This window comes from Pseudomaricurvus alcaniphilus (assembly GCF_011440395.1).
Classification (GTDB): Bacteria; Pseudomonadota; Gammaproteobacteria; order Pseudomonadales; family Cellvibrionaceae; genus Pseudomaricurvus; species Pseudomaricurvus alcaniphilus.
The window spans coordinates 1,094,745-1,152,415 of sequence record NZ_JAAOIX010000001.1 but is presented as its reverse complement, the minus strand read 5'-3'; the positions used below and the strand labels follow the sequence as shown (position 1 = coordinate 1,152,415).

The following is a 57,671-nucleotide window of genomic DNA, read 5'->3' as shown; positions in this document are numbered from 1 at the left end:
GGCGACCCTGCTGGAGCGCTACGAGCGCACCCTGCAAGACGGTTTTCGCAACCCCATTCGTGCCGCCAATGCCGGGGAAGAGAGCTGGTTATACTTCTACGCCCTCGCCGAATTGATGTACAACTACCGGTTTTTATTTCGCAGTATCGCCGATATCAAGGAGAGCTTCCCCGACGTCGAGCGCTGCATCAACCGGATCCTGCTGTCCAAGTTCAACGTGGTCAGTGACATCCTCACTGCGATCACCACCCTCGACGACAGCGCTCCCAGCGATGACCTGCCCATGGACGCGGTGATGGTCATGTTGCTGAACTGGTTCAACTATCGCGGTCTGGCCAATCCCGGTGAGCCCATCCAGTCGTTGATCCACTCACTGATGGTGCGCATTGAGCGCCTGCTGTTGCCCTATTGTTCCATTGAAATGTGCGGCTATATGCGCCTCAGTAACGAAAACTACGCCGCTGGTTAATACCATTCCGGTTAGTGCAATTCATTACAGCCTGTTGCGCAGCCCCAAACTCTCCGGGTAGGGCTGCCAGTAGCGCTGGGCCTGCACATAAGCGCTGCCCTTCTGGTCGATATAGTGACGCAGCAGGGTGATGGGGGTGATCAGCGGGATGCCCCCTTCGCGGTATTTGTGGATGGTCTCCACAATGTGTTGGCGCGAGGTGCCGTCGACACTGTTTTTCAGAAAGCCCAGCAGATGCAGCATGGTATTGGTGTGGCCCTTGCGCTTGGCGGGCTTGGCGAGGGCTGCCATCAGCTGGGGGAAATACTCGTCGAGGGTTGTCTGCAGCGGCTGCTCGTGGGCGGTGGCGAGGAAGCGCCCCAGGCTCTGGTAGCTGGCCTGGGAATGGGCCATAAGGACAAACTTGTAACTGCTGTGAAAGGCCACCAGCTTGCCGTAACTGGGCTGTGCCAGCACCTCATTGCGAAAGTTGGCGTGGGCGTAGACCCGCAGGATAAAGTTCTCGCACAGCGCGGCGTCGTGCAGGCGGCCCTCTTCTTCCAGCGGTAACAGCGGATAGCGCTCCTGCAGTGCCTTGGTGAACAGGCCGGGGCTCTTCTCGGTGAACGGATAACCGTTGTCCCGGTACACCTTGACCCGCTCCAGGCCGCAGCTGGGCGAATTCTTCATCAAAATATAACCGTCGAGCCGCTCGGCGAAGCGCAGCTCGTTCTGGAAGCCGCGCTGCAGTTGCTCGGTCAGATCCTGCTGGCCCTTGCTGCTGTCGCTGAAAATCAGGCGCGGGTTAACCGGGTCTGCGCTGAGCCGCATGGCCGGCCGCGGGGTGCCAAACCCCGCCGCCTGTTCCGGGCAGAAGGTCTTGAAATCAAAGTATTGGGCGAGGGTGTCGAGGCAAAGTTTGGAGCGGCTGTGGGAGCCGTTGAAACGCACCGGTTGACCGCTCAGGCAAGTGCTCAAGCCCACGGGGATTTTATCGGATGCAGCGGGCAGGCCGCCATCAATTGCGTTAGTAGCTGGTTGTTGAGCCACTGGTAGCCTCCAGTTTACGGTTGCCAAAAAAGGGACGCGACCACTATACCACCGCCGCTATAAACTTATACACAAAAATATTTTGTATAAGAAATAGAGGTAGAAAAATAGCAGCGGCAGGCCCCTGACGGTATTGAACTAACCCTCTGCCATCACAGACTAAGCAACACGAGTTGCACGGGTTTGGCTGCAGGGTGAGATGATTAAACGACTGGTTGCAAGGTTTGCTTTGTCGATGGTTTGCGGTTTGTTGCTGGCGCCACATGGGGCGGCGGAGTATCAGCCCTCCGGCACTGAGTCACCTGTGGTCGCGGCGTCCGGCGACGCCGCACTGCTGACTTTCGAGAGCGGTCCCGAACGGGTAGCGCTGCTGGAGCTGTTCAGCTCCCAGGGCTGCAGCAGTTGTCCGCCGGCGGAGCAGTGGGTGTCGACCCTGCTGGAGGATCCGCGCCTGTGGCAACAAGTGGTGCCGGTGGTTTTTCACGTCGATTATTGGGATCACCTGGGCTGGAAGGATCCCTACGCCTCCATCAAGTTTTCCCAGCGCCAGCGGCGCTACCAGTTGCACGGTTACTGCCAGGCGGTCTATACGCCGGGGTTCGTGCTGGCCGGGCAGGAGTGGCAGCAGTGGTTTCAGGAGCGACGCTTGCCAGAGCTGGTGCCGGCAGCCGCAGGTAACCTGGTGGCCACGGTAAACGAGGGCGAGATCGACGCCCGTTTTATCCGCGCGGAAGACAACGACGGCCTGCGCCTCAATGCGGCCCTGCTCGGTTTCGATATCAATACCCGGGTGCAGGCGGGGGAAAACCGCGGCCGGCAGCTGGCGCAAAATTTTGTGGTAATGGCGCACCAGAGCTGGCGCTCCGATGACGGCGTGTGGCAGGTGACCATGCCGGCGCTGCTGCGGCCAGGGCAGGGCCAGGTGGAAGATGAAGTGCAGGATGAGAGGGCGAGGCTGGCCAGGGGCGCAGCTGCCTCCGGTGTGGTTGGCAGCTACCAGGGACGACGGGCGCTGGCCCTGTGGGTCAGCTACGGCGGCGATCCGAAGCCGCTGCAGGCGACCGGCGGCTGGCTGGATCAGTAGGGGAATGCGCCCGGCAGTGAGGCACTACACTAGCAATCTTATGACAGTTCGGCGTTGTGATAGACGTTCTGTACGTCGTCTACGTCGTTGAGCATCTCCAGAAAGCGGTCAAAGTTCTCCCGCTCTTCGGCGCTGATGGGGGTGGTGGTCTGGGGCAGAAACTGGATCTCCTCCACCTCGAATTCGATTTCGCCGAAGGCGTTGAGCAGGGCCTGCTTGGCCTTGAAGAACTCGCTTTGGGGGGCAAACACGGTAATCATACCGTTTTCGTTTTCGATGTCAGTGACATCCACATCCTCTTCCATCAGGGCTTCCAACACCGCCTCCTCGTCCTCGCCGGGAAAGACCAGAATAGCGCTGTGGTCGAACATATGGCTGACCGAGCCCTGGGTGCCGATTTTACTCTTGGTTTTGGTGAAGCACTGACGCACGTCGCCAAAGGTCCGATTGGGGTTGTCGGTCAGGCACTCGACGATCACCATGCAGTTGCCCGGTCCGAAGCCCTCGTAGCGGGCGATGTCAAAATCCTCACCGCCGCCGCCCTTGGCCTTGTCGATGGCCTTGTCGATCACGTGGGCGGGTACCTGGTCCTTCTTGGCGCGGTCAATCAGGCTGCGCAGACTGAGGTTGCCGGCCGGGTCGATGCCGCCTTTCTTGGCGCAGACGTAAATTTCACGACCGTATTTGCTGTACACCCGGGCTTTGGCGTCGGATGTCTTGGCCATGGATTCTTTGCGGTTTTGGTAGGCTCTGCCCATAGTTTGGTATCCGTGTACTGGTATCGAAAAGATAAACGCGGCGGATTTTAACCCTTAGGTGCAGCGCTGCAAACCTTTTGCTGTCACTCGGTCAGCATCTGCAGCAGTTCTGGCAGGGCGGCGCGACCGCTGCTGCGGCGGGTAAAATACTCGGCCGGTTGCCCGGGGCCGGCCTCGGGGGACAGGCGAATGCCCCATAATGGCTGGATTTGCTGCGGCAGCATCGAGTAGCGAATGTCGACAATTTGCGCGGGATCTTGCTGGTCGATGGCAATGTAGCCGGCGGAAAACCAGTGGAAGCGTTGCACGTCCCGAGCCTGGGTGCTGCTGGCTTCCAGCCACGGCAGGTCCCGGGCCAGGTCCAGTTTGGCGATCCGTTCACCGGTCCAGACCCGGGTGCCGGTCAGGCCGGGCTTGACCGCATCGACGTAGAAGTGCTGGTCGGTTTCATAGATTACTTTCCATACCGCCAGATTGGCAAAGCTGGGCTTGACCTCCAGGCGCAGGGGTTGGTGGCCGCGCTCACTGGCCAGTGAGTGGCCCATTTGCATGGCCCGTTCGTGCTGATACATACCCAGGCCTAGATAGAATACCCCCCAGACGAGTGCCAGGTGCACCGGGCGGACTTGCTTGCGCAGTGCCGCCAGCAGCACCAGCGCCAGTAGCGGCAGGGTAAACAGGGGGTCGATGACGGAGATAATATCCCAGGCCACGCGCAGGTTGCTGAACGGCCACAGCAATTGGGTGCCGTAGCTGGTGCAGGCGTCGAGCAGGCCGTGGGAGCCGTAGCCAAGTAGTGACCAGCGGTAAATGGGCCAGAAGCCCAGCTGCCAGGCCCGCGCCTGCAGCGGGTACAGCAACAGGGCACAGACCAGGGCGCCGATCGGGATAAACACCAGCGAGTGGGTAAAGTGGCGATGATATTCCAGCGCCAGCAGCGGGTCACTGCTGGAGCGAATGAGAACATCCAGGTCTGGCGCCATGCCCGCCAAGGCGCCCACCACGCAGGCTCTGGCGAGTTGCCTTGGGCGGGCACCGGTCTGGGCCACCAGCCCGCCGAGCACTCCCTGGGTTAGGGGGTCCACGGTCGCACCGGGTTACTTGAAGCCAAACTGCTGGCCGCTGACGCCGTTGCTGTCCGGGCCGATCAGGTACAGGTAGAGCGGCATCAGTTCCTCGGCGCTCTTGACAGTGGCGGGGTTCTCCGCCGGGTAGGCAGTGGCGCGCATGGTGGTGCGTGTAGCCCCGGGGTTGACGCTGTTGGCGCGCACGGCACAGGTGCCGTCCAGTTCCTGGGCCAGGGTCTGCATCAGGTTTTCCAGCGCCGCCTTGGAGGCGGCATAGGCACCCCAGTAGGCCCGCCCCTGGAGGCCGACACTGGAGCCGGTAAACAGGATGGAGGCCTGCTCGGCCCGCTCCAGCAGCGGCAGCATGGACTTGGTCAGCATAAAAGGTGCGTTCACGTTGACCTGCATAACTTGCAGCCAGACATCGGTGGAGTAGTTGTTCAGCGGGGTCCGTTGGCCCAGTTCGGCGGCGTTGTGCAGCAGTCCATCGAGTCGGCCGAATTCATCGAACAGGGCCTGGGCCATATCCTCGTAGTCCTTTTCACAGGCGCCTTCGAAGTTGATGGGGTAGATGGCCGGCTGGGGGCCACCATTGGCCTCGATTTCGTCGTACACGGCCTCCAGTTTCTGCGTGGTTCTGCCCAGCAGCACGACGGTTGCGCCGTGGCTGGCGAAACTCAGTGCCGCGCTGCGGCCGATACCGGAGCCGGCGCCGGTAACGACAATGACCTTGTCCTTGAGAAGGTCGGGAGAGGGTTTGTAACCGCCAGGTAAGCTGTTCATGGTTGATCGCCTTATTAATTTTGGTCTCGTTATGGGTGGTTCGGTCCCGCGCTAGCAGATTACCCTTGTAAATAACGCTCTACAATGGCCCTGATTTGGGCGGCGTGGTCTACCGTATGACTGGCTTGCCAGGCACTGACTTCGTGCGGGTCCTTAATATAGCCGTAGGCCGCCGCTATGGTGATGCAATTGGCTTGCTTGCCACAGTCGATATCGCGGCTGTGGTCGCCCACGTAGATGATTTCCTCGGCCTTGCAGCGCAGCAGGTTGGCCGCCAGGTGCATGGACTCCGGGTGCGGCTTGGGGTGCTGGACGTGGTCCGGGCAAATCACGCAGTCGGGCTGCAGTTGCAGGGCCTCGAGCAGGCGAGTGGTGTAGATCTCCGGCTTGTTGGTGGCGATGCCCCAAGCGAGGCCGCGGCTGTGCAAAAAATCCAGCAGCTCGGGAATGCCCGGAAAGGGCCCGCTCTGCACTGCCAGGTGTTCGAGGTAGAGGTCCAGCAAGCGCTGTCGCAGCGGTTCGAAACCGGGCTCGCCCTCGGTCAAGCCGAACCCCAGGCTGACCAGTGCCCGGGCCCCGTCGGAGACGGTGTTGCGAATTACCGGTTCCGCCAGCGGCGGCAGGTTGGCCTCGTCACGCATACGGTTGAGTACGTGGACAAAGTCGGGGGCGGTATCCAGCAGGGTGCCATCGAGATCGAAAACGACGGCCTTGATTGTTATGGGGGGGCGCTGCTCAGGCATCTTTGCTGCTGTGAACCATGTAGTTCACATCCACGTCGTTGGGGTTGAGGCGGTAGCGCCGGGTGATCGGGTTGTAGGTCAGCCCGGTCATGTGTTCCAGCTGCAAGTCGGCCTGGCGCAGCCAGTTGCCGAGCTCGGAGGGGCGTATAAACTTGGCGTAGTCGTGGGTGCCGCGGGGCAGGAACTTGAGGATGTACTCGGCGCCCAATACCGCCAGGGCGTAGGCCTTGGGGTTGCGGTTGATGGTGGAAAAATAGACGTGGCCGCCGGGTTTGCAGAGCCGGGCGCAGGCGCTGATCACCGAGCCCGGATCGGGCACGTGCTCGAGCATTTCCATGCAGGCGACAATGTCGTATTGGCCCGCTTCTTCTTCCGCCAGGTGCTCGGCGGTGATCTGGCGATAGTCCACCTGCACCCCGCTTTCCAGCTTGTGCAGCCTGGCCACTTGCAGTGGCCCTTCGCCCATATCGATGCCGGTCACGTCCGCGCCGCGCTGGGCCATGGCCTCGCTGAGAATACCGCCGCCGCAGCCCACGTCGAGCAATCGCTTGCCCGCCACCGGGGAGTATTGGTCGATGTAATTGCAGCGCAGCGGGTTGATTTCATGGAGTGGTTTGAATTCACCGTTTTTATCCCACCAGCGGCTGGCGAGGGCTTCAAATTTGGCGATTTCAGCCTGGTCTACATTGGTCATCTGTGGTTCCGGTTAGATTGGCTAGTGGCTGCGGTTGTGGCTCGGGCGCTACCTGCAGGCCGGGTTGCTATTGTACTGCGAATTCTACGCGGCGGCGCGGCGCGGGGATCAGGCGCGCGGCGCTTGCGGTTTGCCGATGCGTTGCTGCCAGTAGCTGGCATTGGCGCGGATCCCGGTTTCGTTCAGGGTCTGCAGCTGCCCCTGCTTGAGCAGGTTGCGGCCGTTGACCCAGACGTGGCTGACCTGGTTGGATATGTTGCTGTAGGCCAGCAGGGAAGCCGGGTTGTAGAGCGGCATATTGCGGGTTTCATTGACCTCGATGGCGGTGATATCGGCTTGTTTGCCTACTTCGAGGCTGCCGATCTGCTGCTCCAGGCCCAGCGCGCGGGCACCGTTGAGGGTTGCCATACGCAGGGCGGTGTGGGCGTCGACGGCGTCGGCCCGGGCGCTGACCCCCTTGGCCAGCAGCGCCGCCAGGTTCATCTCCGCGAGCAGATCCTGGTCGTTATTACTGGCGGCGCTGTCGGTGCCGAGCGCCACATTGACCCCCGCATCCAGCAGATCCTGCACCGGGCAGAAGCCGCTGGCCAGCTTCAGGTTGGAGCTGGGGCAGTGAATCACATGGGCGCCGCTGTTGGCCAGCAGCTCGATGTCCGCGGCGTCCAGCTGGGTCATGTGCACACACTGGGTCAGGGGCGAGAGCAGGCCCAGCCGCTGCAGGCGCTGGATGGGGCGCTCGCCGGTCTGGGCCAGGGCGTTGTCGATCTCGGCGGCGGTTTCGTGCAGGTGGATCTGGATCGCTGCCTGCATCTCCTCGGCAATGGTGGCGATACGCTGCAGGGGTTCGTCCGATACGGTATAGGGGGCGTGGGGACCAAAGCCGACACTGATGGTGCTGTGGGAGCGAAATTTGTCGTGCAGCGCCAGGCCCTTGTGCAGGTAGTCGTCGGGCCCGGTGCCCCAGGGGGTGGGGAAGTCCAGCACCGGAAATGCCAGCTGGCAGCGCAGGCCCGCGTGCATGGCGACCCTGGCCACTTCTTCGGGGTAGAAATACATATCGGAAAAGGTGGTGGTGCCGCTGCGAATCATCTCGGCGGCGGCCAGCTCGGTGCCGTCGGCCACGAACCGGGGGGAGATCCACTGCTTCTCCGCCGGCCAGATATGGTGCTCGAGCCAGTCCTGCAGGGGCAGATCGTCGGCCATGCCTTTAAACAGGCTCATGGCGGCGTGGTTATGGCTGTTGACCAGACCCGGAATAACGATATGCCGGTCCAGCTGCAGGGTGTCTTTGGCGCTGAAGCGGCGGCTGGCTTCAGCCTGGGGCAGCAGCGCCAGGATTTTGCCGGCGGCAATGACCAGGCTGCAGTCCTGCAGCACCGTGGCGCTGGGCACCACCGGAATGATCCAGCGACAGTGAAGAATGGTATCGACCTGTTGGGGGGCGGCAGTGTGCGTCATATAAAAGGAGTTCCCGGGCGAATATCGACCTGCAATTGTCGCTTCTCTGTACGGTTTGGATAAAATTCGAGCGCCGACAGGCCGGCGCTGGCTGCGAGGCCGGGAGTATAACCCGAAGGCCGCGCCCTGAGCACTTGTGCAGGGTGGCTGCGACCAATCAGTACTGTCACTATGCCCGGGATTTTATGCTATTATGGCCGGCTTTATTGCGATGCCTAAGCCACATAAAAAGGAACCCCAACTCCATGGGTGAACTAGCCAAAGAAGTCCTTCCTGTAAATATCGAAGATGAATTGAAACAATCCTATCTGGATTACGCCATGAGCGTGATTGTCGGGCGCGCCCTGCCCGACGTCAGGGACGGGTTAAAGCCGGTTCACCGTCGAGTATTGTTCGCCATGAGTGAGCTGAACAACGACTGGAACAAGGCCTATAAAAAGTCAGCGCGGGTTGTCGGTGATGTAATCGGTAAATATCACCCGCACGGCGACTCGGCGGTGTACGACACCATCGTGCGCATGGCACAGCCGTTCTCCCTGCGCTATACCCTGGTGGATGGGCAGGGCAACTTTGGTTCGATCGACGGCGACGGTGCCGCGGCCATGCGTTACACCGAAATTCGCATGAAGAAGATCGCCCACGACCTGTTGGCCGATCTCGACAAGGAAACCGTCGACTTTGTGCCCAACTACGATGGCACCGAGTTTATGCCCGGTGTGTTGCCAACCCGGGTGCCGAACCTGCTGATCAACGGTTCCTCGGGTATTGCGGTGGGTATGGCCACCAATATTCCCCCGCACAACTTGCGCGAAGTGGTGCTGGCCTGTCTCGCCTACGTCGACAACAACGACATCACCATCGACGAGTTGATGGAGATTGTCCCCGGCCCGGATTTCCCCACTGGCGGTATCATCAACGGTCGCGCCGGCATTGTGCAGGCCTATCGCACCGGCCGCGGACGCATTTATGTGCGCGCCAAGACGGACATCGAGCGCGACGACAAGACCAACCGGGAAACCATTATTATCAATGAGATTCCCTACCAGCTGAACAAGGCCAAGCTGGTGGAAAAGATCGCCGAGCTGGTCAAGGAAAAGAAACTCGAAGGTATTTCCGAGCTGCGCGACGAGTCGGACAAAGACGGCTTGCGGGTGGTGATCGAGCTCAAGCGCGGTGAAGTGGGCGAGGTAGTGCTCAACAATTTGTTCGCCCAGACCCAGCTGCAAAGCGTGTTCGGCATCAATATTGTCGCCCTGGTGGACGGCCAGCCGAAGATTCTCAATCTGAAGCAGCTGCTGGAGTGCTTTATTCGCCACCGCCGTGAAGTGGTTACCCGGCGCACAGTGTACCTGCTGCGCAAGGCCCGGGAGCGCGGTCATATCCTCGAAGGCCTGGCCATTGCCATCGCCAATATCGACCCGGTGATTGAACTGATCAAGAGTTCGGCCACCCCGGCGGATGCCCGCGACGCGTTGATCGCCCGCGGTTGGCCGGTGGGTGCGGTGAACGAATTCCTGCAGCGCGCTGGCGCCGACGCCTGTCGCCCGGACGAGCTGGAAGAACAATACGGCCTGCGCGACGGCAATTACTACCTGTCGCCGGCCCAGGCCCAGGCCATCCTGGAATTGCGCCTGCACCGCCTCACCGGCATGGAGCACGACAAGTTGCTGGCCGAGTACCGGGAGAAGCTGGAGCAGATCGCCGAGTACCTGAATATCCTCGCCAACCCCGGGCGCCTGATGGAAGTGATTCGGGAAGAGTTGGAGCAAGTGGCGGAAAATTACGGCGATGAGCGCCGCACCGAGATCCAGAGTTCGCAGCTGGACCTGACCATTGAAGACCTGATCACCGAAGAAGACCGGGTGGTGACCATCTCCCACGGCGGTTACGCCAAGACCCAGCCTCTGGACGCCTATCAGTCCCAGCGCCGCGGCGGCATGGGCAAGGCCGCCACCTCGGTGAAGGACGAGGATTTCGTCGAGCACCTGTTGATCGCCAGTACCCACGACACCATTTTGTGCTTCACCAACGCCGGCAAGGTTTACTGGCTCAAGGTTTACCAGATACCGGTGGCCGGACGTCAGTCCCGCGGGCGGCCGATGGTTAATCTTCTGCCGCTGGAAGCGGGGGAGCGGATCACCTCGATCCTGCCGGTCAAGGAGTACGACGACGACCACTATATCTTTATGGCAACTGCCAATGGCACGGTGAAAAAGACCGCCTTGACCCAGTTCTCACGGCCGCGCAGTGTCGGCCTGATCGCCCTCGACCTGGATGAGGGCGACAGCCTGGTGAGCACCGCCATTACCGACGGCAACTGCGATGTGGTGCTGTTTGCCTCCACAGGCAAGGCGGCGCGCTTTAAGGAGAGCGAAGTCCGGGCCATGGGTCGGACCTCGCGCGGTGTGCGTGGCATTCGCCTGCCGGAAGAGCACAAGGTCATCTCCATGGTGATCCCGCAGCCCGGCGGCAGTATCCTCACCGTCAGTGGCAACGGCTATGGCAAGCGTACCAGTGTCGACGAGTTCCCTACCAAGGGCCGCGGCAGCCAGGGTGTGATCGGCATGCAGGTGACCGACCGCAATGGCGCCATGGTGGGCGCGGTGCAGGTCTTCGACGGCGACGAGATTATGCTTATCTCCGACCAGGGTACCCTGGTCAGGACCCGGGTGGATGAAGTGTCCGTACTGAGCCGCAATACCCAGGGCGTGCGCCTGATCAAGGTCAAGGGCGATGAGCAACTGGTGGGTGTGGAGCGCATTGTGGAAAGCAGCAGCGACGCTGCCGAAGAGGGAGTTGAGGAGTAGTCTCCATGTCTCAGGAAACAGAACAGCAACAACTGGCCAAATTACGCGACCGCATCGACGACATCGATCGCAAGCTCGGTGAGTTGATCAGTGCCCGGGCCCAGTGTGCCCAGGAAGTGGCCGAGGTGAAAAAGGCCCACAGCGGCGGCGGTGAGATCATCTATTACCGGCCGGAGCGAGAGGCCAATGTCCTGCGCAAGGCCATGGAGCGCAACCAGGGACCGCTCAGCGATGAGGAGGTTGCGCGTCTGTTTCGGGAAATCATGTCCGCCTGCCTGGCGCTGGAGAAGCCCATCAAGGTGGCTTACCTGGGGCCTGAGGGCACCTTTACCGAGCAGGCCACCCTCAAGCACTTTGGTCACTCCGCAGTGGCGCGGCCCATGTCGGCCATCGATGAGGTGTTCCGCGAGGTGGAGGCGGGCGCCAGTGCCTACGGCGTGGTGCCGGTGGAAAATTCTACCGAGGGCGTGGTCAACCACACCCTCGACAGCTTTATGGATTCCAACCTGAAAATCTGCGGCGAGGTGGTGCTGCGCATTCACCAGCACCTGTTGGTGTCGGACGTGACCAAGACCGACAACATCAGCCGCATCTACTCCCACGCCCAATCCCTGGCCCAGTGCCGCAAGTGGCTTGATTCCCACTACCCCAACGCCGAGCGGATCGCGGTCAGCAGCAATGCCGAGGCGGCGCGGCGGATCAAGGGGGAATGGAATGCAGCGGCCATCGCCGGGGAGATGGCGGCGGAGAAATACGGCCTGTTGAAACTGGCGGAAAATATTGAAGATCGGCCGGACAACTCCACCCGCTTCCTGATCATCGGCAGCCAGACCGTGGCCCCCAGCGGTGACGACAAGTCCTCGGTGGTGATTGCCATGCGCAATGAGCCCGGTGCCCTGCACGATCTGCTGGAACCGTTTCACCGCTTCAAAATCGACCTTACCCGGGTGGAAACCCGGCCGTCGCGCAGCGGCAACTGGACCTACGTGTTTTTTATCGATTTCAGTGGCCACGTCGACGACGACGCGGTGAAGCAGGCCTTGCGCGAAGTGGGCAAGCGAGCGGCCGACCTGAAAATCCTCGGGTCCTACCCCAAGGGTGTTCTGTAACCGCAAATAACGGGAGTAGTAGACGTTGGAGCCTCGGGTAAAGCGCGAGTCTGGTGTTATTAGCGAGCCTTGTGTAAATCGGCTGGTGGTAGTTGGCATCGGCCTTATTGGCGGCAGCCTCGCTGCCGCCCTGAAACAAGCGGGTGCTTGCCGGGAAGTGATCGGTGTCGCCCGGCGCCCGCAAACCTGTGCCGATGCGGTCGCCCTCGGGGTGGTTGATCGGGCGGTGCTGTCCATTGCCGAGGTGGCCCCGGAGCTCGCCGCCGGCGACGTTATTTTTGTGGCTGTACCGACCCTGACCGTAACCGCCATCCTGCAGCAGATCCAGGCATGCGTCGCCCCGGAGGTCACCATTACCGATGGCGCCAGCGTCAAGGGCTCGGTGATCGACGCAGTGCGCACCGCCTACGGTTGTTTGCCAGCGCAATTTGTCGCCGGCCACCCCATTGCCGGTTCCGAGCGCAGTGGGGTTGAGGCCAGCAATCCGGACCTCTACAAGGCGCATCGGGTCATTCTCACGCCCACCCCGGAAACCGGCGCCAGCCATCTGCAGCGGGTGCGCGCCATGTGGCAGGCGGTGGGGGCCGAAGTGCTGACCATGTCGGTGGCCGAACACGACGAGGTGCTGGCGGCCACCAGTCACCTGCCTCATGTGATCGCCTATTCGCTGGTGGATACCCTCGCCAACGACTCAGAGAACGAGAACATCTTTCGCTACGCCGCCGGCGGCTTCCGCGATTTTACCCGGATCGCCTCCAGCGACCCGGTCATGTGGCACGATATTATGCGCGCCAACAAGCACAGCGTGCTCGCCGCGCTGGATTTGTTCAGTGATAATCTGTCCCGCCTGCGCAGCGCCATCGCCGGGGAAGACAGCGAACACATGCTGAGGGTGTTTACCCGGGCAAAATCCGCCCGCGATCACTTCAGCAAAATGTTAACCAAACAGGCCTACAGTCAACCTATGCAAGATCAACAAATTACCTATACCGTCCAGCCGGGCGGCAGTGTCGTCGGTGTGCTGCGCGTACCGGGCGACAAATCCATCTCCCATCGCTCCATTATGTTGGGCTCCATTGCCGAAGGCGTGACCGAAGTCGAAGGCTTTCTCGAAGGCGAAGATGCGCTGGCAACCCTGCAGGCATTTCGCGATATGGGGGTGGTCATCGAGGGCCCGGATCACGGTCGGGTACGCATTCACGGCGTCGGTCTGCACGGTTTGCAAAAGCCGCCCGGGCCGCTGTATGTGGGCAACTCCGGCACCTCCATGCGCCTGCTGGCGGGCCTGTTGGCCGGGCAGAAATTTGACGCCGAGCTGACTGGGGATGAGTCCCTGTCGAAGCGACCAATGAACCGGGTGGCCAACCCGCTGCGCGAGATGGGGGCCAACATTGAAACCGCTGAGGGTGGCTTGCCACCGGTCAAGGTGCGCGGCGGTGCCGAGTTGCACGGTATCGATTACGTGATGCCCATGGCCAGCGCCCAGGTGAAATCCTGTGTCTTGCTGGCGGGTCTGTATGCAGAGGGCACCACCCGGGTGACGGAACCGGCCACCACCCGCGACCACACCGAGCGCATGTTGAACGGCTTTGGCTATAAGGTCGACCGCGTCGGTGCGGCTGCGAGTCTCACCTCGGGCGGCAAGTTGACTGCCACCAAAATCGAAGTGCCGGCAGACATTTCTTCTGCTACTTTCTTTATGGTGGCCGCGGCAATTGCGCCGGGCTCCGATGTGACCCTGAATCACGTGGGAATCAATCCCACCCGCGAGGGCGTGATCAATATCCTGCGCCTTATGGGGGCCGACATCAGCTTGCAAAATCCGCGTGAAGTGGGCGGCGAGCCAGTGGCGGATATCCGCGTGCGCTACGCCCCCCTGCAGGGTATCCGCATTCCGGAGGACCAGGTGCCACTGGCCATCGACGAGTTTCCGGCGCTGTTTGTGGCCGCCGCCTGTGCCAGTGGCAAGACTATCCTGACCGGAGCGGAAGAGCTGCGGGTGAAGGAGAGCGACCGCATCCAGGCCATGGCCGACGGCCTGGTGACGCTCGGCGTACAGGCAAAGCCGACCCCGGACGGCATTGAAATTGTGGGTGGGCCGATCGGCGGTGGTGAGGTGGAAAGCCACGGTGATCACCGCATTGCCATGTCGTTTACCATTGCCGGCCTGCGTGCCACCGACACCGTGGTGGTGAAAAATTGTGCCAATGTGGGCACCTCTTTTCCCACATTTGTGAAGCTGGCCCAGGCGGCGGGCATCAAATTGACGGTAAACTGACCGATTTTTTAGCAGCAGACCGTAGAGGATACAGTTGCAGTGAAGATTTTAGTGACCGGCGGTGCCGGCTTTATAGGCAGCGCGGTGGTGCGTTACCTGATTGGTGAAACCGAACACCAGGTGCTCAATGTGGACGCCCTGACCTACGCCGGCAACCTGGAGTCCATCCCCTGTGCCGATGACCCGCGCTACCGCTTCGCGCATCTCGATATTCGCGATCTGGCGGGCCTGCAGCAAGCCTTCGCTGAATTCCAGCCCGACGCAGTGATGCACCTGGCGGCGGAGAGTCACGTGGATCGCTCCATCGACGGGCCAGCGGAATTTATCCAGACCAATATTGTGGGTACCTACAATATGTTGGAAGCGGCCCGCGGCTATTGGCAGGGGCTGGATGCAGCCGCGCGGGAAGCGTTTCGCTTTCACCATATTTCCACCGACGAAGTCTACGGTGACCTGGGCCCGGAGGGGCTGTTCACCGAGACCACAGCCTACGAGCCCAGCTCACCTTACTCGGCCAGCAAGGCCTCCAGCGATCACCTGGTGCGCGCCTGGCAGCGAACCTACGGCCTGCCAACACTGGTCACCAACTGCTCCAACAATTACGGGCCCTACCACTTTCCGGAAAAGCTGATTCCGCTGGTGATTCTCAACGCCCTGGCGGGCAAGCCGCTGCCGGTCTACGGCGACGGCAGCCAGATCCGCGATTGGCTGTACGTGGAGGATCACGCCCGTGCCCTGGTCCGGGTCATCACTGCCGGTGAGGTGGGTGAGACCTACAATATTGGTGGCCACAACGAGCGCCGCAATATCGATGTGGTCAGGACCATCTGCGCGACGCTGGAAGAACTGGCGCCCGGGAAACCGGCGGGAATCAGTCGCTATGAAGACCTGATTACCTTTGTCTCCGATCGCCCCGGCCACGATGTGCGCTACGCCATCGATGCCTCCAAGATTGATCGGGAACTGGGCTGGAAGCCGGCGGAAACCTTTGAAAGTGGTATTCGTAAAACCGTGCAGTGGTATCTGGACAATCGCCAGTGGTGGCAGCGTATCCAGGACGGCTCCTACCAGGGCGAGCGCCTCGGACTCAACCTCAACTGATCAAGCGGGTATAAATATGAAGGGAATAGTACTGGCCGGTGGCACCGGTAGTCGATTGCACCCTATTACCATGGGGGTGTGCAAACAACTGCTGCCTGTCTATGACAAGCCGATGATTTATTATCCGCTCACCACCCTGATGTTGGCGGGCATCCGTGAAATCCTGATTATTTCCACCCCGGAAGATACGCCGCGCTTTTCCCAGATGCTGGGCGATGGCAGCCAGTGGGGCATAACCATTGAGTACGAGGTACAGCCGTCGCCGGACGGGTTGGCCCAGGCGTTCCTGATCGGCGAGCAGTTTATTGGCGACAGCAGCTGTGCGCTGGTGCTGGGAGACAACCTGTTCTTCGGCCAGGGCATGACCAAATCGCTGCTCAATGCGGCCCAGGCAGAGCGCGGCGCCACGGTGTTTGCCTATCCGGTGAAAGACCCGGAGCGGTTCGGGGTGGTGGCCTTTGACAGCAATGGCAAGGCTTACGACATAGAGGAAAAGCCGAGCAAGCCCAAGTCCCGCTACGCCATTACCGGGTTGTACTTCTACGACAACCGGGTGGTGGAATACGCCAAGCAGGTGAAGCCCTCGAGTCGCGGTGAGCTGGAAATCACCGACCTCAACCGGATCTACCTCGAGGCCGGCGAATTGAACGTGGAGATGATGAGCCGTGGCGCCGCTTGGCTGGACACCGGTACCCACGACTCGCTGCTGGAGGCCGGTACCTTTGTGCAGACCATCGAGCATCGCCAGAGCCTGAAAATTGCCTGCCCGGAAGAAGTGGCCTGGCGCAAGGGCTGGATCGATGACGGTCAACTGCAAGCCCTGGCCCAGCCGCTGATCAAGAGCGGTTACGGCGAGTACCTGTTGGATATTATGGAATACTGAGTTTATGAATGTTATTGCAACCAAATTGCCAGGCGTGGTCATTATTGAGCCGAAAGTGTTTGGCGACCAGCGCGGTTTTTTCCTGGAGTCCTTCCAGGCGGAACGCTATCGAGAGGAGGCCGGCATCGAGCTGGACTTCGTCCAGGACAATCACTCCCGCTCCTCCCGGGGCGTGTTGCGTGGCCTGCATTACCAGGTAAAAAAGCCGCAGGGTAAACTGGTGCGGGTGGTGCGCGGCGAAGTGCTCGACGTTGCCGTCGATATCAACCCCGATTCCCCCACCTATGGCCAGCACGAGGCGGTCATTCTCAGCGAGGACAATTATCGCCAGTTCTGGGTGCCGCCGGGCTACGCCCACGGTTTCGTGGTGTTGTCCGAGGTGGCCGACTTCGAGTACAAGTGCACTGACTACTACGACCCCAGCGACGAGGGCGGGGTGATCTGGAACGATCCGGACATCGGTATCGACTGGAAAATCGACCAGCCGCAGCTGTCCGCTAAAGACAGTGTTCTGCCGACCCTGGCGCAGTTGCATAAATAGACGGGTACCCGATCATGACTTTTAAGGTGTTATTGTTTGGGGCCAATGGCCAGGTAGGGCATGCCTGTGGTAAAGCCCTGGGCGAAATCGATGCAGAGCTGGTAGCGCTGGATCGCAGAGCGGCTGATTTTGCCGATCCCCAGGCGGTCTACGAGGTGATTAAACAGCAGGCCCCGGATTTTGTGGTCAATGCCTGTGCCTATACCGCGGTGGATAAAGCGGAGAGCGACGCTGAACTGGCGCACGCGGTCAATGCCGCCAGTGTGACGCGCATGGGTGAGGCCTGCGCCGAACTGGGTATCCCGACTTTGCACCTGTCCACTGACTATGTCTTCAACGGCACCGCCGACCAGCCCTACACCGAGGACAGCGCGGTTGATCCCATCGGTGTCTACGGTGCCAGCAAGCTGGCTGGCGAGCAGGGCCTGCAAGCGGCCAATCCCCGCCATATCATTATGCGCACCAGCTGGGTGTTCGGCGAACAGGGCAATAATTTCGTCAAAACCATGTTGCGCCTGGGTGCCGAGCGACCCGAACTGGGTGTGGTTGGCGATCAGATTGGCTGCCCCAGTTACAGCGGCGACCTGGCCCATATTATTCGCCTGTGGGTGCAGGCCTACCAGCGCAATCCGCAACAGCCCTGGGGAATCTACCATTGCAGCAACAAGGGCCAGTGCAGCTGGTACGAGTTTGCGGCGGCTGTCTTTGCCGCCGGGGTCGACTGTGGTCTATTGCCCAAGGCGCCGCAGTTGAAGCAGCTGACCACTGACCAGTATCCCACGGTGGCGGCACGCCCGGCCTATTCGGTGCTCAATTGTGACAAGCTGGAGGCGGCGCTGGGAGTTGCCCTGCCCCACTGGCAGGCGGGTTTGAACAATGTCTGCAATGCGCTGAAGGCAGCACGGTAAATCTTTTCCGGTTTTTTATCCAGGGAGCTCTTTATCGAGGATCCAGGATGCTCTTTATCCAGGGTGCTCTTTATCCAGGGTGCTCTTTATCCAGGGTACTCTGCCCAGTCTGCTCTATTATTGGCCCAGTACTCGTTTAGCCGAGTACTGGGCCAATCCCCCAAGCAGCTATTCCAGCGCAATTCGGCCGCTGTTGCGATCGAGGGTCTTGCTGCCGATCCCCTTGACCTGGGTCAGTTGGTTGACCTCACTGAAGTTGCCGTGCTTTTCCCGCCACTGCACGATGGCGTGGGCTTTTTTCAGGCCGATACCGTTGAGGCGGCTGGAAATCTCCTCGGCACTGGCGGTGTTGATGTTGACGCTCTCGCTGGCCGTGGCCTTGCTATTGGCCCAGCTGAGGCTGGGGCCGGCGGCAAAAATAACCAGTAGCATGACGATCTTGACCAGGTGTTGGTAGTTGGCGATGTTTTTCATGATAACGCTCCTTGTTGGTTGGAGTGGATAACATAACCCGCAAGCGGCGCAAAACAATCGGTAAAAAGTGTGGAAATAGGGTAATTCTACCCGGCTGATCCAATTGCCTGCTCGGCCAGCGGGCAGTCTTAAAACGCGTCAAGTCATGACTAACGATGTGACAACAGGTACAATCCCTTCCCCCTGAAATACTCCACAGGAAAGGCTGGGCCCTGATGATTGAAAACCCCCGAATTCTGGTGGCGATGGATTTTGATCGTCGCCAAGACTGCCTCAATATGGCTGACCGGCTGGATCCGACCCAGTGTCGTTTGAAAGTGGGCAAGGAGCTGTTCACTGCGGCCGGCCCGCAGGTGGTGGAAGCGCTGATGCAGAAGGGGTTTGAGGTATTCCTGGACCTGAAGTTTCACGATATTCCCAATACCACCGCCAAGGCGGTGAAAGCGGCTGCCGAGCTGGGGGTTTGGATGGTGAATGTGCATGCCAGTGGCGGTGAGCGGATGCTGGCAGCGGCGAGAAACGAGCTGGACAAGCGCAGCGGTGCCAAGCCATTGCTGATCGCCGTGACCGTGTTGACCAGCATTGAAAGTGCCGATTTGCACGCTCTTGGGGTAGCCAACAGTGCCGCTGAACAGGTGCAGTTGCTGGCGCGGCTGGCGCAGAGCAATGGTATGGATGGGGTGGTGTGCTCGGCCCGGGAGGCATCCAGTCTCAGGGCGGAGTTGGGGGCTGGCTTTTGTTTGGTGACGCCCGGCATCCGACCTGCGGATGCGGCCGCCGATGACCAGCGCCGGGTGGTGACCCCTGCCGATGCAATTCGGGCGGGCAGTCACTATCTGGTGGTCGGGCGACCGATCACCCAGGCGCCTGACCCGGCGGCTGTGTGCCGCAATATGGCTGCGGCGATCAAGGCCGCAAGTTAAAAGCAGGGCCCCGGCATGATTCGCGCAAGAGCGAATCGGGGCTGCCTGAATTGAAATCCGGTTTCAAGACGTCTGCAGGACTGGGCAGAAACCCGTTCCAGAAGGAAAACTATGATTATTACTATTGATGGCCCCAGCGGCGTGGGCAAGGGAACGGTTGGACAGAAGTTGGCCGACAAGTTGGGTTTTCACCTGCTGGATAGCGGTGCGTTGTATCGCTTGACAGCGCTGGCGGCAGAGCGCCAGAAAGTTGATTTTGCGGACGAAAAAGCCCTGGCCAAGGTGGCCAGGGAGCTGGATGTGGTATTTGAACCCGGTGATAAAATCAAATATTTGCTTGCCGGTGAGGATGTCAGTGATGCCATCCGCCAGGAGGACGTCGGCATGAACGCCTCCCGGGTTGGTGCCAGCGAACAGGTGCGCGAGGCCCTGTTGCAGCTGCAGAGAAATTTTGCCAGGGCGCCGGGGTTGGTGGCCGACGGCAGGGATATGGGCACGACTGTATTTCCCGGGGCGTCGCTGAAGATATTTCTCAGTGCCACCGCCGAGGAGCGGGCGCGGCGGCGTATCAAGCAGCTGCAGGCTGCAGGTCAGGCCGTCGACGCCGAGCAAATCCTGAAAGACATCAAGATTCGCGACAAGCAGGATCGCGAGCGATTGATCTCGCCGCTTAAGCCCGCCGATGATGCCATCGAGATCGATACCACCAGTATGAGTGTGCAGCAGGTGCTGGACGTTGTCTTGGCGTTGGTCTGATTTTACAGTAGGCTGCCGGTAGTGCAGGGCCTGGTGTGACGCCGGGTGCTGTCGGGCGGCAACAAGCGACACGCAATGAGCGACAAGCGATAGGCATTAAGATAGCCGACCACAAGGCGGGCAGCTTAAGCAAAGGGAGCGAAGAATGGCTGTGATTAAAAAAGTATTGTTACTGGTGCTACTTTTGGTCGGATTGATCCTGGGGGTCTGGTTCAGCACCGAAAACGCCCAGGTGGTTGACGTGCTGCTGCTGGGCTTCCCTATGCCGCCGGTGTCGCTGGGGGTGCTGGTATGCGGTGTGCTGCTGGCGGGCGCGATAGTGGGTTACTTGCTGAGCCTGTTAGGGGGGTTGAAACTCAAGGGCGATGTACTGGCGCTGAAGCGGCAACTGAATCGTCGCGACAAAGAACTGGAACGGTTGCGGAAAGCGCCCGTTAAAGGCTGAGGCAAGGGTCGATAATGTTCGATTGGGGGCTGTTACTGCTGTTGTTGGCGGCCATTGCAATCGGCTATTTTCTCGGGCTCCGCAGCCGCCGGCAAAACTCCGCAAAATCCGGCCCCACGTTCGAGCCCCACTACATACAGGGCCTCAATTATCTGTTAAGTGAGCGGCAGGACGCCGCCATCGACACCTTTATCGATGCGCTGGAGGTCAACAGCGACACCCTGGAAACTCACCTGGCACTGGGCAATATGCTGCGCAAGCGGGGCGAGGTGGATCGGGCCATCAAGATTCACCAAAACCTGCTGGCGCGCCCGGGCCTGGGGGAGGAGCAATCCCTGCAGGTGCAACTGGAGCTGGCGCGGGACTTTATCCGGGCCGGACTGCTCGATCGCGCTGAACTGCTATTGCTGGAACTCATGAACACCTCGTCAGCGGCGCTCCGCTCCCAGTGCCTGCAGGACCTGATTGAAATCTATCGCGATGAGAAAGAGTGGCAAAAGGGCATCTCTGCCATCAATCAGTTGTCCGGCCGGCGCTTCTCCCGACTGCAGGACAAATGGCGCCGGGTTCAGGCCCACTACTACTGTGAATTGGCCGAGGAGGCGTTGCAGCGCTCCGACTACCTGGTGGCGCGCCGCCTGCTGCGCTCGGCGATGGGGGCCGATAAGCAGTCGGCCCGGGCCAGCCTGTTGCTGGGGCGCCTGGAGTTGCGGCTGGGGCAGCCAGTGGAGGCGCTAAAGGCGCTCAAACAGGTGTTTTACCAGGATGCGGCGCTGGTCGGCGAGGCCCTGCCGATCATCGCCGAGTGCTACGCTGAAATGGGGGCGACCGCTGAGCTGGCGGCCTACCTGGATGAACGGCTGGCGGAAAGCGGGTCGGTGGCCATTGCCCTGGCCCGGGCGCAGTTGCTGCGAACGGAGCAGGGCGCGCAAGCGGCGGCTGAATTTCTCGGCCAGCAACGGGCTCCGGGGCTGAGTTTGCAGGCGGCGGGCACCTTGTTGCACTATCAATTGGAGGGGCAGTCCTGCCCCGATACCGGCCTGCAAACGGCCGCTGCGGTGGTCGACCGGCTGCTCAAGGCGCTGCCCCAATACCGCTGCCAGCAGTGCGGCTTTGGCGGGCAGCAGCTGCACTGGCTGTGCCCGAGTTGCAAAACCTGGGGAGCGGTCAAGCCGGTTGATGGTTAGCCCCCGGACAATCCCGGCAGATCTTGCCGTCAGTTGCGAACTCTGTTATCCTCCGCCGCCTCTAAAACCCGTGTTTGGGTTCTAGACGGCGATAACATCCGCATTAGCCAGCAAGAGCGGGGTTGTCGTCAAATTTAACCGGCCCCATACAACTGGCAGTATGGTTGACAAGTGCAGTTGGTGTGATTCGATAGTTTCGAGCTGAAAATATCAATGCGTAGTCTCTTGCAGCAAAGGAGCCTGAAGCTCCTGCAGGGAGAGTTCGCCAACCGGCTGGCTTGTGCTGTTTACCTTTATAAAGGTTGTCCTAATGAGCGAATCCTTCGCAGAACTCTTTGAAGAAAGTTTGAAATCCGTCGATATGGTACCCGGTTCTATTGTTACCGGCGTGGTGATCGATGTTGATAAAGACTGGGTGACTGTTCACGCTGGTCTGAAGTCTGAGGGTGTTATTCCCGCGGTTCAGTTCCTGAACGACAGCGGTGAGATGACCCTGAACATTGGCGACGAAGTACAGGTTGCCCTGGAATCGGTCGAAGACGGATTCGGTGAGACGCGACTGTCTCGCGAAAAAGCCAAGCGCGCTGAAGCCTGGAAGGTTTTGGAAGCTGCTCACGAGGCTGACGAAATTGTTAAAGGCGTTATCAATGGCAAGGTCAAGGGTGGCTTTACCGTGGATGTCGCCGGTATTCGTGCGTTCCTGCCAGGTTCACTGGTTGATGTGCGTCCGGTGCGCGAAACTACGCACCTGGAAGGCAAGGATCTCGAATTCAAAGTGATCAAGCTGGACCAGAAGCGCAACAACGTGGTTGTATCTCGTCGCGCTGTTATGGAGAAAGCCAATTCTGCCGAGCGGGAAGAGCTGCTGGCCAACCTGCAAGAAGGTATGTCGGTTAAGGGTATCGTCAAGAACCTCACTGACTACGGTGCCTTTGTTGACCTGGGCGGTGTCGATGGTCTGTTGCACATTACCGATATGGCCTGGAAGCGCATCAAGCACCCGAGCGAAATCGTCAATGTTGGCGATGAGATCGACGTTAAAGTCCTGAAGTTTGACCGTGAGCGCAACCGTGTATCCCTTGGCCTGAAGCAGCTGGGCGAGGATCCATGGGTCGAAATTACCTCTCGTTACCCCGAGGGTGCGCGCACCACTGCCCGCGTTACCAACCTGACCGATTACGGCTGCTTTGCTGAAATCGAAGAGGGTGTGGAAGGTCTGGTACACGTTTCTGAAATGGATTGGACCAACAAGAATATCCACCCGTCCAAGGTGGTCAATGTTGGTGATGAAGTTGAAGTTATGGTGCTGGATATTGACGAGGAGCGTCGTCGTATCTCCCTGGGTATCAAGCAGTGCCAGGAAAATCCCTGGGATGCATTCGGTCGTCAGTTCGCCAAAGGCGACAAGATTTCCGGCAAGATCAAGTCCATCACTGACTTCGGTATCTTTATCGGCCTGGATGGCGGTATCGATGGCCTGGTGCACCTGTCCGATATCTCCTGGCAGGAAGCGGGTGAAGAAGCGGTACGCAAGTACAAGAAAGGCGATGAGCTGGAAACTGTTATCCTGGCCATCGACCCGGAGCGCGAGCGTATCTCCCTGGGTATCAAGCAGCTGGATAGCGATCCGTTCTCTGACTACGTTGCCGTTAACGACAAGGGTGCCATTGTTACCGGTACCGTGAAGGAAGTGGATGCGAAAGCAGCCATCGTTACCCTGGCGGCTGACGTTGAAGCAGTGCTGAAAGCTTCCGAGCTCAGCCGTGACAAGGTTGAAGATGCACGCAATGTGCTGAGTGTTGGTGATACTGTCGAAACAGTCATTTTGAATGTCGACCGTAAAAACCGCGCCATCAACCTGTCGGTCAAGTCGAAAGACGCTGCCGAGGAGCGCGCTGCTATCAAGGAGCACTCCAACAAGGCCGCCGAGCAGGCTGCCCCGGCCACCATTGGCGACCTGATCAAGGCGCAGATGCAGAGCCAGGACAAGTAAGACCGCTGCTGCCTGCGGGCAGCTGGCAAACAAAAAAGGCGACCTTCGGGTCGCCTTTTTTGTGTCCTCGGCTTTTGCTTGCGATTGGCAGTAATCTAGTGCGCGTATCGGCAGCTCATGTCTTGTGGCAGATTATCTCTTTTAACTGCGCCTGCTACAGGGTCTTTGGTCACGCCAATCGCACTAATATTTTGTCAGAAAATTTTACAGTTGGCGCTGTGCGTCGTTGTAGTTGCCTGCTCAGACGTGCCGGGCGCCAGTAAAAAGCTTTTTTGTATCAGTTGGTTAAGCGCCTTTGGTGTGGGGCTGCATAGTTTTGGCTCAAAATATGCTTTTATTAGTTTCTGGTAGTAATCTATTAAAATTAAAACTGTAACTAACTTTATTCTCTAGTGGTTTCCTGTAACTGCAATACCATAAATTTTTAACTCTTAACCCCTATTTGACCCCTAGTCAATAGGGGTATCGCATAGTGAATATTGGGCGAATGTATAAAAGCACCGTTGTTGGCAGTTCCGTCAAAGACAGCTCGGTCAATATCGGAATTTGTAATGCTCGCTCAATGATAACCATAAGGTCCGTTGACACTGCTCGGTGTGCAGCCGCTCGGTTAACAATGGGCTCGATATGTTCAGCTGAGGGATTTTAGCGCTATGAAAACAATTACGTATAAACAAACGGGGGCGCGCGGCTTGGTCGTGATACCCATGGTTCTGGGGCTTGTGCTCGGGCTCGCGTCGATTAACAGCAGTGCTGCTCCGGGGGATATTGATCAGTTCTCCACGAACCAGACCAAACTCGTTGATTCAACTCCGGATGCCTTTGGCGTTTCAAGTAGCGTTGGTGACGGCACTGATCCTACGATTTTGGGTGGTGCGCGTGATTTGGAAATTAAATTACTAACTAATGCATCGGGTAACCCGGCCTTGGAGGCGACTATTGAAGTTGCCGCTACCGTACTGGATGTTTCAATCGATACCCAGACGACAGCCGCTGCGAAAGTACAGTGGGATGGCTCTGATGGCAGTATCGCCCTTGATCCAACAGGCTTGGGTGGTCTTGATATAACGGTGGGCGGCAACGTTACCGAATTTGAATTGGTGACTTTGTTTGTTGATTTGTCTATTGTCTATACGGTTACAGCGTGGTCTGATGCGAACCGCTGGACAAGTGTCAAGTACTCGCGAACTCCCGTACTCTCGGGCGCCGAAACGAGCGTCTTTCCATTTTCCGATTTTACCAACTGCGCTGAAGCCAATGTAACATGCGCAGGCGGTGGGGTTGATCTGACCAGCCTTGGCGCTTTGCAATTGGAGGCTACTGGTAATTCCACGTTTGATTTGACTATTGATAGTATTACTACCAAGGTTCCTCCGTTCGCCTCCCTCGGTGATCGAGTATGGAACGACCTGAACGCCGACGGTGTCCAGGATTGCTCCAACCCAACCGGAACCAAAATTGGTGATGGCGATGACGGTTGCACCGAACCGGGTATTCGCGATGTTGTGGTCAACTTGCTGACCCCCGGCACTGATGGTGACTGTGGTACCGGTGATGAAGATTTTGTCGGCTCTACCTCAACCGACGCCGGTGGCTTCTATCTGTTTTCCAACCTTAATCCCGGCACCTATTGTGTCGAATTCGATAAGCCCAGCGCCGACGCCGCGCTTGGTTGCACCGACTTTATTGGTGGCGCACAATCCAGCCCGCAAAATGTTGGCAGTGACGTACTGGACAGTGATGCCGATCCCGCCACTGGCCAGACCGGTAATATTGACCTGAGCGCCGGTGAGGTAGACCGGAGCAACGACGCAGGCTTTTACTGCCCGGCGAAGATCGGTGACATGCTGGTGGATGATGTTGACCGTGATGGTATCCAGGATCCGGGAGAAGAGGGTGTTCCTGGCCAGGAGGTTAAACTGGTTGAGTGTGTGGGCGGTGTGCCCGGCAACGTTGAGATCGACAGCCAGTTTACGGGTGGCGATGGCATGTACATGTTCAATCCTCTGTCTCCTGGCGAGTATGCAGTTATTTTTACCAAGCCCGATGGTACGGAGTTCAGCCCCCAAAATCAGGGGGGTGATGAAGCCAAGGACTGTGATACCAACACCAATGGTGTCAGCCAGTGTGTGACGCTGGCTCCAAACGAGTACAACCAGGACGTGGACGCCTGTGTTGTTATCCCCCCTGCGGGGCTTGGGGATTTCGTCTTTGAAGATTCCAACCTCAACGGCATACAGGAGAATGGCGAGCCCGGTGTTCCGGGCATGACAGTGAACCTGTTGCTGCCGGGAACAGATGGCGTCTGTAATAGCAATGACGATGTCGCAACTGGTGCGTCCACTACGACCGGAGCCGCTGGAGATTACAAGTTCGAGAATCTGGTCCCGGGCACCTACTGCGTCGAGTTTGAAATCAGTTCGCTTCCCGCTAACTTCTGTACCACTGATGGTTTTGATCTGGGCGCTCCAGCATTTACTTTACACAATGAGGGTGACGATGGTTCAGATAGCGATGCCGATCCACTTACTGGCGTAACTGGCAATATTGACCTCGGCTCGAATGAGTTCGATCCCACCAATGATGCTGGCATCTATTGTCCTGCCAAAATTGGTGATCGGGTGTGGATGGATGACGACGGCGACGGGCTGCAGGACGGCTCTGAAGCCGGTGTGCCGAATGTTGAAGTGCAGCTCTTCGACTGTGGCCCCGACGGTGTCATGGATGGTGGAGATGATTCTGACACTGGACAACGGCGCTATACCGATAATACCAACGGCAATTATATGTTTGGTGCTGAACCGAATGTGTTCGATCTGATGCCGGGTAGCTACTACGTGAAGTTCGTCAAGCCCGATGGCAAGAGCTTTACCAAGCTTGATCAAGGTGCCGACGATAGTATTGACAGTGACTGTCGCGCTGCGGATGGTGCTACGTCCTGTATTACTGTCGGCTCCCGTGGTATCGACTTGAGTCGCGATTGTGGCCTGATACCGCCGCCGCCTCCGCAGTGTGACCTGGTGATCGACAAGACCTGTCGTGTCGAGACCCCGCCGCCTCCAGCCTTTGAGAAGTGCGATGGCGAGTTGAAGCAATTTACGGTTGTCTGGACGGGAGGAGACATTACTATCACCAAGGCGCCGTCCAATAATGCTCCGGGAGGGGTGGTCACTACCAATCAGGCCGTGACCTTCTTCGCGCCGTTTGCTGATAATGATGTAATCGTGGAGTTTGTGGGTACAGAGAGTGGTAAGTCGAAATTCCACGTTTCGTGCTCAGACCCGGACTTTAACAGCCCGGACGACTGCGGAAAACTTGCCGGTGACGGCAAGAAAAACGGCGATGGTTTCACTAACAAGTGGAAGCTGCAGGGCTTTATCGATAAAAGCGGCAGAGTGCTTGAGTGTGGCGCGGGCCCAAGTGCCGATTTTCCTGACCAGAATAGCTGCGTCGTTACGCTACAGCCACAACTTGCAAGTTGTGAGGTACTTGGTAAGCCGACCAGTCTGACCTTCCGCTACACCGGCATGGGTTGCGGTGCTAGTGATAACGACCAGGAGGACAAGGATAAGTGTGAGGGTGATGTCAATGGATTTGAAGCCGTATCCATTGTGGCCGGTGATAAGGATCTGGATGACCTCTACGATGTGGCGCCTGCCGTTGTAGCTCCCGGTGAGCTGTTCACCATATCGGCGAGCAAGTTCGATTCAAACTCCAGGATCGAGGTTAGTAATGGTGGTGGTACGGAAGCTAATACCATCCACACTTCTTGCTCCAAGCCGCTCGAAGTTGGCGATGTGTTCGGTAGTCTTGAACTGGTCAGCTTCAATGGTGTTGGCGGCGATGCCGGAACCGAGGTGCTCTTTGGTTACGAGGTGACCAATAACGGCGACCCATTGTCAGCGGTATCCATTGAAGACAGTGTCCTCGGGTCAGTTGCTGGTCCGTTTAGTCTCGACAGTGGCGAAACTCAGCGTTTCACCAAGCTCGGTACGGTTTTAGCGACTACCACTAACCAGGCTACTGTCATAGGCACTCTGCCATCCTCAGGAGGAGAATGTAGCGCTACCGATGAGGTAACTGTCGTTGTTGAGGAAGCTCCGCCCGAAACCGGGGAGTGCGATGGCAAGGTTACCGACCTGGTGATGAAAAACCTTGGTGCAGATGGATTGATCGTTGTTGAACAGAAAAAAGGTGGCGATATAGTATTCAACGACTTTGTCCTGGCGGGCGGTGAGTTTAGCTTCTCCGGCACAGACAAGAAGGGTACTTTGAGCACTGAGATCAGCATCTATGTGGATGGCGAGCTGAATACCAAGATCCACACCAGTTGTTCACAGCCGATCGGTCCTGGGCTTGTCAGTGGAGACTTTGAGGTGATTAGTGGCAATAGCCGAAATGGCGGCGCACTGCCGCCATTATGATCCTGCAGCCAATGGCTCTGATCTTGAGCTAAAGTAGTAAAAAGCCCGACTTCGGTCGGGCTTTTTTTGTTGTGCGCCGGACGTGAGTGCAAGGGTCTATAGCAAGCTGTCGGGTTGAGCTTTTGGATGCGAGCCGGATCTATTTCTTGCTTCACGCATGATTGCTCACAAGATCCGAAAAGGGCGATGTTAATAGCATCGCCCTTTTTTGTTTTTTTAAAGGCACGCGTGTTGGGGGGGTGACGAGGGCGCCAGGGTGGCAGTCCACACTTTAGTCTGTCAGCAATGTCCTACACGCCCTGGTGCCGATGACGCCTAGTACCACATCGTGGTTTGCGCCAATATATCCCCAACAAGGAAGTTCGCTGGGAAGCGTGAAAGCGGCCAGGATCGGTCAAGGGAAGCGTCCGAACACTAGGTGAGAATGGATTCTCCGGTCGCCTGATTTGATCAGGAGGCGTGTGCAAGGACCCGAAAGCCGACCCCGTAAGGGGTCGGCTTTTTTGTGCTTTGCCTGGGCTGCCTCAAATAACCCTTGCCGGAATCAGGTCATAGTCCTATACTCCTTTGAAAACAACAGCTTAGAGAAGGTGCAGGATGGCTCCGGATCGCGAGAGCGCGGCGCTGCACCCGGGCTGATACCGTTAGCTCGGTGCTCGACTGTTAACTCGATGCTAAGTTGTTAACCCGGTTACAGGTTTGTAACTCGATTAGAAGTTGGTAGCTCGGTTGAGTTGTTTGGCTCGATTGCGGTTAATGGCTTGATTGATCCTGATGGCTCGATTGAAGTCGTGAGCTCGATTGACGTTGGTGGCTCGATTGAACAGGGTGAAGCGAAGGAATGACCATGACCAAGTCGGAGTTGATTGAGCGCATCGCTGAACAACAGGATCAGTTGTCGATAAAGGATGTGGAGTTGGCGGTGAAGCTGATGCTGGACCATATGTCCCACGTCCTCGCCTCGGGCGAACGCATCGAAATCAGGGGCTTTGGCAGCTTTTCCCTTCATTATCGCGCCCCTCGCGTGGGTCGAAACCCCAAAACCGGTGACTCTGTGGAGTTGACCGGCAAGTACGTTCCTCACTTCAAGCCCGGCAAGGAAATGCGCGATCGGGTGAATGAGAGTCTCCAGTCGCAATAATCCCCGGGTGATATACCTGTAAATCCCGAGTGCCTAAACTTTAATTCCGGGCCGGTTATCTATCTCTTCAAGGCAACAGTTTAATAAATTTACGGTGGCTCGGCTGCTTCGCTGAGCCTGGCGTGCGCCTGTGGGTGCGGCTGCCTGCCTGGTGCGGGTGTGCTAGTGTGCTAGTGTGCGGGAGACGGGCACAAAAAAAGGGCTGCCATAGGCAACCCTTTTAAAAATGGCTCCGGCACCTGGGATCGAACCAGGGACCAATAGATTAACAGTCTACTGCTCTACCGCTGAGCTATGCCGGAACGGTGCACTTGGACTCGCCGTCTCAAGTAGGCGCGTATATTATAGTCCGATTTCGGGATCGTCAAGTCTCACTGAAAAATAATCCAAAAAAAATAACCGTTTGATTTTTAAGCAAAAAGCGATGCCTTCGGGGAGTGACTTGGGCTCGGGGCCGTGCGCTGTTGAGGGCTGCCGGCGCTGCCGTGTGCCCGGTTCAGGGGCGTAGTGCCTGGCGCCCGCAGGCGCCACTAATCTTCCGGTATTTCACCGTGTTCGATCAGCCACAAAAAGCTCTGGGTGGCGATATTGGCGATATTGTCGGTCTCCTTGTTCCAGGGCTTCTTGTAGCCGATAAATACCGTGTGCCCTTCGATGGAGCAGGTAAAAAACAGGGCCAGGCGGGACGCCTGGGCGGCACTTAGCTGCGGATTAATCTCAAGGATGATGTCGGACACGATGTGCCGATAGTTGTCGTACATGGCGTCCATCATTCCGGTGACCGCTTGCTCGTGGTTGGACAGCGACCAGACCTCGGGAAAGAACACCGTGGTCTTGCGGGTGCCGAGATCCCGGGTGACAGCGGTCACCAGTTCAATAAACTGTTGCCGTGGGGTGCCGCGGTGTCGTATCTCATTAAACAGTTCATTGTAGGCCTGCAAGGTATTGTCCAGCATGGCTTCTACCAGGGCATCCTTGCAGGGAAAGTAATACTGCAGGTTGCCGATACTGATACCGGCGGCGTCGGCAACCTTGCGCATGGAAAAGTTATGGTAACCGCGCTCAATCAGCAATTGCAGGGCGCACTCGACGATTTTATCAAAGCGTTTTTGCCCTTTGGCATGACTGCCCGGATTGCTTTCGGCGGGTATTTTCCTGGTGGTGCTCAAGTTGTCAGTACTCCTGCAGAGACCGCGTTTTAAAAAATAATCAGGTGCCATGATAGCCCGAAGGGCGCTGCTTTATTACCCCTCTGTAGCGGGGATAAATCTATAAAAAACAATTCTTTACCTGGCTTTCACCAGTGTCACGCGGGCCGCCGCTTGGGGCGGTAGCCGGGCGCATGCACGCCGGTTAATAATAATACACTTGACCTAGTAAATCCCCGGGCGTATATTTCAATACTAGTGCGAATGACCTATAAAAACATACTAATTGCAGATACTGCAAGTCCACTGGAGCCCAAAGAACCATGAACTTATCAGCTAAAAGTAAATTGGCAGCAGCCCTCACCACGCAATTCTTACTGCTCAGCGGCAGTGTCAGTGCGGCAGTTTTGGAAGAGGTGGTGGTAACCGCCCAGAAGCGCGAACAGAATATGCAGGATGTCAGTGTGTCGGTGACCGCCTTCTCGGGCAATGCACTGCGCGAGTTGAGTCTGACCAGCAGCACCGAAATCGCCGCCCAAACCCCGGGCCTGAATATCGGTACCCCGGTGGGCGAGGGCAACAACCCCTCGATCTCCCTGCGCGGCGTCGGCTTGAACGATTTCAATGACAACAACGAAGGGCCAATCGCCGTCTATCGCGATGAGGTCTATCAATCCGCCATGCCGGGCCTGACCTTCCAGTTGTTCGACCTCGAGCGGGTAGAAGTCTTGCGTGGCCCCCAGGGCACCCTCTACGGTCGCAACGCTACCGGCGGCCTGGTGCATTTCATTTCCAAAAAGCCCAGTGACGAATTCGAGGGCTATGTCGACCTGACCCTGGCCGAGAACAACCAGGTGAAGCTGGAGGCGGCGGTGGGCGGCGCCCTGGGTGAGAAAGTGCAAGGGCGCCTGTCTGTGGCCAGCAACCAACACGACGGCTATGTCAAAAACCGCATCGGGCCGGATGCCAACGAAGCCGACAGCTACGCTTACCGGGCGCAATTGAATGTCGATATCAACGACAACCTTAGTGCCCTCCTGAACGTGCACGGCGGCGAGTCGGACACCAACGCCCCCCAGTACCAGCATGAGGCTACCGATGACGGCACTGGCGCCGCCGGTGTCGCGGATTTTTACGGTTACCGGGACAGTGACGGTGATCCCTTTGCCGGCGATTATGACCGCGAGGGTGTGCTCAATATTGAGTCCAGTGGCGCCTCCCTGACCCTCAACTGGTCCAGCGGTGACCTGCAATTTGTGTCCATTACCGCGGTGGAAAACGTAGAAAAACTGCACCAGGAAGACACCGATGTGGGACCTTTTGACGGTGTCACTCCCGATTTTGCCTCCGAAAACGACCAGGTCAGCCAGGAGTTCAGGCTGTCGGGCAGCAACGCCAGGAGCAACTGGGTGTTGGGCGCCTACTACTTCGACAATGAGGTGGACGGTGCGCTGGATATTGATGTGAATTTCCCGGGCCCGCTGGTGGATGCCATTACCGGTGCGCCGGACGGCACCTTTGGCACTGATTTTGTGACCTTCTTCAATTACGATGTGGATTACGTCCAGACCACCGAGTCCACCGGTATCTTCGGCCAGTATGAATACATCCTCAGCGATCTGGTGAAGCTGTCCATGGGGCTGCGCTACACCACCGAGGAGCGGACCATGGACTACCAGAACCGCACCGACGGCGACCCCGATGCCGTGCTCAACTCCTGCTTGTTGCCCGCCGGCGATCCCTGTGACCTGGGGCTGGGAGCGAGTTTCCCCGGCACTGTCACCTTCCTGGATTTTACCGACGCCAATCCGGCGGTGGGTAATCTCAATGAGATCGACGTGGACAATATCTCCGGCAAGCTGGGTATCGACATCACCCCGGCCGACAATATCCTGGTGTTTGCCAATGTGGCTCGCGGCTTCAAGAGCGGCGGTTTTAACGGCGGCTTTCTCGATTTCACCGACGGCGTAATGGAGTCCGACGTTGCGTTCGACGAGGAGCAGCTCACCAGCTACGAGCTCGGCGTCAAGACCAATACCAGCGACGGCAAGCTGCGCTTTAACGCCACCGTATTCTATTACGATTACAAAGATTACCAGGCCCTGACCTTTGCCGGCCTGAGCCAGTTTATCAACAACTCGGATGCCACCGTGCAGGGCCTCGACCTGGAATTGGTGTGGATGCCGACTGAGAACTGGGACATTAACCTGGGCGCCAGCGTGCTGGATACCGAGGTGGATGAAGTGCAGGTGCGCGGTGCGGATCCGGTGCGCGGTAGCGAAATGGTGCTGGCACCGGAATTCAGCCTCAACGGCCTGGTGCGCTACCAGGCCACCGATGCACTGTCGCTGCAGCTGGACTTTAACCATCAGGGCGATCATTATTTTGACATCACCAACAGTGATCGCTCCAAAGAAGACGCCTACACCGTGTTCAACGCGCGGGTCGGTTACCAGGTCAACGAAAACCTCAAAGTGGCGCTGTTCGCCAAGAACCTGACCGATGAAGAGTACCGGGTTTACACCTTCGACTTCACTGGCCCGGCGGGCTTGAACCAACAGTTTTACGCACCGCCGCGCTGGGTCGGTGCCAACCTCAATTACAGTTTTTAGTCATTGACGGCTCGACCAAATAAACAACCCGGAATAAGAGAGACCAGTTATGCAACACTACGACATGATTATTAATGGCCAGAATTGTGCCGGTGACAGTTCGCTGGAGGTGATTAATCCGGCCACCGGCACGGCCTTCGCCAGCGTTGCCCGCAGTTCCGAAAAACAGGTGAATGAGGCTGTGGCGGCAGCCCGGGTGGCATTCAAGCCGTGGAGCCAGCAGAGCAGCGCGGCGCGCAAACAATTGTGCCAGCAGCTGGCCCAGGCCATGGAAGACAATATGGCGGAGTTGATGCAGCTGGTCACCCTGGAGAGCGGCAAGCCATTGCAGGGCTTGAACGGCATTGGTTCCGGCATGGAGGTGGGTGGTGCCATCGCCTGGACCCGCTATACCGCCGAACTCGAACTGCCGGTGGATGTGGTGCAGGACGACGACAAAACGCGCATCGAAGTGCACCGCAAGCCGCTCGGGGTAGTAGCGTCCATCACCCCCTGGAACTGGCCGCTGATGATTGCCATCTGGCATGTGATTCCGGCGCTGCGGGTGGGCAACACAGTGGTGATCAAACCGTCGGAATTCACTCCTGTGGCCACCACTCGCCTGGTGCAACTGGCCAATGAGATCCTACCCGCCGGTGTGCTCAATATTGTTAACGGCGAGGGCGACGTCGGTGCGGCACTGACCAGTCACCCGGACGTGAACAAGATCGTGTTTACCGGTTCCACCGCCACCGGCAAGCGGATTATGGCAACCGCATCGGCGTCGCTGAAGCGCGTGACCCTGGAATTGGGCGGCAATGACGCCGGCATCGTGCTGCCAGATGCGAACATCAGCGCTATTGTGCCGAAATTATTTGCTGCCTGTTTTCACAACAACGGCCAAACCTGTGCCGCCCTCAAGCGCCTGTACGTGCACGAATCCCAGTATGAGGACGTGTGCCAGCAGCTGGCGCAACTGGCCAAAACCGTGAAGGTGGGCAGCGGTCTGGAGGACGGGGTAGAACTGGGCCCCATCCAGAATGCCAAGCAGCTGGCAGTGGTGCAGGAACTGGCGGACTCGGCCCGCAGTGACGGCGGCCGCTTTCTGGCCGGCGGCGAGCCCCTGGCCGGCGGCGGTTACTTTTTCGCGCCCACCATTGTGGCCGACCTCAGTGACGGCAGCCGGCTGGTGGACGAGGAGCCCTTTGGGCCGATTCTGCCAGTGATCAAGTATAGCGATGTCGACGAGGTAATCGCCCGCGCCAACCAGAACGATCGCGGCCTCGGTGGATCGATCTGGTCGAGCGATATCGACAAGGCGACCGGCCTGGCGCAGCAACTGGAGTGCGGTACTGTGTGGGTGAATGAGCACGGTGCTATCCAGCCCAATGCGCCCTTTGGCGGTATTAAACAGTCCGGCATGGGAGTCGAATTCGGGCTCTACGGGCTGGAGGAATACACCTCCATTCAAACCGTAAAAGTACCGAAGCGTTGATGCAATGGTTACCGGGGAGCGAGCATGAAATGTAAATCAGTTACCACCACACTACTGGCCGGCACCCTGCTGGCCCTGTTGAGCGCCTGTTGGGAAGACAGTGGGTCAAGCGCTCACGCGGCGACGGCGCACCAGACTGCGCCCGCAGCGCTGGATCCGGATAGAGCACCGCTGCCGCCGGAGGAGTTTGGGCGCATCGAAACCCTGCCCGCCAACTACCCCAAAGACTGGATCCTGGTGGATGAGGTGAACTTCAGCAGCATGTTTGGCGGCAAGGTCATTATCCTTGACGCCGCCGAGAGCAAGCCGGAGCTGCGTATCAAAGGGATTATGGACAAGAGCCTGATCGGCAATTTCACCCAGCATCCCACCCGCCCCGAGCTCTATATCATGGAGTCGTTTCACGAGCGGGGTTCGCGGGGCAAGCGCAGTGACGTGCTGGTGATCTACGACAAGACCACCCTCAACATCATCAAGGAAATCCTCTGGACTGATACCACCCGCCTGCAGGCACTGCCGGAGCGCTACTCCATGGCGGTATCCGGTGACGGCAAGCTGCTGTTTGTGGCCAACTTCAGCCCGGCGGCATCCTTTACCGTGATCGATCTCGACAGCCATGAGCGCGTGGGCACCATCGGCACACCGGGCTGTGTGCTCACCTATCCCACCGGCAAGCGCAGCGTCACCTCCATTTGCAGTGACGGTGGCCTGCTGACCACGGTGCTGGATAACCGCGGGCAGCTGAAATCCCGCAGCCGTATCGCGCCGTTTTTCGACACCGACACCACGCCCATTTTCGAGCGCCCGGCGATCATCGACGGGTTGGCTTATTTCCCTGGCTTCCAGGGTGAAATGCACGTGGTCGATATGCGCGGGGAAGAGGCCAAATACCTGGAACAGTGGAGCCTGGTGAGCCCTGCCGAGCGGGCCGCCAACTGGCGGCCCGCCGGTCTCAGTCTCACCGATCGCGATGACCGCGGCCGTTTTTACACCATTATGCAGCCCGACGGTCACGAGGGATCGCATCAACACGGTGGCAACCAGGTCTGGGTTTTTGATGTGAAGAAAAAGCAGCGCCTGCTAGTCATTGAAACCCCCGGTTGGGCCATTTCCCTGGGGGTGACCCGGGGCGACAAGCCCAAGCTGGTGGTCACCAATGGTGAGCTGAACCTGGATGTGTTCGATGTGGAGAGCGGCAAGCTGGTGCACACGCTCAGTGACTTCGGCAATGTCACCCCGCTGCTGATTCACAAATCCTATTGATAGCCAGTACCCGTTTTGTTGTTGGCGGAGATTGTGTTGGCGGAGACTGTGTTGGCGGAGACTGTGCTGACAAAAAACGGGTTGACGAAAACGGGTTGATAAAGAATGAGCTGGCAGCGTCATCGCTGCAAGTGTCAGTGAGACCGACCCGCAGAGTGATGGAGAGTCTGTAATGCAAACTGAATTGATGTTGTCCAATACCCTGGCTTTTTTCCTGTTGTGGTTGTTGGCGGCGGCGGGGTTGCACAAGTTGTTGCCCGCCAACGCCGGTTACTTTCAGCAGGTGTTGCGCGGCTACGGTATTCCGTTGCCCTGGCTGGCGCGCTGCATGCCGCTGTTGGGATTGCTGGAAATTGGCATCGGCATAGCGCTGGTAGTGCCCGCCAGCCGAGTTGCTGGCGGGATTGCAGCGGGCGCACTGCTCAGCGCCTATTTGTTGCTGCTTGTGCGCCAATTGCTGCGCGGCCAGCGCGGCGCCAAATGCGGTTGCGCCGGGCCGGACAGTGACCTGCGGGTTGGTCCTGCCCTGTTGGCGCGCAACGCGATCCTGGTGTTGATGGCCCTGCTGGTCGCACAACTGGCGGCGGGTGTCGGCTCCGGCGCGTTTGGCTACTGGTTGCTGTCATTGCTGGCGGCATCGATGCTGGTGGTGGTTTACCTGAGCGCCGAACAACTGCTTAAAAACGCCCAATGGCTGCAGCGAATCGAACATTAAAAGCGAATTAATAATAAGGGGAATGTCATGGAACTATTGATCGTATCAAACGTTGTTCTCTGGATCACAGTGATCCTGATGGGAATTGTTATTCTCGCCCTCACGCGCCAGATCGGTGTGCTCTATGAGCGGGTGGCGCCGGCTGGTGCGCTGGCGGTGAATAAAAACCTGGAGGTGGGGCAGAAGGCACCGGAGATGGCGTTGCAGACTATCGCTTCCACCCTGGTGGATATCGGCGGCGTCGCGGCAGATGGCAAATCGCAGCTGCTGTTTTTTGTCTCGCCCGATTGCCCGGTGTGCAAGACCCTGTTGCCGGCGCTGAAATCCGCCGCCAGTCACGAAGCTGACTGGTTGCGGCTGGTGCTGGCCAGCGATGGCATGGAGCAGGATCACAAGGGTTACATCGCAAAGTACGGTTTGGACAAGTTCCCCTACGTGGTGTCGGAATTGCTGGGCAAGACCTACGGTGTTTCCAAGTTGCCCTACGCGGTGGTGATCGATGAGGAGGGCAAGGTGGCGTCCATGGGCATTATCAACTCCCGCGAGCATCTCGACAGCCTGTTTGAAGCCAAGGAGCGCCGGGTCGCATCCATCCAGGATTATCTCAATCCGCCCGCTGCTGATGCCCGGTCTCTCGCCGTGGAGGTGAAGTGATGTTTAAGCTTTTCGATCGCTGGTTTGAAAAGTCCGCCCGCAGTGTGGCCCAGCAGAGTTCCCGCCGCGGTGTGATCAAGGGGCTCGGGGCCATGCTGGTGGGGGGCGCCAGTATCCCGCTTTTGCCGGTGGCGCGAGCAGCTGATCCGGCGCCGGCGCGACCGGCGGAAGACGGTGACCCCACCAGTTGCGACTACTGGCGCTACTGCGCCGTGGATGGATTTCTGTGCAGTTGCTGTGGCGGCAGCTACAACAGCTGCCCGCCGGGTACCGAGATGTCCACTATCACCTGGATCGGCACCTGCCGTAACCCGGTCGACGGCCGCAGTTACGTGATTTCCTACAACGATTGTTGTGGCACCACCCAGTGTGCCACCTGCTTGTGTCAGCGGGATGAGGGTGACCGGCCGCTGTATCGCTCCGACAAGTCCAACGATGTGAACTGGTGCCTCGGTTCAAAGAGTTCCGTCTATCACTGCTCAACCGCTGTGGTGGTGGGGCTGGCGTTTGAAGAGCAATGAAAGGCCTGTTACGCGGCATCGCCCTGGCGTTGCTGACCCTCAACTGCAGCAGGTTGCTGGCGGAAGTGGATCTGAACGAGGCACGGGCAAAGTTCCACTACCAGATGTTTTGCCAGGGTTGCCACACCCGCGATGGCATGGGCAGCGACAGTGTGCCGCGGCTGAAGGGTTTTATCGGCAATTTCCTGCAGAGCCAGAAAGGCCGCGAATACCTGGTGCGAGTGCCGGGCTCAGCCAACTCCACCCTCAGTAACGATTTGCTGGCGGAAGTGTTGAACTGGAAAATCCTCACCTTTGGCGAGCACAGTATTCCCGACCAGTGGCAGCCCTACAGCGGTGAAGAAGTGGGACGCTATCGCCAGCACCCGTTGCAGGAAGTGCTGGTTTACCGCGAGGAGCTGGTTGACGAGCTGAAAGTGGTTGAAGCAACCAGTGCCGAATAGCCATTGCGGAATAAACAAGTGTAGATCCGCAAGATAATTGCCGATCCAGCGCGAGAAAACGAGAGAGCGACAACTATGATCCGTCTATTGAAAAGCCATTTATTACTGCATCGTTTATGTATAAAGATTGCGTTGCCGCGCTACATTTTTGCCGTAGCGCTGATTGCAATCGCTAACCTGGCGCAGGCCGCAACGGATGCCGCGGCGCTGTCCCAAACCTGTGTCGCCTGCCACGGTGCCAACGGCATGTCGGCCAATCCCCTGTGGCCCAACCTGGCTGGCCAGCGACAAGGCTACCTGATCAGCGAAATGCAAGCCTTTCGCGACGGTACTCGCAAAGACCCGCTGATGTCGCCGATGGCTGCCAATCTCAGCGACGGGCAAATCGAGGCACTGGCTGATTATTACTCCAGCATGGAACCACCGACGCCAGAGCCAGCGGTGGCGGTTAACGAAGACGGCCAGCGAGTGCGCGCACTGTGTATTTCCTGCCACGGTAAATACGGCAAGACGGTGAATACCGAGTGGCCAAACCTGGCCGGGCAGCAGGCGCAGTACCTGCAGAAGCAGTTGCTGGCGTTTAAAAATGACCAGCGCAAGGGCAGCCTGATGAACGTCATTGCCAAAGAGCTGACCGATCAACAGATCGCCGATGTGGCAGAGTATTACAGCCAGATTGCGCCCTGAGTGCCGGGGGTGTCACAAAAGCAGTCCTAATTACGCCTATGAATAAGCCAGCTATCGGCGATAGTAAACATATACCCTGTAGCCCTTGGGACAGCAGCTTTGCTCCCGGCCTGGCTCCGGGGACTTGCTTTCAAGACTCGCCGAGGTTCCATCCATGGAGGCTCCACGACAGCATCCCTGCTGTCGAGGGTCTTGAAAGCAAGCCCCCGAAGCCAGACCTAACATAGTGCCGGCTGCACGACGCTTAGCTTAGGTGGTAATTAGGAAAGCAGTTGCTCACCTCGTTAGCGCTGGGTGAGCAATCTGCACAACTGCTGACGGTTGCCGAAGTAATGCCTGGTTTATTTAGCCCGTGTCTAACTTCGATTTTTCAGCAAGTCACGTATTTCGCCGAGCAGTACTTCTTCCTTGCTCGGTGCCGGCGGCGCTTTGGGTGCTTCTTCCTGCTTCTTCTTGAACGAGTTAATGCCCTTGACCGCCATAAAGATGGCAAACGCTATGATGGTAAAGTCGATCAGGGTCTGGATAAATTTCCCGTAGCTAATGGTAACGGCCGGGGCAGTGCCCACGGCCTCTTTCAGGACATAGGCGAGGCTGGAAAAATCCACTCCGCCAATAAGAACCCCGATCGGCGGCATAATAATATCCCCCACAAACGACGAAACGATCTTGCCAAACGCGGCGCCAATAATGATACCCACGGCCATGTCGATAACGTTGCCCTTGACCGCGAAATCCTTGAATTCCTTCATCATACTCATTTGATTCACCTGTTTTTCAGAGTTAGTGTTGTTGTTTTAACGCTTTATGTTGCCGGATGTTGCCGCAACGCCCGTGCGGGTGCTCTCGAGTGCAGGCGGAGAGATCAGATGGATGCCAATCCACCGATTGCCCGAGTGGCAGGGCCATTATCAAGCGTCGGGTGGATGACAAGCTAGAGGCAAGCGTAAAAGCTTTGTAAAATCAGGCAGGATGGCGTCGTAGACCAGGCGTCATTACAGGAAGGAAGGTATTGCAGGCAGGGCGGCATTGATGTGATGCCACCCTTTTTTTTTCAGCGCCGGTCAAATACCCGCTTGGCCTTGCCTTCCGAGCGGGGCAGGGAGCCCTGTTCGACGATCTGCACCTTGGATGAAATTCCCACCATTGTTTTCACCTTTTGCTCCAGTTCACGGCTGACGTCTGCCGCGACAGAGCTGTCGACGCCGTCGTGCAGTTCGACGCTGATCGTGACCAGGTCGAGGTTACCCTGCTTGCTGATGTCGATCTGGTAGTGCGGCGCGCAACTGGGGATCGACAGCAACTGTTCCTCGATCTGGGTCGGGAACACATTGACTCCGCGGATGATCAGCATGTCGTCGCTGCGCCCGGTGATTTTGCCCATACGGCGCATGGTGCGAACAGTGCCGGGCAGCAGTTTGGTCAGGTCGCGGGTGCGGTAGCGGATCATGGGCATACCCTCCTTGGTCAGGGTGGTGAATACCAGCTCACCCTCCTGGCCGTCGGGCAGCACTTCGCCGGTAACGGGATCGATGATCTCCGGATAGAAGTGGTCCTCCCAGATGGTGGGGCCATCCTTGGTTTCCACGCACTCCTGGGCAACACCGGGGCCCATCACCTCCGACAAGCCGTAGATGTCCACCGCGTCGATGCCCATGCGCTCTTCAATCTCCAACCGCATGGCCTCGGTCCAGGGCTCGGCCCCAAAGATACCGGTGCGCAGCGGCAGCGAGCGCGGGTCAATGCCCTGGCGTTCGAATTCATCCACCACATTGAGCATATAGGAGGGAGTAACCATCATGATATTGGCGCCAAAGTCACGCAGCAGCTGGACTTGCTTTTGGGTGTTGCCACCGGACATGGGCACTACCGCGCAGCCCAACCGCTCGGCGCCGTAGTGGGCGCCCAGGCCACCGGTAAACAAGCCATAGCCGTAGGCCACGTGGACGATGTCGGTGTGATCGCCACCGGCGGCGCGAATGGAGCGCGCCACAACGTCAGCCCAGGTGTTGATATCGCGCTGGGTATAGCCCACCACGGTGGGCTGGCCAGTGGTGCCACTGGAGGCGTGGATACGGGTGATGTTATCCATGGACTCGGCAAACAGGCCGAACGGGTAATTGTCGCGCAAATTGGATTTTACCGTGAACGGAAACTTCGCCAGGTCGCTGAGTTGTTTGAGGTCAGTGGGGTGCACGCCTTTGGCGTCAAAACTGTCCCGATAGAAGGGCACCTTGTCGTAAGCGTGCTGCAGACTCTGTTGCATGCGCTGCAACTGCAGGGCTTGCAGTTCGTCCCTGCTGGCCCGTTCAATGCTGTGCAATGGCTCGAGGTTGTGATTTTTTTTCATTATCGTCTCTCATTACTTTGCTGATGGTTAGGTCAATTCACGTGTTTTTATAAGTGATACTAAAATAACATATTTTTAAATAAATAGTATCGCTAATATTGACGAATTTCCGCATGCTGCCATCGCCATTAATGGGGCGATCGTACTGTAGGCGCATTGTTGCCAAAAATATTATATTAAGCGGCTGTTGATATTCTTTTGCGGTATTTGAAGGGTGGGGATGGGCAAAATTGTGAGCCGCTTACGGGCCGATAGCTAAGCTCTCTGTTCTGGAAGTATTACTGGCGTGGATTATTGCAGGGATTTTTGTATCAAAATATGGGGGCGTATTGTTTGCTGCGCAATGGAAGGCCGGCTCAGGAGGCGCCGGCCTGGTAGAGACGGGGCTCAGGGACAGTCCACTTGCTGCTCCGGGGCCGCCTGCTGAAACGCGGGCAGTTCGTTGCAGGCAGCGTAGATGCTCCGGATCTTCGGAAACTCGCCGAGATCGGTGTTAAAGCGCAGGGCGTTGTACACCTGCGGTACCAGGTAGACTTCCGCCAGGGTGACCTGTGCGCCGGCGGCGTAGGGTGCGGCCACCAGTTGCGACTCCAGCGCCCGAAAGCCCTCCAGGATCCAGTGCTGGTACCAGCTGTCTTTTTCAGGGTCACTGACCCCCAGCTTGTGCTTCAGGTACTTGAGCACGCGCAAATTATCCAGCGGGTGAATATCGCAGGCAATCAGGTTGGCCCAGCTGCGCACTTGCGCCGCCTGGTAGGGGTCGGCCGGCAGCAGCGGGTGCGCGGGAAAAACGGCCTCCAGGTATTCCAGTATGGCGGTGGATTGCGATATCACCCGGCCATCGGCGAGGCGCAGGGCGGGCACCAGGCCCTGGGGTTGCAGGGCCATATACTCGGCGCCGCGCTGCTCGCTGTTGAGCAGGTTGACCGGCACAATGCTGTGCTCGATCTGTTTCAGGTTGAGGGCAATGCGCACCCGGTAGGCGGCGGACGAACGAAAGTAGCTAAAGAGTTCCATGTCTGCTCCTGTTTGCGGTTGCCCCCGGCACAGCCTGGGGCACCTGCGATGGGGTTAGGGTTTGGCCGGTAAAATTGTGCTGACCACTTCACCGAAGCCGATGCGCGCCGCGCCCGGTTTGGCGCAGTAGCCGCGCATGATGATGCTGTCACCGTCCTCCAGGAAACTGCGCTGCTCGCCGTTGGGCAGTTGCACGGGCTGCTTGCCGCCGTAAGTGAGTTCGAGGATGGAACCGGCTTGTTCGTGCTCGGGACCGGACTGGGTACCCGAACCGAGCAGGTCGCCGGCGCGCAGGGCACAGCCATTGACACTGTGGTGGGTCACCATCTGCGCCACGGTCCAGTAGGAGTACTTGAAGTTGGATTCCGCCAGCAGGTGCGCCGGCTCGGACGCCTCGCGCATGGCCTCGGTTTGCAGCAGGCACTGCATGGCGATGTCGAGGCCGCCGGCCGCGGAATTGTGGTCTGAACTCAGGTAGGGCAGCGGTTGCGGGTCGCCTTCGGGACGAGTGTAGGCCACGCGGTAAGGGGCCAGCGCTTCCAGGGTCACGATCCAGGGAGAGACGGTAGAGGCGAAGTTTTTCGACAGGAAGGGCCCCAGAGGCTGGTATTCCCAGCCCTGCAGGTCGCGGGCGGACCAGTCGTTGAACAGGCAGAAGCCGAATACGTGGTCTTCAGCTTTGCTTATGTCGATGCGCTCACCGAGCTGGTTGCCCTGGCCGATAAAGACACCCAGTTCCAATTCATAATCGAGTTTCTTGCTGGGACCGAAACTCGGCTCACTGGCGTCGGGGGCCTTGGTCTGTCCCTGCGGGCGGGGGAAAGACTGGCCGGATACACCGATGGTGGAGCTGCGGCCGTGATAGCCGATGGGCACCCACTTGTAGTTGGGCAGCAGCGGGTTGTCCGGGCGAAATTGCTTGCCCACTGCGGTGGCGTGATGAATGGAGGTGTAAAAGTCGGTGTAATCGCCAATCTGGCAAGGCAGGTCGAATTCCACCTCAGCCTGCGCGATCAGGCAGCTTTGCAGCGCCGCCTCGGCGTCAGCGCCGCTGCGCAGGGCGCGGGACAGGGCCAGGCGCAGGGCGGAGCTGGCGGCGGGGCCCATGGCCATCAGGCTGTTGAGCTTGGGTTCGGCAGCGGCTTGCGCAGCCTGTTGGGCGAGACCGGTAAAAACACCGCTGGCAGCTGCTGCGGCCAGGTCCAGCACCTGGTCGCCGATGGCGACGGCACCGCGCCAGGCTTCCTGGCTGCCGGCGCGACGCACGATGGCAAAGGGCAGGTTTTGAATGGGGAAGTCGCTGTCCTGGTTGGCGGAGGCTACCCAGCTGGTCAGTGATGGGTCGTGGGTTTCATTAAGTTGATTCATAGCTTGTACCTGTTATGTTCGTTTATGTTGGTTAGATTTGGCCGTCAAAATACTTTTTCAGGTCGCCCCAGCAGGCCAGGTAGTCGGCCTGGCGCAGCGGTGTCTGTTGTGCGAAAAGGGTCGGCTCGAAGACGTAGCGCGACTCAAACATAAAGGCCAGGGTGTTGTCGTAGCGCTCCGGTTGCAGATCCGCGGCGGAGGCCTTTGCAAAGACCTCGGCTTCCGGGCCGTGGGGTGTCATGCAGTTGTGCAAGCTCATGCCGCCGGGCACGAAGCCCTTTTCCTTGGCGTCGTAAACGCCCTCGATCAAGCCCATGAATTCACTCATGATATTACGGTGATACCAGGGGGGGCGAAAGGTGTTTTCGGCCACCATCCAGCGCGGCGGGAAGATCACGAAGTCCAGGTTGGCGACCCCGTGAGTATCACTGGGTGAGGTCAACACGGTAAAGATGGACGGGTCGGGATGGTCGTAGCTGACGGTATTGATCACGTTGAAGCGCGCAAGGTCGTACTTGTAGGGGGCGGAATTGCCCACCCAGGCCACTACGTCGAGAGGGGAGTGATCCAGTTCGGCAGCGAACAGCTTGCCACAGAACTTGGTCAGCAGGGTGTGGCTGCCCTCGACATCTTCGAACCAGGCGCTCGGGTACTGGAAGTCGCGCTGGTTGGCATAACCATTGGCACCGACGGGGCCGCGTTCGGCCAGGCGCAAATCGGCACCGTAGTTCTCGCATATATAGCCGCGCACAGGCCCCGCCGGCAGTTCGATCTTGAACTTGATGCCCCGCGGAATGACCATGATTTCACCGGGTTTGACGTGCAGTATGCCCATCTCGGTGTAGGCCAGCAGCTCCCCCTGCTGGGGCACAAACAACAACTCACCGTCGGCGCAATAGAAATAGCGCTTGCCCATGCCCTTATTGGCGCAGTAGACGTGCACCGCCACACCGAGCTGGGCACGGGCATCGCCGTTGGCGGCAATGGTGGTCAGGCCGTCGACAAAATCGGTGGGCTGGTCGGGAACCGGCAGTGGATCCCAGCGCATAACATCCGGCGGGCAGTCGGCTTCGGTGATGGGGGCGCTGCGAATCAGGCCGCCATCGACAGACTTGAATTGGCCCATGGCGATAGAGGGGCGCAGGCGATAGGTCCAGCTGCGGCGGTTTTCATGCCGCGCGGCGGTAAACGCCGTGCTGCTGAATTGCTCGGCGTAGAGCTTGTAGGGACAAACCTGGGGGCTGAACTGGCCCACCGGCAGGGCGCCGGGCAGGGCCTCGGTTTCGTGCTCATTGCCGAAGCCGTTCAGGTATTGTAAATCCGTCGGCCGCAGTGCGCTGGCGTTGTTGCTATTTGCGCTTGCATAGTTGCTGTTAGAGTTGGTCATCGTTGCCTCGGTAAATGTCAATCAGTCCAATCGGGGTGGTGGTTAGCAGTTAGTTAACAAGTGCCGCGCCAGGTTAGCGCTCGAGTTCACTGGCCACCTGCAGCGCTTCCTGCAGGATGGTTGAGTCGCCAATGTGGTTGGCCAGCAGCAGGATCAGGCGGGCGTTGAGGCGCTCACTCTGGTCCCGGTCCAGCTCGCGGTGAGCGTCGGTCAGGGCGGCATAAAATCCGTCGGCGTCGCTGAAGTTGGGGGCCGTGTTGAGGTGGCTTGAGTTGAGGTGACTTGTGCTGTTATGAGATGTGCTCATGCGGCGTTCTCCAATTCGAACCCCAGCGCTTTGCGCAGGGCCTGTTTTACGTTGCTGGCGGAGCAATCGCGCCAGCGCGCGGCGACGACCTGGTCCGGTCGCAACAGATAGCTGCTGCCCGGCTGCAGGTCGTAGCGCTCGGCAATAACACCGCTGCTGTCGCTGATCAGCAGGCCGGGAAAGTCCGCTGCTGCTGGTTGCTCCATGCCGGCGGGGCAGACGCCGATGATGTCCAGGTCCGGCAGGTCCGCCAGTGCTTGCAGCTCCTGTTTAAGATCGTCCGCTCGCGGCATGCCCAGGTCAACCAGCAGCACAAAGCGATTGCCCAGCTGGTTCAACAGCCAGCCCGGCTCAGTGCCGATCTGGCAGGGCGCATCTCGCGCCACAGTGCCGGGGCACAGCGGGCCGGCAAAGTCATCCTGCTCCGGGGTGATGAGCGGGGAGTCGGTATAAGCGCAGGGCAGTGACAGGCGGCCGCTGTTGACCAGGCTGCGGGCAAAGGGGTAATTTTTGGCCAGCTTCAGGGTTTCATCGCGAAAGACCCGGCTGATGTGATTCTTGGGGGAGATAAAATCGGTGGAGCGGGTGGAGTTGCGGATGTTTTCATCGGCTCCGTGCTGGCGCTCGTCGTTGTAGGTCTGCAGCAGTTGCGGAGGCGCTTCACCGCGCAGTACACGGGCGACCTTCCAGGCCAGGTTCTCCACGGTCTGCACGCCGCCGTTGGCACCGCGGGCGCCAAAGGGGGATACCTGGTGGGCGGCATCGCCCATAAAAATCACCCGGTCACGGATAAAATTGTCCATCTTGCGGCACTGGAAGGTGTAGACACTGGCCCACTCCAGTTCAAACTCCACCTCGTCGCCGAGCATTTGCTGCAGCCGGGGGCGGATATTTTCTTCTTTCTTTTCTTCTTCCGGGTCGGCATCCCAGCCCAGTTGCAGGTCGATGCGCCAGACGTCATCCGCCTGGCGGTGCAGCAGTGCGGACTGGCCGGGGTTGAACGGCGGGTCAAACCAGAACCAGCGCTCGGTGGGAAAGTCGGCTTTCATCACCACGTCGGCAATCAGGAATCGGTCCTGGAAGACCTGGCCTTTGCTCTCCAGCCCCAGCATGTCGCGAATCTTGCTGTTGGCACCATCGGCGACCAGCAGGTAGTCGCAGGTTATTCGGTAGTCGCCGTCCGGGGTTGTCAGGCTGATGCTGGTTTGGTCCTCGCCCGTTGCCACCTCGGTGACCCGGGTTTTCCAGCGCAAGTCGATCTCGGCAAACTCGTTGACGCGGTCCACCAGGTACTCTTCAAAATAGTACTGCTGCAGATTGATAAACGCCGGGATCTTGTGGTGGTCCTCGGGCAGCAGGTCAAATTCGTATACCTGTTCCTGCTGGAAGAATACCTTGCCGCGCTGCCAGGTAATGCCCTTGGCCAGCATGCGCTCGCCGCAGCCGTAGCGATCCATAATCTCCAGGGTGCGCTTGGCAAAGCAGATGGCGCGGGAGCCGACACTGACCGTGTTATTGTCATCCACGATAACCGAGGGGATGCCCTGCAGGGCCAGGTCCAAAGCCGCCGCCAGTCCGCAGGGGCCGGCACCGACGATAATCACCGGGTGGTGAGGGGTGGAGGTTGCGTCCTGGTCCGGGCTGCGGCGGTAGTCGTAGACCGGGTTGGTGTAGGTTTTTTGCATTATAAGAGCCCCACGCTGGTTGGCTGGCCCTGCCGGGCCGCGTCAACTTCTGGTTAATATTCTCAAGTGATACTAATTTATTGGGTTTTCTGGCGTATTTCAAGGTTTTATTTTCTATTATTGTTGTTTATTACGCCATTATTAAGGGTTTTTGTCCAAATTAAAGTTTCAAATAAGAATATATTGGTGTTATTATCTGGTTTGTTCTAAAGCGTTATTCAATTTGCGCTTGTCAATAACAACCTGTCATTCACAACCTTTAAGGTGTTGAAGATTATGTCGAAGAAACCATTTGCCTCCTCCGCGGACCTGGGCGAGAAAAAAGAAACCCTGGAAATCCTGGCCGACGGTGTGTATGCACTTACTGCCGAAGGCGACCCAAATGTCGGTGCCATTGAAGGTGAAGATTTTGTGGTCGCCTTTGAAGCGCGCGCCACACCCAGAGCTGCGCAGGATTGGCTGGATATGCTGCGCCAGCACACTGACAAGCCGATCAAATACCTGGTGTTGTCCCACTACCACGCGGTACGCGTATTGGGGGCCTCGGCCTTCGGTGCGGAAAGTATTATTGCCCACGAACAAACCCGCTTCCTGATCGAAGAGCGGGGCGAGCAGGATTGGGCCAGCGAGTATGGTCGCATGCCGCGACTGTTCCGCGAGCCGGAAGGTATTCCGGGCCTGACCCACCCCGACATTGTCTTCAATGACCGCATGGTGATCCCGCTGGGCGGCGAGCGCGGCGACCTGGTGCTGGAATACTGTGGCCGTGGTCACACCGCCGGCGACATCGTTGCCTGGTTGCCAAAATCCAAGGTGTTGTTTGCCGGTGACCTGGTGGAGGCGGCTGCCGCACTCTACACCGGTGACGCGTTCCATTTCGACTGGTCCAAGCAAACCCTGGATAAAGTCAAAAGCTACGGCGCGGAAGTTCTGGTGGGCGGTCGCGGTGCCGTGGCTCGCGGTCGCACCGACGTGGACGCGGCGATCGAGCAGACCCGCGGCTTCCTGCAGGGCATGATTGACAAGGTCGGCGAGATACACAAGCGTGGCGGCAGTGTGAAAGAGGCCTTCGAAGCCACCCGCGACCACCTCGCTCCCAAATTCGGCATGTGGCCCATCTTTGAACACTGCCTGCCGTTTGATGTACAGCGCCTATGGGACGAAATGGACGGTATTGACTGGCCCCGAATCTGGACCGACCAGCGCGACCAGGAAGTGTGGGACAAGCTGCAGGACTAGTTTCCCGCCCGGAGGGAGCCCCCCAATTCGCCCTCGGCCGCGTTGCCGTTCTTGAAAAGAGGCCCACTCTTCCCTGCGAACGGCGCCTTGCCGAAAACGAATTGGGGGGCTCTGAAGGGACTTGGGGGTAAAGGGTAGGGCTATACAGGCGAATCGATATTGCCTGCCTCGCGATCAATGCCCGTCTTTACGACGGGTACTGGCACGGAAGCCGGGCCAGTTCCGCCGGGAAGTTGTTGTTGCGGCGACTATAATGCTTGTGGTCGCAGCAGCCGCTACAATCGCCTACGCGGCGAAACTGCTGGCCCGCTATTTTGGAAACGGTCGCCGGCGCGGTACTATGGCGCAAATTGTCGTTAACCCTGTCGCGAGAGTTCCGCAGTAATGACCCAGCACGCTCCTCCCTCCCTGTTACTCAAACATTTCCTGCCCTACCGAATGGTCAACCTGGCCAAGCGCATCAGCGATGCCTGCGCCCAGGTGTATGTGGATGCTTTCGGTTTAACGGTGCCGGAGTGGCGCATCCTCGCACGCCTGGCGGAGGACAAGCGCCTGAACCTCAGTGCCATCGGGGCCATCACATTTATGGACAAATCCATGGTCACCCGCGCGGTCAAGCTGCTCGATGCCAAGGGCTTTCTGCTGCGGGAAAAAGACCCGGCCGACAATCGCATCACCTACCTGTCCCTGTCCGCGGCGGGTCAACAGTTCTACCATGAAATAGCGCCCAACGCCCTGGAGTGGGAGGGGGAGTTGATCGGCGCCCTCCAGGTTGACGAATACAGGGACCTGTTTCGAATTATGGACAAGCTCGATCAGCAATTGGACCTGATGCAGGCCCAACGCAATGGTGGTCAGAAGGCTGGTTAGGTGGCTTGGTAGTAATCGGCACCTTCAACCAGGCACCAGTCCCCAGGCAGGGAATTAATAGTCATTCGAACTCGATTTTCCTGCCAACCCAAATAAAGTGAAACAACGAAATCACTTCCACAGCATAAGTAGGATGTGCGCGGCCATTCCCCTACCTTACTTTTGAACCAAGGTTTTTAACTCGAATTCCGCTGCGGAGGTTGGGGTGGCGGTTGGCGAGGTTGCGCGGCTGACCGTCTGCCGACAGGGATGTCGGCAGTCGAGCGACCCAGGGACGGGTTTAAGCGCGTCAGTCGCGTAACCTCGCCAATCGACACATTGCACACACTCCACATTGCTCACGCCCTACAGAGTGCGCCCCTCCAAACACGCTACCAATAAAAGCGATACATATATCAATTCAAAATATAAAAACATGTCTTTATGTTGTTTGTCCCTCTATCCACCATCAATCCAACCTAAAAAGCTTAACTACAGTCCATTGCTTAAACCCCAACCATAAAGTAATACACAAAAAATACTTGTAACTATTAATGTGTATCATTTAATATGGGTGCAGATCGAGTGGTGGCTGCGATTCGTGCTGCCCCGCGGGCGTAATATTCGGACTGGCAACTGTGGGCAGTTAAAAGGCAGTTACAGTCCATAGATTCACGCGAAAAATACAAGCGACCAATAACAGACGCAAAACAAACTGGGTGACAGCGATATGATCAAAACAAGCAGCTATGTGTACGGTAAATGGGTCGAGGGCGAAGACGAAGGCAAGCTGGTGTATCACGCCGTCTCCGGCGAGCCAGTGGCCCGGGTCAGCAGCACCGGCATCGACTTCCAGCGAGTGCTGGAGTTCGGCCGGGACGTGGGCGGCCCGGCGTTGCGCGCCATGACCATCCACGAGCGCGCCAATGCGCTGAAAGAGCTGGCTAAATACCTCACCTCCCGCAAGCAGGAGTTTTACAAGATCTCCGCCTGCACCGGTGCCACCCAGCTCGACAGTGGCGTTGATATCGACGGCGGCATCGGCACCCTGTTTGGCTTCTCCGGGATCGCCCGGCGCGAATTCGCCAATGAAAAGTTTATCGTCGAAGGTGCCCCGGAGCGCATCTCCAAAAACAACACCTTCGCGGCGCGACATATCCTGGTGTCCAAGCGCGGCGTCTCGGTGCACATCAACGCCTTTAACTTCCCCTGCTGGGGCATGCTGGAAAAAATCGCCCCGAGCCTGGTTGCCGGCGTGCCGGTGGTCGTAAAACCGGCCACCGACTCCGCCTACCTGACCGAAGCCATGGTGCGTGAAATCGTCGCCAGTGGCATCTTGCCCGAGGGTGCTATCCAGTTGATTTGCGGCTCCGTCGGCGATTTGCTGGACCACGTGACCGAGCAGGATGTGGTGACCTTCACCGGTTCCGCCTCCACCGGCCAGAAGTTGCGCGCCCACCCCAATGTTATTGGCCGCAGCGTTCCTTTCAATATGGAAGCCGACTCCCTCAACTGCTGTATCCTCGGTGAATCCGTGCAGGAAGGCGACCCGGAATTCGAGCTGTTTATCAAGGAAGTAACGCGGGAGATGACCGTTAAGGCGGGGCAAAAATGTACCGCTATTCGCCGTATCCTGGTACCCGAGAGCAAGGTGGAGGCCGTCACCGCGGCCCTCAACAAACGCCTCGACAAAGTGGTGATGGGCGACCCGGCCGCTGAAGGCGTACGCATGGGACCGCTGCTGGGCGCCGGCCAGAAAGCCGATGTGCACGCCAATGTCATGGCCCTGGCGGAGCACTGTGAGGTGCTGCGCGGTGGCAATGACGATTTTGACCTGGTGGGCGACAAGGTTTCCCGCGACGCTTTCTATCCGCCGACCCTGCTTCTGTGTCGCGATCCGTTGAACACTGAAGCGCCCCACGCCATCGAGGCGTTTGGCCCGGTCAGCACTTTGATGCCGTACCGCAATATCGACGAGGCCATCGTTATCGCCGGGCTGGGCAAAGGCAGCCTGGCGGGATCGGTGTTTACCTACAGTGGCGAGGAGGCGGCCCGGTTGATCCTTGAGGCGGCGGCCTATCACGGCCGCATGCTGGTGATTGACCGCGACTGTGCCGGTGAGTCCACCGGGCACGGCTCGCCGCTGCCCGCACTGGTGCACGGCGGTCCGGGTCGCGCCGGTGGCGGCGAGGAGCTGGGTGGCGCTCGCGCGGTCAAACACTATATGCAGCGCACCTCGGTGCAGGGTTCACCCAGTATGCTGATGGCGGTTACCCGGGAGTATATGGCCGGGGCGAAAACCTTTAGCAGCGATGTGCACCCGTTCCGGCGCTATTTTGAAGACCTGCAAATTGGCGAGAGCCTGACCACTCATCGGCGCACGGTCACCGAAGCGGATATCGTCAATTTTGGCTGCCTGTCCGGCGATCACTTCTACGCCCATTTCGACGACATCGCAGCCAAGGATTCGTTTTTCGGCAAGCGCGTGGCCCACGGCTACTTTGTGATCTCGGCGGCGGCGGGTATGTTTGTCGAGCCTTCACCGGGCCCGGTGCTGGCCAACTACGGTCTGGAAAACCTGCGCTTTATCGAACCGGTCGGTATCGGTGACACTATCCAGGTGAAAATCACCGCCAAGAAAAAGATCAAGAAAGACCAGCGTCCGGATGAAGCCCAGCCCACCGGCGTGGTGGTGTGGGATGTGGAAGTGTTCAACCAGAATCAGGAACTGGTCGCCGTGTACGACATCCTGACCCTGGTGGTGCGCCGGGAAGCTTGATCAGCTTGCGCCTTTCGGCTTGTGCTCGCCTTTGGGCTCGTGCTGGCTATTGGCAAAGCGCGGTCGGTCGGGCTGGACCGCGGTGAGCGGCTCCACCTCGCGGTGAGTGGCCAGGCAGCGGCGGGTGAGCTGCTGGTACTCGCCGGTGCCCTGGGTCTTCCAGTGCACTTCCTGGTCGGAGAGGGTGCGTTTTACTGCCGCCGGATTGCCGGCCAGCAAGCTGCGCGGCGGGCACTCGAACTTGGCTTTGACAAAGGCGGTGGCTCCCACCAGGGATTCCTCGCCGATATAGACGTCGTCCATGATCACGGCGTTCATGCCCACCAGGGCATTGCGGCCGATGCGGCAACCGTGCAGGACCGCGCCGTGGCCCACGTGGCCGTCCGCTTCGACGATGCAGTCCTTGCCCGGAAAGCTGTGCATGACACAGGTATCCTGCAGGTTGCTGCCGGGCTCGAGAATGATGCGGCCGAAGTCACCGCGCAGCACGGCGTTGGCACCCACGTAGCAGTTGGCGCCGACGATCACGTCACCGATCAGGGTGGCGGTGGGGTGCACAAAGGCGGATGCATCGACCACAGGGACGAGGTCTTCAATGGCGTAGCAGGGCATAGTGGCTCCAGTGAGCGAGAAAGTTATAAAAACTATACACCTTCGGAGTAAGGCCGGTCAGCAACCATTCCACAGCAATAGTCCATTTGGTTGAATTCCAGGTGGTTGAATCAGCGGAGAAGAAAATGGCATATGAAAACATCAAGTACAGTGTCCAGAACGGCGTTGCGATCCTGAGTCTGAATCGTCCCGACACGCTCAACAGTTTTACCGTCGCCATGCACGAAGAAGTGCAGCTGGCCATGAAAGATGCGCGCAACAACCGCGCGGTGCGCTGCCTGGTGATTACCGGAGAAGGGCGCGGTTTTTGTGCCGGCCAGGACCTCAATGACCGCGCCGTGCGAGAGACTGCGGAAAAGCCGGACCTGGGCGACTCGGTGGAGAAATACTACAACCCGCTGATTCGCGCCATTATGACCCTGGACAAGCCGGTGATCTGTGCGGTGAACGGGATTGCCGCCGGCGCTGGAGCCAGTATTGCGCTGGCCTGCGATATCGTCATTGCGGCGCGCTCGGCGGCCTTCGCCCAGGTGTTTTGCAAGATCGGCCTGGTGCCGGATTCCGGTGGCACCTTTAATTTGCCCCGCGCCCTGGGGTTGCCCCGGGCCAAAGGGCTGGCGCTGCTGGGGGACAAGTTGTCGGCGGAGAAGGCCGAGGCCTGGGGCATGATCTGGCAGTGTGTGGATGACGCCGACTTGATGCCAGAGGCTTTGAAGCTGGCCGAGCACCTGGCCACCCAGCCCACCAAAGGGCTGGCGAACATCAAGCGTTTGTTAAACGATTCGTTTTCCACGCCCATGCACCAGCAGCTGGAAAATGAAAAAGACGCGATGCGCATGTTGGGCCAATCCCACGACTTTCAGGAGGGCGTGGCCGCGTTCCTGGAAAAGCGCAAGCCCGCGTTTAAAGGGGAGTAAATGTGATGGATGCAGAGACGCTGGCACGCAGGTGTGTCGAGGCCATGTGGGAGGAAGATCGAGCCTCCCAGGCTCTGGGTATGCAGGTGATAGCCACCGGCGAATGCCGGGCGGAAGTGTCCATGACTGTGCGTGAAGATATGGTCAACGGTCACAGCATGTGCCACGGCGGCATGATTTTCACCCTCGCCGACACCGCTTTTGCCTTCGCCTGCAACTCCCAGAACCAGGCCGCAGTGGCGGCCAGCTGCACTATCGATTACCTGCGCCCGGCGCAACTTGGCGACGTGCTTACCGCCGTGGCGGAAGCCGTGCACCAGGGCGGTCGCAGCGGTTTGTACGACGTTATTATCAGCAACCAGGAACAGGCCATTGTGGCCCATTTCCGCGGTCGGTCAGCACGAATCAGCCGCCCGGTTATCGAAGAGGAATCAGCATGACAGACGCATATATTTGCGACGCAATTCGCACGCCCATCGGCCGCTACGGTGGCGCCTTGTCCGGCGTGCGGGCGGACGACCTGGGGGCGGTTCCCATCCGCGCCCTGATGGAGCGCAACAGCGCTGTGGACTGGAGCCAGGTGGAGGATGTGTTCTACGGCTGCGCCAACCAGGCCGGGGAGGACAACCGCAACGTGGCGCGCATGAGCGGGCTGTTGTCCGGCCTGCCGGTGCAAGTGCCGGGCACCACCATCAACCGTCTCTGTGGTTCCGGTATGGATGCGGTGGGTAGCGCCAGTCGCGCCATCAAGGCCGGGGAGATGCAGCTCGCCATCGCCGGCGGGGTGGAATCCATGTCGCGGGCGCCGTTTGTGTTGGCCAAGGCCGACAGTGCCTTCAGTCGCGCCGCCGAGATGTACGACACCACCATTGGTTGGCGCTTCGTCAACCGCCTGATGCAGGACCAGTACGGGGTCGACTCCATGCCGGAAACCGCAGAGAACGTGGCCGAGCAGTTCAATATCAGTCGCGCCGACCAGGACGCCTTTGCGGTGCTGAGCCAGCAGCGCGCTGGCCGCGCCCGGGAGCAGGGGATTTTCGCCGAAGAAATCGTGCCGGTGCGTATTCCGCGGCGCAAACAGGACGATCTGCTGGTGGATCAGGATGAGCATATCCGCGCCGACACCACCCTGGCAGCGCTGGCGGCCTTAAAAACGCCGTTTCGCCAGAACGGCAGCGTCACCGCCGGCAATGCCTCCGGCGTCAACGACGGTGCCTGCGCCCTGTTGCTGGCCTCGGCCGAAGGCGCCAAGCGCCATGGTCTGACCCCCAGGGCGCGGGTGGTGGGCATGGCCACTGCAGGCCTGGAGCCGCGCATTATGGGCTTTGGTCCTGCGCCGGCGACCCGCAAGGTGCTGGAGATGACCGGCCTCAGTTTGCAGCAGATGGATGTGATCGAGCTCAACGAGGCCTTTGCTGCCCAGGGGCTGGCGGTACTGCGCGACCTGGGTTTGCCGGACGACGCGGCGCACGTCAACCCCAATGGCGGCGCCATCGCCCTCGGCCACCCGCTGGGTATGAGTGGGGCGCGGCTGGTGACCACCGCCATGTACCAGTTGCAGCGCAGCGGCGGTCGCTACGCGCTGTGTACTATGTGCATCGGCGTGGGCCAAGGCATCGCTTTGATTATCGAGCGGGTCTAGAGCCCGGCTTTAGTGCTAGCGAATTGGCTTACGAACTTCGAAACTTGAGTTAATAGCTCCGCTCGGAATGAGGCACCGCAAACTGATGCGCGAATTTTATATTCTGCGCTACTCCAGTATCATGCTGCTCTTTAGTTAAAGAGCGTTAGGAGTGCCTTGGTGGCGGAAAAGAAAATCAGATTGGAACACATTACCGAGCGGGTCTCGGCCCAGAATTACAGCTGCACCTCCATGGTGGTTACTGTATTCGGCGACTCGGTGTCCCAGCACGGCGGCTGGATCTGGCTGGGCAGCCTGATTGAGGCACTCGGGCTGATGGGTTACAACGAGCGCCTGGTGCGCACGGCGGTGTATCGCCTGGTGCAGCAGGATTGGCTGCAGGCCACGAAAATCGGGCGCCGCAGTTACTACTGTTTTACCGATACGGCGAAGAGCCATTACGAGAAGGCGGCGCGGCGTATCTACGCGCCGGCCTACCCGGAGTGGGACGGCACCTGGACCCTGGTGTCGCCGGTGCTGGTGCCGGAGGAGAAGCTGGACCTGTTCCGCAAGAGTCTGATGTGGCAGGGCTACAACACCCTGTTTACCGGTTTGCTGGCGCACCCGTCCTCGGATCGCACCTCACTCAACGAGACCCTGCAAGAGCAATACCTGGTGGGCAAGGTGCTGGTGTTTTCCGCCACCACCGAAGACGGTTCCTCCCAGGCCTTGCTGAAACAGATGGCACAGGAAAAATGGAACCTGGAAGAGCTGCAGGCCATGTACCAGCAGTTCCTGGATTTTTATCGGCCGCTGGCCCGGCAATTGAGCCAGAAGGCCTTGCCGGCGCAACTGAGTTTTGTGCTGCGCACGCTGCTGATTCACGAGTATCGACGCATTCTGCTGCGCGACCCGGATTTTCCCGAGGCGATGTTGCCCAGCGGCTGGGTGGGGCTGGAGTCTCAGGAGCTGGCCAAGCGCCTGTATCGGCAACTGGTAGGTTCCTCCCTGAGTTACTTGCAGGGCAACCTGGAAAACGCTCAGGGGCCATTGCCGGAACCGACGGCGAGTTTTCAGTTGCGCTACGGCGGCTTGGGCTGACCCGGTATCGACCGCTGGCACGGTAGAAATAAATCGGCGCACACCAGAAAACGATTATTATCGCCGTCTCTGCGACGGTGGCACATTAATAAACTCTGGTAGCTTCGCGATGGGGATTGATTGACCCTGAAGCCACCAGGCAAATAATCAAGCTTCCACAGCAAAGGATAAAACTATGTACTGCATGACCGTCGACTACCCGAAAACCGAAGGCAGCGAGTTCAATTTTGACTACTACCGCGATCGGCATATGCCGCTGTGCGCGCAACTGTTCGCCGATTACGGCTACCGCGGCAGCGTGTTGCGCAAGGCGCCGGGCAAAGGGCCGGGCAGCGGTGACCTCAGCTGGGCCTCACTGGATGTGATCTTCGCCAGCAAGGAGCAGCTGCAGGCCGGACTCGCCGCCTGTGGCAAGCAGGTGGCCGACGACGTGCCCAACTACACCAACGTCAAGCCGCGCATGAGTTTTGCCGAGATTGAAGTGGCGCTTTGAGCGTCCGCTGGTGGGCGTGATTTTGCTGCTAAATCAACGGCTTGAACTATTTTTGGGAAAATTGGTGCGGCACTGAAAATAGGCCTTGCCAGCATTGAAAACCGCTGGTAAAGTACGCGCCTTGTTTTTCGGGCTGCAACTGAAACGGCAGCGGCTATAACAACAGCAACCGAAACAACATCTGCAACAGGACTATAGCTCAGTTGGTTAGAGCGCTACCTTGACATGGTAGAGGTCCCCAGTTCGAATCTGGGTAGTCCTACCAAATTTTAATGTCACGCCGAGGCGGGGTATTAAGCTGGCAATAGCAACTGGCTTGCCAATGACCGCGTAACCGCAATGGTGTTGCCGGCAATACATTAATCAATCGTACTTGTCGATTGAGCTTATTAAAGACCCGCTGTATTGGCGGGTTTTTTTATTTGCAGGATGCAAAGTCGAGCCCTTGGCAGTAAATTGTCTGGAGGGTACAGATGCCGCGGACGCTTGGATGCTTTTGCGCGGCGCACCGGGAAGGTGAATCCCGACTGAAAGCGAAAGCGAGGTGCAAGAAATGCAGCCAAAAGTCGCCATAATAATGGGCTCCAAGAGTGATTGGCCCACCATGAACGAGGCCGCGTCAATCCTGGAAAAGCTGGGTGTGGATTACCACGTTGAAGTGGTGTCGGCCCATCGCACGCCAGACAAGTTGATGTCATTTTCCGAATCGGCCATCGGCAATGGTTTTAAGGTAATTATCGCCGGTGCCGGCGGTGCCGCCCACCTGCCGGGTATGGTCGCGGCCAAGACCCGTCTGCCAGTGCTGGGTGTGCCGGTGCAGAGCAAGGCTCTCAATGGCCAGGACAGCCTGCTGTCTATTGTTCAAATGCCCCGCGGCGTGGCTGTTGGCACCCTGGCCATCGGCAGTGCCGGTGCCTTTAATGCCGGTCTGATGGCAGCCCAGATTTTGGCGACTTGCGATGACGAGTTGGGGCAGCGCATCGACGATTTCCGCCAGGAGCAGACCGACGCAGTGCTCTCCGTTCCCGATCCGCGCGTACAGTCCTTACTGTAGCAAGCTGGCAGTTGAAAGGCAGATTGAGGAGGTCAGGTAGATGAGCAGAGTTTGGGTATTGGGTCACGGCCAGTTGGGCGCGATGTTGCAGCACGCGGCCATGCCGCTGAATGTGGATGTGGTGCCGGTGGATATCGATTCGGCCCAGTTGCCGGATCTGCAGCCTGAAGACGTGGTGACCGCCGAGCGCGAGCAGTGGCCACAGACCCCGGTGACCGAAAAGCTCGCCACTCACCCCAATTTTGTCAATCTCGATGTCTTTGCCCGCCTCGCCGATCGTTATACCCAGAAGCAGTTGCTGGACCAGCTTGGCCTGGCCA

At 58.7% G+C, this 57,671-nt stretch carries 51 protein-coding genes and 2 tRNA genes (2 of these 53 cut by a window edge); 35 read left to right on the top strand and 18 right to left on the bottom strand.

What is annotated here, in order from left to right:
* A protein-coding gene (locus tag G8764_RS04900) for a TetR/AcrR family transcriptional regulator (protein ID WP_166162394.1) crosses the window boundary here: on the top strand, positions 1-469 show its 3' portion. The gene continues 149 nt to the left of window position 1, outside the view; 469 of the gene's 618 nt are visible here — the last part of the coding sequence; its start codon lies off the left edge, out of view; the stop codon is at positions 467-469.
* A gap of 24 nt (positions 470-493) precedes the next feature.
* Here the strand turns inward: G8764_RS04900 and G8764_RS04895 are convergent, their stop codons facing one another.
* The gene (locus G8764_RS04895) at positions 494-1,498 is read right to left on the bottom strand and encodes a YbgA family protein (RefSeq protein WP_341806293.1); all 1,005 of its coding nucleotides are present in this window, start codon (positions 1,496-1,498) and stop codon (positions 494-496) included.
* A gap of 199 nt (positions 1,499-1,697) precedes the next feature.
* Here G8764_RS04895 and G8764_RS04890 point away from each other — a divergent pair, with 199 nt between their 5' ends.
* The gene (locus tag G8764_RS04890) at positions 1,698-2,582 is read left to right on the top strand and encodes a DUF1223 domain-containing protein (RefSeq protein WP_166162392.1); all 885 of its coding nucleotides are present in this window, start codon (positions 1,698-1,700) and stop codon (positions 2,580-2,582) included.
* Positions 2,583-2,620: 38 nt separating this feature from the next.
* Here the strand turns inward: G8764_RS04890 and G8764_RS04885 are convergent, their stop codons facing one another.
* From G8764_RS04885 to G8764_RS04860, 6 genes are all read right to left on the bottom strand, one after another.
* Positions 2,621-3,340, bottom strand: coding sequence for a YebC/PmpR family DNA-binding transcriptional regulator (locus G8764_RS04885; RefSeq protein WP_166162390.1), 720 nt, complete (start codon positions 3,338-3,340; stop codon positions 2,621-2,623).
* 83 nt (positions 3,341-3,423) lie between these two features.
* Complete coding sequence (locus G8764_RS04880; protein WP_166162388.1) at positions 3,424-4,425, bottom strand: metal-dependent hydrolase; 1,002 nt, start codon at positions 4,423-4,425, stop codon at positions 3,424-3,426.
* Positions 4,426-4,437: 12 nt separating this feature from the next.
* The gene (locus G8764_RS04875; RefSeq protein WP_166162386.1) at positions 4,438-5,190 is read right to left on the bottom strand and encodes a YciK family oxidoreductase; all 753 of its coding nucleotides are present in this window, start codon (positions 5,188-5,190) and stop codon (positions 4,438-4,440) included.
* Positions 5,191-5,249: 59 nt separating this feature from the next.
* A complete protein-coding gene (locus tag G8764_RS04870; protein ID WP_166162384.1) occupies positions 5,250-5,933 on the bottom strand; it encodes an HAD family hydrolase in 684 nt (227 codons plus the stop codon).
* Positions 5,926-6,627: a bifunctional 2-polyprenyl-6-hydroxyphenol methylase/3-demethylubiquinol 3-O-methyltransferase UbiG gene (ubiG, locus tag G8764_RS04865; RefSeq protein WP_166162382.1), complete on the bottom strand. Its 702-nt coding sequence runs from the start codon at positions 6,625-6,627 to the stop codon at positions 5,926-5,928. The genes G8764_RS04870 and ubiG overlap by 8 nt, the downstream gene beginning before the upstream one ends.
* A gap of 108 nt (positions 6,628-6,735) precedes the next feature.
* Entirely contained in the window at positions 6,736-8,085 is a 1,350-nt protein-coding gene (locus G8764_RS04860; RefSeq protein ID WP_166162380.1) for a TRZ/ATZ family hydrolase, read from the bottom strand.
* 245 nt (positions 8,086-8,330) lie between these two features.
* Here G8764_RS04860 and gyrA point away from each other — a divergent pair, with 245 nt between their 5' ends.
* Genes gyrA through rfbD form a run of 7 tightly spaced genes read left to right on the top strand, consistent with a single transcriptional unit; the run spans position 8,331 to position 17,712 of the window.
* The gene (gene gyrA / locus G8764_RS04855; protein WP_166162378.1) at positions 8,331-10,892 is read left to right on the top strand and encodes a DNA gyrase subunit A; all 2,562 of its coding nucleotides are present in this window, start codon (positions 8,331-8,333) and stop codon (positions 10,890-10,892) included.
* 5 nt (positions 10,893-10,897) lie between these two features.
* The gene (pheA, locus tag G8764_RS04850) at positions 10,898-12,001 is read left to right on the top strand and encodes a prephenate dehydratase (protein ID WP_166162376.1); all 1,104 of its coding nucleotides are present in this window, start codon (positions 10,898-10,900) and stop codon (positions 11,999-12,001) included.
* A gap of 25 nt (positions 12,002-12,026) precedes the next feature.
* Positions 12,027-14,279 carry a bifunctional prephenate dehydrogenase/3-phosphoshikimate 1-carboxyvinyltransferase gene (locus G8764_RS04845; protein ID WP_207951664.1) on the top strand — a complete coding sequence of 751 codons (2,253 nt, stop codon included), beginning with the start codon at positions 12,027-12,029 and terminating at the stop codon, positions 14,277-14,279.
* Between the two features lie 39 nt (positions 14,280-14,318).
* Positions 14,319-15,380 carry a dTDP-glucose 4,6-dehydratase gene (rfbB, locus tag G8764_RS04840; protein WP_166162374.1) on the top strand — a complete coding sequence of 354 codons (1,062 nt, stop codon included), beginning with the start codon at positions 14,319-14,321 and terminating at the stop codon, positions 15,378-15,380.
* Between the two features lie 16 nt (positions 15,381-15,396).
* Entirely contained in the window at positions 15,397-16,263 is an 867-nt protein-coding gene (rfbA, locus tag G8764_RS04835; RefSeq protein ID WP_166162372.1) for a glucose-1-phosphate thymidylyltransferase RfbA, read from the top strand.
* 4 nt (positions 16,264-16,267) lie between these two features.
* Positions 16,268-16,804: a dTDP-4-dehydrorhamnose 3,5-epimerase gene (gene rfbC / locus G8764_RS04830; protein ID WP_166162370.1), complete on the top strand. Its 537-nt coding sequence runs from the start codon at positions 16,268-16,270 to the stop codon at positions 16,802-16,804.
* Between the two features lie 14 nt (positions 16,805-16,818).
* A complete protein-coding gene (rfbD, locus tag G8764_RS04825) occupies positions 16,819-17,712 on the top strand; it encodes a dTDP-4-dehydrorhamnose reductase (protein ID WP_166162368.1) in 894 nt (297 codons plus the stop codon).
* 168 nt (positions 17,713-17,880) lie between these two features.
* Here rfbD and G8764_RS04820 read toward each other — a convergent pair whose 3' ends face one another.
* On the bottom strand, positions 17,881-18,186 hold the full coding sequence (locus G8764_RS04820; RefSeq protein ID WP_166162366.1) for a ComEA family DNA-binding protein: 306 nt from the start codon (positions 18,184-18,186) through the stop codon (positions 17,881-17,883).
* A gap of 212 nt (positions 18,187-18,398) precedes the next feature.
* Here G8764_RS04820 and pyrF point away from each other — a divergent pair, with 212 nt between their 5' ends.
* From pyrF to ihfB, 7 genes are all read left to right on the top strand, one after another.
* On the top strand, positions 18,399-19,109 hold the full coding sequence (pyrF, locus tag G8764_RS04815) for an orotidine-5'-phosphate decarboxylase (RefSeq protein ID WP_207951720.1): 711 nt from the start codon (positions 18,399-18,401) through the stop codon (positions 19,107-19,109).
* A 111-nt stretch (positions 19,110-19,220) separates the two neighbouring features.
* Entirely contained in the window at positions 19,221-19,865 is a 645-nt protein-coding gene (cmk, locus tag G8764_RS04810) for a (d)CMP kinase (RefSeq protein WP_166162362.1), read from the top strand.
* 145 nt (positions 19,866-20,010) lie between these two features.
* On the top strand, positions 20,011-20,310 hold the full coding sequence (locus G8764_RS04805) for a lipopolysaccharide assembly protein LapA domain-containing protein (RefSeq protein WP_166162360.1): 300 nt from the start codon (positions 20,011-20,013) through the stop codon (positions 20,308-20,310).
* A 14-nt stretch (positions 20,311-20,324) separates the two neighbouring features.
* Positions 20,325-21,497 carry a lipopolysaccharide assembly protein LapB gene (gene lapB, locus G8764_RS04800; protein WP_166162358.1) on the top strand — a complete coding sequence of 391 codons (1,173 nt, stop codon included), beginning with the start codon at positions 20,325-20,327 and terminating at the stop codon, positions 21,495-21,497.
* Positions 21,498-21,807: 310 nt separating this feature from the next.
* On the top strand, positions 21,808-23,490 hold the full coding sequence (gene rpsA / locus G8764_RS04795) for a 30S ribosomal protein S1 (protein WP_166162356.1): 1,683 nt from the start codon (positions 21,808-21,810) through the stop codon (positions 23,488-23,490).
* 653 nt (positions 23,491-24,143) lie between these two features.
* A complete protein-coding gene (locus G8764_RS04790) occupies positions 24,144-27,914 on the top strand; it encodes an SdrD B-like domain-containing protein (protein WP_166162354.1) in 3,771 nt (1,256 codons plus the stop codon).
* A gap of 847 nt (positions 27,915-28,761) precedes the next feature.
* Positions 28,762-29,055 (top strand): integration host factor subunit beta, encoded by a 294-nt coding sequence (gene ihfB / locus G8764_RS04785; protein ID WP_166162352.1) that lies wholly within the window; start codon positions 28,762-28,764, stop codon positions 29,053-29,055.
* A 227-nt stretch (positions 29,056-29,282) separates the two neighbouring features.
* On the opposite strand, the gene G8764_RS04780 is transcribed toward ihfB, so the two are convergent.
* Positions 29,283-29,357: transfer RNA gene (locus G8764_RS04780), tRNA-Asn, on the bottom strand.
* Between the two features lie 228 nt (positions 29,358-29,585).
* Complete coding sequence (locus G8764_RS04775; RefSeq protein ID WP_166162350.1) at positions 29,586-30,224, bottom strand: TetR/AcrR family transcriptional regulator; 639 nt, start codon at positions 30,222-30,224, stop codon at positions 29,586-29,588.
* 302 nt (positions 30,225-30,526) lie between these two features.
* On the opposite strand from G8764_RS04775, the gene G8764_RS04770 reads away from it, so the two are divergent.
* From G8764_RS04770 to G8764_RS04735, 8 genes are all read left to right on the top strand, one after another.
* Positions 30,527-32,815 (top strand): TonB-dependent receptor, encoded by a 2,289-nt coding sequence (locus G8764_RS04770; RefSeq protein ID WP_166162348.1) that lies wholly within the window; start codon positions 30,527-30,529, stop codon positions 32,813-32,815.
* A 49-nt stretch (positions 32,816-32,864) separates the two neighbouring features.
* On the top strand, positions 32,865-34,289 hold the full coding sequence (locus G8764_RS04765) for an aldehyde dehydrogenase family protein (protein WP_166162346.1): 1,425 nt from the start codon (positions 32,865-32,867) through the stop codon (positions 34,287-34,289).
* Between the two features lie 24 nt (positions 34,290-34,313).
* Positions 34,314-35,552, top strand: coding sequence for an amine dehydrogenase large subunit (locus tag G8764_RS04760; protein WP_166162344.1), 1,239 nt, complete (start codon positions 34,314-34,316; stop codon positions 35,550-35,552).
* Between the two features lie 172 nt (positions 35,553-35,724).
* Complete coding sequence (locus G8764_RS04755; RefSeq protein ID WP_166162342.1) at positions 35,725-36,267, top strand: MauE/DoxX family redox-associated membrane protein; 543 nt, start codon at positions 35,725-35,727, stop codon at positions 36,265-36,267.
* A 27-nt stretch (positions 36,268-36,294) separates the two neighbouring features.
* Entirely contained in the window at positions 36,295-36,921 is a 627-nt protein-coding gene (locus G8764_RS04750) for a redoxin domain-containing protein (protein WP_166162340.1), read from the top strand.
* Positions 36,921-37,442 (top strand): methylamine dehydrogenase light chain, encoded by a 522-nt coding sequence (locus tag G8764_RS04745; RefSeq protein WP_166162338.1) that lies wholly within the window; start codon positions 36,921-36,923, stop codon positions 37,440-37,442. Before G8764_RS04750 ends, G8764_RS04745 begins: the two co-directional genes overlap by 1 nt.
* Entirely contained in the window at positions 37,439-37,885 is a 447-nt protein-coding gene (locus G8764_RS04740) for a cytochrome c, class I (protein ID WP_166162336.1), read from the top strand. Before G8764_RS04745 ends, G8764_RS04740 begins: the two co-directional genes overlap by 4 nt.
* 75 nt (positions 37,886-37,960) lie before the next feature.
* Complete coding sequence (locus G8764_RS04735) at positions 37,961-38,572, top strand: c-type cytochrome (RefSeq protein ID WP_166162334.1); 612 nt, start codon at positions 37,961-37,963, stop codon at positions 38,570-38,572.
* A gap of 356 nt (positions 38,573-38,928) precedes the next feature.
* On the opposite strand, the gene mscL is transcribed toward G8764_RS04735, so the two are convergent.
* The 7 genes from mscL to G8764_RS04700 all read right to left on the bottom strand — a co-directional run bounded on the left by mscL (position 38,929) and on the right by G8764_RS04700 (position 46,686).
* Complete coding sequence (gene mscL, locus G8764_RS04730) at positions 38,929-39,333, bottom strand: large-conductance mechanosensitive channel protein MscL (protein ID WP_166162332.1); 405 nt, start codon at positions 39,331-39,333, stop codon at positions 38,929-38,931.
* A gap of 293 nt (positions 39,334-39,626) precedes the next feature.
* Positions 39,627-40,922 (bottom strand): phenylacetate--CoA ligase PaaK, encoded by a 1,296-nt coding sequence (gene paaK, locus G8764_RS04725; RefSeq protein ID WP_166162330.1) that lies wholly within the window; start codon positions 40,920-40,922, stop codon positions 39,627-39,629.
* A gap of 387 nt (positions 40,923-41,309) precedes the next feature.
* Positions 41,310-41,939, bottom strand: coding sequence for a maleylacetoacetate isomerase (gene maiA / locus G8764_RS04720; protein WP_166162328.1), 630 nt, complete (start codon positions 41,937-41,939; stop codon positions 41,310-41,312).
* Between the two features lie 54 nt (positions 41,940-41,993).
* Complete coding sequence (gene fahA / locus G8764_RS04715) at positions 41,994-43,307, bottom strand: fumarylacetoacetase (protein ID WP_166162326.1); 1,314 nt, start codon at positions 43,305-43,307, stop codon at positions 41,994-41,996.
* A gap of 31 nt (positions 43,308-43,338) precedes the next feature.
* Positions 43,339-44,694 (bottom strand): homogentisate 1,2-dioxygenase, encoded by a 1,356-nt coding sequence (hmgA, locus tag G8764_RS04710; RefSeq protein ID WP_166162324.1) that lies wholly within the window; start codon positions 44,692-44,694, stop codon positions 43,339-43,341.
* Between the two features lie 73 nt (positions 44,695-44,767).
* The gene (locus G8764_RS04705; protein WP_166162322.1) at positions 44,768-45,001 is read right to left on the bottom strand and encodes a DUF2783 domain-containing protein; all 234 of its coding nucleotides are present in this window, start codon (positions 44,999-45,001) and stop codon (positions 44,768-44,770) included.
* Positions 44,998-46,686 carry an FAD-dependent oxidoreductase gene (locus G8764_RS04700; protein ID WP_166162320.1) on the bottom strand — a complete coding sequence of 563 codons (1,689 nt, stop codon included), beginning with the start codon at positions 46,684-46,686 and terminating at the stop codon, positions 44,998-45,000. Before G8764_RS04700 ends, G8764_RS04705 begins: the two co-directional genes overlap by 4 nt.
* 276 nt (positions 46,687-46,962) lie before the next feature.
* Here G8764_RS04700 and G8764_RS04695 point away from each other — a divergent pair, with 276 nt between their 5' ends.
* The 3 genes from G8764_RS04695 to paaZ all read left to right on the top strand — a co-directional run bounded on the left by G8764_RS04695 (position 46,963) and on the right by paaZ (position 51,553).
* Positions 46,963-47,925 carry an MBL fold metallo-hydrolase gene (locus G8764_RS04695; protein ID WP_166162318.1) on the top strand — a complete coding sequence of 321 codons (963 nt, stop codon included), beginning with the start codon at positions 46,963-46,965 and terminating at the stop codon, positions 47,923-47,925.
* A gap of 384 nt (positions 47,926-48,309) precedes the next feature.
* Positions 48,310-48,795 (top strand): MarR family winged helix-turn-helix transcriptional regulator, encoded by a 486-nt coding sequence (locus G8764_RS04690; RefSeq protein WP_166162316.1) that lies wholly within the window; start codon positions 48,310-48,312, stop codon positions 48,793-48,795.
* A 709-nt stretch (positions 48,796-49,504) separates the two neighbouring features.
* Positions 49,505-51,553 (top strand): phenylacetic acid degradation bifunctional protein PaaZ, encoded by a 2,049-nt coding sequence (paaZ, locus tag G8764_RS04685; RefSeq protein ID WP_207951663.1) that lies wholly within the window; start codon positions 49,505-49,507, stop codon positions 51,551-51,553.
* On the opposite strand, the gene G8764_RS04680 is transcribed toward paaZ, so the two are convergent.
* The gene (locus G8764_RS04680; RefSeq protein WP_166162314.1) at positions 51,554-52,165 is read right to left on the bottom strand and encodes a DapH/DapD/GlmU-related protein; all 612 of its coding nucleotides are present in this window, start codon (positions 52,163-52,165) and stop codon (positions 51,554-51,556) included. It lies immediately after the preceding gene.
* 125 nt (positions 52,166-52,290) lie between these two features.
* Here G8764_RS04680 and paaG point away from each other — a divergent pair, with 125 nt between their 5' ends.
* The 8 genes from paaG to purK form a co-directional block, all read left to right on the top strand.
* Complete coding sequence (gene paaG / locus G8764_RS04675) at positions 52,291-53,082, top strand: 2-(1,2-epoxy-1,2-dihydrophenyl)acetyl-CoA isomerase PaaG (RefSeq protein ID WP_166162312.1); 792 nt, start codon at positions 52,291-52,293, stop codon at positions 53,080-53,082.
* 5 nt (positions 53,083-53,087) lie between these two features.
* Positions 53,088-53,522 (top strand): hydroxyphenylacetyl-CoA thioesterase PaaI, encoded by a 435-nt coding sequence (paaI, locus tag G8764_RS04670; RefSeq protein WP_166162310.1) that lies wholly within the window; start codon positions 53,088-53,090, stop codon positions 53,520-53,522.
* Positions 53,519-54,724 carry a 3-oxoadipyl-CoA thiolase gene (gene pcaF / locus G8764_RS04665; protein ID WP_166162308.1) on the top strand — a complete coding sequence of 402 codons (1,206 nt, stop codon included), beginning with the start codon at positions 53,519-53,521 and terminating at the stop codon, positions 54,722-54,724. Before paaI ends, pcaF begins: the two co-directional genes overlap by 4 nt.
* Positions 54,725-54,883: 159 nt before the next feature.
* A complete protein-coding gene (gene paaX / locus G8764_RS04660) occupies positions 54,884-55,804 on the top strand; it encodes a phenylacetic acid degradation operon negative regulatory protein PaaX (RefSeq protein WP_166162306.1) in 921 nt (306 codons plus the stop codon).
* Between the two features lie 175 nt (positions 55,805-55,979).
* Positions 55,980-56,297, top strand: a complete 318-nt coding sequence (locus tag G8764_RS04655) for an EthD family reductase (RefSeq protein WP_166162304.1) — start codon at positions 55,980-55,982, stop codon at positions 56,295-56,297.
* 188 nt (positions 56,298-56,485) lie between these two features.
* A tRNA-Val gene (locus G8764_RS04650) sits at positions 56,486-56,562 on the top strand.
* A gap of 288 nt (positions 56,563-56,850) precedes the next feature.
* Positions 56,851-57,351 (top strand): 5-(carboxyamino)imidazole ribonucleotide mutase, encoded by a 501-nt coding sequence (purE, locus tag G8764_RS04645; RefSeq protein ID WP_166162302.1) that lies wholly within the window; start codon positions 56,851-56,853, stop codon positions 57,349-57,351.
* Positions 57,352-57,391: 40 nt separating this feature from the next.
* Positions 57,392-57,671: the start of a 5-(carboxyamino)imidazole ribonucleotide synthase gene (purK, locus tag G8764_RS04640; protein WP_166162300.1), read on the top strand. It continues 803 nt past the right edge of the window; only the first 280 of its 1,083 coding nucleotides appear in the window; the start codon lies at positions 57,392-57,394; its stop codon lies beyond the right edge, outside the window.

Bases quoted from the DNA above. Each gene is read 5' to 3' on its own strand.
- G8764_RS04760 (WP_166162344.1), top strand. From the start codon at position 34,314: ATGAAATGTAAATCAGTTACCACCACACTACTGGCCGGCACCCTGCTG.
- rfbA (WP_166162372.1), top strand. From the start codon at position 15,397: ATGAAGGGAATAGTACTGGCCGGTGGCACCGGTAGTCGATTGCACCCT.
- G8764_RS04705 (WP_166162322.1), bottom strand. From the start codon at position 45,001: ATGAGCACATCTCATAACAGCACAAGTCACCTCAACTCAAGCCACCTC.
- paaI (WP_166162310.1), top strand. From the start codon at position 53,088: ATGGATGCAGAGACGCTGGCACGCAGGTGTGTCGAGGCCATGTGGGAG.
- pcaF (WP_166162308.1), top strand. From the start codon at position 53,519: ATGACAGACGCATATATTTGCGACGCAATTCGCACGCCCATCGGCCGC.
- G8764_RS04790 (WP_166162354.1), top strand. From the start codon at position 24,144: ATGAAAACAATTACGTATAAACAAACGGGGGCGCGCGGCTTGGTCGTG.
- G8764_RS04740 (WP_166162336.1), top strand. From the start codon at position 37,439: ATGAAAGGCCTGTTACGCGGCATCGCCCTGGCGTTGCTGACCCTCAAC.
- paaK (WP_166162330.1), bottom strand. From the start codon at position 40,922: ATGAAAAAAAATCACAACCTCGAGCCATTGCACAGCATTGAACGGGCC.
- ubiG (WP_166162382.1), bottom strand. From the start codon at position 6,627: ATGACCAATGTAGACCAGGCTGAAATCGCCAAATTTGAAGCCCTCGCC.
- G8764_RS04745 (WP_166162338.1), top strand. From the start codon at position 36,921: ATGTTTAAGCTTTTCGATCGCTGGTTTGAAAAGTCCGCCCGCAGTGTG.
- lapB (WP_166162358.1), top strand. From the start codon at position 20,325: ATGTTCGATTGGGGGCTGTTACTGCTGTTGTTGGCGGCCATTGCAATC.
- pheA (WP_166162376.1), top strand. From the start codon at position 10,898: ATGTCTCAGGAAACAGAACAGCAACAACTGGCCAAATTACGCGACCGC.
- G8764_RS04870 (WP_166162384.1), bottom strand. From the start codon at position 5,933: ATGCCTGAGCAGCGCCCCCCCATAACAATCAAGGCCGTCGTTTTCGAT.
- fahA (WP_166162326.1), bottom strand. From the start codon at position 43,307: ATGAATCAACTTAATGAAACCCACGACCCATCACTGACCAGCTGGGTA.
- mscL (WP_166162332.1), bottom strand. From the start codon at position 39,333: ATGAGTATGATGAAGGAATTCAAGGATTTCGCGGTCAAGGGCAACGTT.
- ihfB (WP_166162352.1), top strand. From the start codon at position 28,762: ATGACCAAGTCGGAGTTGATTGAGCGCATCGCTGAACAACAGGATCAG.
- G8764_RS04680 (WP_166162314.1), bottom strand. From the start codon at position 52,165: ATGCCCTGCTACGCCATTGAAGACCTCGTCCCTGTGGTCGATGCATCC.
- G8764_RS04750 (WP_166162340.1), top strand. From the start codon at position 36,295: ATGGAACTATTGATCGTATCAAACGTTGTTCTCTGGATCACAGTGATC.
- G8764_RS04765 (WP_166162346.1), top strand. From the start codon at position 32,865: ATGCAACACTACGACATGATTATTAATGGCCAGAATTGTGCCGGTGAC.
- G8764_RS04770 (WP_166162348.1), top strand. From the start codon at position 30,527: ATGAACTTATCAGCTAAAAGTAAATTGGCAGCAGCCCTCACCACGCAA.
- G8764_RS04735 (WP_166162334.1), top strand. From the start codon at position 37,961: ATGATCCGTCTATTGAAAAGCCATTTATTACTGCATCGTTTATGTATA.
- purE (WP_166162302.1), top strand. From the start codon at position 56,851: ATGCAGCCAAAAGTCGCCATAATAATGGGCTCCAAGAGTGATTGGCCC.
- hmgA (WP_166162324.1), bottom strand. From the start codon at position 44,694: ATGACCAACTCTAACAGCAACTATGCAAGCGCAAATAGCAACAACGCC.
- G8764_RS04820 (WP_166162366.1), bottom strand. From the start codon at position 18,186: ATGAAAAACATCGCCAACTACCAACACCTGGTCAAGATCGTCATGCTA.
- G8764_RS04860 (WP_166162380.1), bottom strand. From the start codon at position 8,085: ATGACGCACACTGCCGCCCCCCAACAGGTCGATACCATTCTTCACTGT.
- cmk (WP_166162362.1), top strand. From the start codon at position 19,221: ATGATTATTACTATTGATGGCCCCAGCGGCGTGGGCAAGGGAACGGTT.
- G8764_RS04655 (WP_166162304.1), top strand. From the start codon at position 55,980: ATGTACTGCATGACCGTCGACTACCCGAAAACCGAAGGCAGCGAGTTC.
- rfbD (WP_166162368.1), top strand. From the start codon at position 16,819: ATGACTTTTAAGGTGTTATTGTTTGGGGCCAATGGCCAGGTAGGGCAT.
- gyrA (WP_166162378.1), top strand. From the start codon at position 8,331: ATGGGTGAACTAGCCAAAGAAGTCCTTCCTGTAAATATCGAAGATGAA.
- G8764_RS04690 (WP_166162316.1), top strand. From the start codon at position 48,310: ATGACCCAGCACGCTCCTCCCTCCCTGTTACTCAAACATTTCCTGCCC.
- maiA (WP_166162328.1), bottom strand. From the start codon at position 41,939: ATGGAACTCTTTAGCTACTTTCGTTCGTCCGCCGCCTACCGGGTGCGC.
- G8764_RS04695 (WP_166162318.1), top strand. From the start codon at position 46,963: ATGTCGAAGAAACCATTTGCCTCCTCCGCGGACCTGGGCGAGAAAAAA.
- rfbC (WP_166162370.1), top strand. From the start codon at position 16,268: ATGAATGTTATTGCAACCAAATTGCCAGGCGTGGTCATTATTGAGCCG.
- paaZ (WP_207951663.1), top strand. From the start codon at position 49,505: ATGATCAAAACAAGCAGCTATGTGTACGGTAAATGGGTCGAGGGCGAA.
- G8764_RS04875 (WP_166162386.1), bottom strand. From the start codon at position 5,190: ATGAACAGCTTACCTGGCGGTTACAAACCCTCTCCCGACCTTCTCAAG.
- G8764_RS04700 (WP_166162320.1), bottom strand. From the start codon at position 46,686: ATGCAAAAAACCTACACCAACCCGGTCTACGACTACCGCCGCAGCCCG.
- G8764_RS04885 (WP_166162390.1), bottom strand. From the start codon at position 3,340: ATGGGCAGAGCCTACCAAAACCGCAAAGAATCCATGGCCAAGACATCC.
- G8764_RS04755 (WP_166162342.1), top strand. From the start codon at position 35,725: ATGCAAACTGAATTGATGTTGTCCAATACCCTGGCTTTTTTCCTGTTG.
- G8764_RS04805 (WP_166162360.1), top strand. From the start codon at position 20,011: ATGGCTGTGATTAAAAAAGTATTGTTACTGGTGCTACTTTTGGTCGGA.
- rpsA (WP_166162356.1), top strand. From the start codon at position 21,808: ATGAGCGAATCCTTCGCAGAACTCTTTGAAGAAAGTTTGAAATCCGTC.
- G8764_RS04890 (WP_166162392.1), top strand. From the start codon at position 1,698: ATGATTAAACGACTGGTTGCAAGGTTTGCTTTGTCGATGGTTTGCGGT.
- paaG (WP_166162312.1), top strand. From the start codon at position 52,291: ATGGCATATGAAAACATCAAGTACAGTGTCCAGAACGGCGTTGCGATC.